Here is a 54,442-nt window from a genome sequence, read left to right on the forward strand (position 1 = left end):
GCCGGGGCGGTACCCAACCGATCAACGCGACGATCAACCCCGCAGCGCCCGCGAGCACGATCGGATTCTTGAACGGGGCGGTGACGGTGTCGATCAACGAGAGCTTCTCGGCATCCGCGCCGCGAAGGGCCGTCAGATCGAGGATCGTCAAGGCGATCGGGGAGTACACGACGATCTGGAAGAGCAGGAGCGGCGCGACGAACGTGGCATCGCCGAGCACGAACACCGCGATCGGGATTCCGAGGTTGGCTGAATTCACGTACGAAGCCGACAGCGCGCCGATGGTCAGTTCGGGTAGCGGCCGGTTGAGCCAGATCTTTGCGACGACGACGTACAGAGCGCCGACGGCAAAGGCAGTAGCCGACGCAACGGCGAGCGTCGGCGAGAAGATCACCGAAAGATCGGACGACGCGAGGGTGGTGAACAGCAGGGCAGGCGTCGCGACGAAGAAGACGAGTCGACCGAGAACGAACTGTCCTTGGCTACCGAGGGTGCCGAGACGGCCGAGGAGATACCCGACCGCGATGACAACAAAAATTACGGTGAAACCCGCAACAACTCCCGACACGCTGCGGGCACCTCTCGACTGGAATGAACGACTTCGGGAAAATCTTAGTCAGGGCAACAAAAAGGCCGCGCAGTCGAGTGACTGCGCGACCTCTTCGGTACTTCTACGTGTGACTACCGAGCACGTATGACTACCGGGCGGCGGTGAAGGGGAGCAACGCCATTTCGCGTGCGTTCTTCACTGCAACGGCGACCTGACGCTGCTGCTGGGGGGTCAGGCCCGTGACGCGACGGCTGCGGATCTTGCCGCGGTCCGAGATGAACGTGCGAAGCAAGTTGATGTCCTTGTAATCGACATGCGTGATCTTCGCTGCGAACAACGGGTTCTTCTTAGGCTTACGACCCTCTACGGGGCGTGGCTTCTTCGACGGTGAACGCTTGACTGCCATCCGACTTCCTTACCAGCTCGACTTGTGTACGCCAGGCAGTTCCCCACGGTGCGCCATTTCTCGCACGCGAATCCGGGAGAGCCCGAACTTCCGCAGGTGGCCGCGCGGACGTCCATCCGCAGCGTCTCGATTGCGCAATCGTACCGGACTGGCGTCGCGTGGTAGACGTTGCAGGGTCGCTTGGGCCTTCGCGCGCTCCTCTGCCGAGCTTTTCGGGGAGCGGATCGTCTCCTTGAGAGCGGACCGCTGCTCCGCGTACCGCTCGACGACGACCCGTCGCTGGTTGTTCTTCGCGATCTTCGACTTCTTGGCCATGCCTACTTCTCTTCTCGGAAATCGACGTGCTTTCGCAGCACCGGGTCGTACTTCTTCAGTACGAGTCGATCGGGGTCGTTACGACGGTTCTTGCGGGTCACGTACGTGTACCCGGTGCCCGCGGTGGACTTGAGTTTCACGATCGGGCGGATCTCGTTGCGTGCCATCTGCTCAGACCTTCTCGCCGCGCGCGCGGATCCGGGCGACGACGGATTCGATGCCGTCGCGGTCGATCGTCTTGATGCCCTTGGTCGAGAGCGTGAGTGTGATGCGACGCCCCTCGCTGGGCAGGAGGTAGGTCTTGCGCTGGATGTTCGGGTTCCAGCGACGGTTCGAACGCTTGTGAGAGTGCGAGACGGATTTTCCGAACCCCGGCACACGTCCGGTCACTTGGCAGTGAGCCGACATGGGTGTTCCTTTCAACTTGCAGATGACAATCATTTTCGACAATGCGGTGAGATCAATGTACCGTTCAACCTCGGTAATGACAATCATTCCCAGAAAGGCCCGCTGTGAACACGATCTTGGACGGCAGGACTCCGCTGGTCCTGGTCGCCGGCATGAGCGAATCCACCCCACACACCGCACGAGCGTTGCTGAGAACCGGAACTGTTCTGGTCCACCACGACCTGAGCCACGTCCGTGAAGGGGTGGTCCGGCGGACGGTCACCTCGATGACCGGGAGTGCCGGGTCTGCCGGCACTGTGTCCGAGCGCGAGACGATCCTCGAGCTCGCGCACGGCTGCGTCTCCTGCACCCTGCGCGAAGACTTGCTGCCGCTCCTGCGCCGGCTTCACTCGCACAGTTCGGTGCAGCGGATCGTGTTGCTGTTGGACCGGCAACTCGAGCCCGAGGCGCTGTGCTGGGCGATCGAGCACGTCGTCGTGACCGGCGTCGTCGGCCAACTGGACGGACCGGCGCAGCGGGACGTCCGCGTCGATGCCGTCGTGACGTGCATCGACGCGGCGACCTGGCTGGCAGACGCCACCGGCGACGAAGCCCTCGACGACGACCGCACCCTGGCTCAGGTCGTCGTCGGGCAGGTCGACTTCGCCGACGCGCTCGTCCTACGCGGGTCCGATGCGCTCGACGGCTGGCAGCGGTCCCGCTTGAACGCGGTTCTCGCGCGCATCGCTCCGCGGGTACCCGTCTTCGATGAGGGAGACGACATCGAGGCACTGCTCCTCGAGGTGCCTGCGGATGCGCGACGCGGTGAACTGGCCGACGCACATTCACCGTTGCTGCGTCGCCAGCCGCCGCTCGACGACGACGGCGGAGTGATGCTGGTCGAGTTCACCGCGAACCGGCCGTTTCACCCCGGGCGTCTGCACGAGGCGATCGACGTTCTGCTCGAAGGCGTCGTGTACTCCCGGGGGCGCGTCTGGGTGGCGACGCAACCGGGTGAAGCGCTCTGGCTCGAATCGGCCGGCGGTGGCTTGCGGGTTGCGAGCGCAGACACCTGGCTGGCCGCGATGACGCCGGAGCAACGAGAGCGCGTTCCGGCCGAGCGCCGTGCCCTCGCGGCTCTGAAATGGGACGAGCGTTTCGGTGATCGCGACACCTCGATGGTCGTTCTGACCTGCGGTGCGAACCCGCTCGAGATCGACCGAACACTGCAGCACGCCTTGGTCACCGACGACGAATTGGCGGACGAAGCGTCGTGGGCAACGTGGGAAGACCCGTTCGGCGAGTTTCACGAAGACCCGTGTGACGAATCCGAATCACCTTATGCCGAAACCGAATCAACGCGAGAGGGAAACGAATGAAGAAGCAGATGCACCCCGACTACCACCCGGTGGTCTTCCAGGACGCCAGCACCGGCAAGAGCTTCCTGACCCGATCGACCGTGACGAGTGAGCGCACCGTCGAATGGGAAGATGGTGGCACGTACCCGCTGCTGGTCGTCGACGTCACGAGCGACTCTCACCCGTTCTGGACCGGAGCGCAACGTGTGATGGACACCGCCGGACGCGTCGAGAAGTTCGAGCGGCGCTACGGAAAGCGCAAGGCACTCTGATGGCCGTTCCCAAGCGGAAGATGTCCCGTTCCAACACTCGCAGCCGTCGTGCCCAGTGGAAGGCGACGGCGCCCGATCTGGTCGAGGTCACGGCCTTCGGCCAGACCCACCGAGTCCCTCGGCGACTGGTCAAAGCAGTTCGGCTCGGGGTGATCGACCCGAGCCGCATCTGACCGTGCGATCCTTGGCCGGTGCTGCTGAGGATCCTCGAACTGGTGGGCATCGTGGCGTTCGCGGCCTCGGGTGCCCTGGTGGGCGTCACCAAGCGACTCGACATCTTCGGGGTGTGCTCGGTGGGTGTGTTCACCGGCATCGGTGGCGGTATCGTCCGCGACGTTCTCCTCGGCGTCCATCCGCCCAGCTCTCTGAGCAGTTGGCCGTACTTCGGAACCGCCGCCGCCACCTCACTCGCCGTGTTCTACCTCCACGAGCCGCTCAATCGACTGCGTCGTGAAATCCTGGCGCTCGACGCACTGGGGATGGGCTTGTTCGCGAGCACCGGCGCCGTCATCGCGCTGGACAACAACGCCAGTTCGCTGGCGGCGACCTTGATCGGTGCGACCGCGGCGATCGGCGGCGGCGTGATCCGCGACGTTCTCGTCAACGAGGTGCCACTGCTCCTGCACAAGACCTGTACGCGGTTCCCGCACTGCTCGGCGCTGCGTTGGTGGTCACAGTCTCGCAAGCCGGACTGTCCACCAACGCCGCGCTGGTGTGCGGCACAGCGTTCGCCGCGGTGTTCAGACTGCTTGCGTTATGGCGTCATTGGAGCCTGCCCGGGCCGAGGCGAACCCGGGACTGACCGCGACACGCCGGAGGCCGGAATCGGACCCTCTCAGCCGCATCTCAGCACTTCAGTCCAAACTGTCGGTATGCGTATTTTGGTGGTCGACGACGACCGGGCGGTTCGCGAGTCGCTTCGGCGGTCGCTCAGCTTCAACGGCTACACGGTCGAGCTCGCGGTCGACGGGCTCGACGCACTCGAGAAGATCCTCGCCAACCGGCCCGACGCCGTCGTGCTCGACGTCATGATGCCGCGACTCGACGGACTCGAAGTGTGCCGTCGTCTTCGCAGTGCCGGCGACGACCTGCCCATCCTCGTGCTCACCGCCCGCGATTCGGTCAGCGAGCGAGTGGCCGGTCTCGATGCCGGAGCGGACGACTACCTGCCCAAGCCCTTCGCTTTGGAAGAGTTGCTTGCCAGGTTGCGTGCACTACTTCGCCGCACCGCGCCCGATCTGGACGCCGATTCCGAAATGATGGCGTTCGAGGACCTCACCCTCGACCCGGTCACCCGTGAGGTCAAGCGCGGCGAACGATCGATCAGCCTGACGCGCACCGAGTTCTCCCTCCTCGAAATGCTCATGGCCAACCCACGCCGCGTGCTGACCCGTGGACGCATTCTCGAAGAAGTGTGGGGATACGACTTCCCGACGTCCGGCAATGCCCTCGAGGTGTATGTCGGCTACCTGCGTCGCAAGACGGAAGCCGACGGCGAACCGAGGTTGATCCACACCGTCCGCGGAGTCGGATACGTCCTGCGGGAGACGCCTCCGTGATCACCGCTCCGTTCGGCAAGAACGCCGAACCGAAGAAATCCTCCACCACCCAAGCGTCCGTCGAAATGCGCCCGCCGATGCCACTGACCCGTTCGGTGTCATTGCGTTGGCGTGTGACGCTGCTCGCCGCGTCGGTGGTGGCCATTGCCGTCGCAGTCATGGCGATCGCTGCCTACGCGGTGGTTTCGCGTGCGCTCTACGCGGACGTCGATCACCAGTTGCGTACCAGGGCAGCGGTGCTGATCGACAGCAATGTCGTGCGATTCGATCCTCGCTACATCTCCGGTGCGACGCTGTACACCACCGACATCAGTGTGGCCCTGATCTTCTCGGACCTGAGCACGTACCAGCCGCCCGGTTCCGACGTGCCGATCGGTGAAGCCGAAGACGCCGTAGCGCGTGGCGAATCGGATTCCTCGCTGCGAACCGTCGACGGTCAGCGAGTGCTGGCTCAACGAACCCATGACGGAAGCACTTTGGTGATCGGTCAGCGGCTCGCGCCGACCGTTGCGGTACTGGACCGTCTGGCCTGGGTGCTCTTCGTGGTCGGCGGGTGTGGCGTCATACTTGCGGCGGTGGCGGGTACTACCGTGGGCCGCACCGGTTTACGACCTATTGCCAGGCTGACTGCTGCCACCGAACGAGTCGCTCGGACCGACGATCTGACGCAGATCCCCGTTACCGGCAGCGACGAATTGGCGCGCCTGACAGAGAGTTTCAACACGATGCTGCGGGCGCTCGCCGAGTCCCGTGAGCGTCAGTCGCGCCTCGTTGCGGACGCCGGACACGAGTTGCGGACGCCGTTGACTTCGTTGCGCACCAACATGGAATTGCTGATCGCGTCCAGTCGCCCCGGTGCGCCGCAGATTCCCGACGAGGACATGGCAGAACTTCGTGCCGACGTCGTCGCGCAGATCGAGGAACTCTCGACTCTGGTCGGCGACCTCGTCGACCTGGCCCGTGAAGACGCACCCGAAACCGTGTACGAGCGCGTCGACGTCAGCGACGTCGTCGAGCGTGCGCTCGAACGAGCGCGGCGCAGGCGCAACGAAATCGAGTTCGAGGCGGTCACCACTCCGTGGTACGTCTACGGAGATCAAGCGGGCCTGTCGCGTGCCGTGCTGAACGTCCTCGACAACGCTGCGAAGTGGAGTCCGAAGGGCGAACAGGTACGCGTCGAAATGCGACCGGTGGGTCAAGGATTGTTGGAATTGACCGTAAGTGATGCGGGACCTGGCATTCCGGAGGAGGATCGGGAGTTGGTGTTCGATCGTTTCTACCGGTCGACCGCGGCACGTTCGATGCCGGGATCGGGTCTGGGACTTGCGATTGTGCGTCAGGTCGTCGTCAAGCACGGCGGCACCATCGCGATCGACGAATCCGATCGTGGGGGAGCGCTTGTTCGTATCGTGCTTCCCGGTGAACCGGGGCCGAGTGCCGAGTAGCGTGTTCTGTAGACCCGTTTGGTCCCGCGCTTCGGTGACTGACGTCACGGCTTAATGCGTTCGGCCCGAAAGTCTTTCGGGCCGAACCGACAACACCGGTTTTTCACGTCGAACTCTGGGTAAAGTGACAGGCACGTCTCAGCGCCTTCTCAGCAGCGCAAGGCAGCATTGTCGGCAGAACAGTTGTGACTGCCCGTCCGGTGGTCACCGTAGACGAAAGCGAGCCGATGACCGAGGACCGTAACGTCGGGCCGACCCGGCCCGAGCAGCCCAACAGCGAGCCCACCACCCAGGCGCAGCCGACAGCACCTCAGGCACAGCCGACAGCACCTCAGGCACAGCCTCCCGTGCCGCCGCAGCAGCCTCAGGGGCAGGCGCCTCAGCAGCCGTACCAGCCGACCGAGTCGTTCGCCCGACCCGCCGAAGCCCGACCCACTGAAGGCAGGCCCACCGAAGCCTTCGGGCAGGCACAGCAGCAGCCCACGCAGGCTTTCGGCCACCCGCACGGTGCCCATGAGGCCGCGTACCAGCAGAGCGCCCCGTACGGCGCACCCAACCCTGGTGGCCCCGGCGGTCCGAACGGCCCGGGCGGCGGCCACAATCAGATCCCCGCACCGCTGCAGGGGCCGAACTCCGGTTCGACCACCACCAAGCCGAAGTCGGGACGCATGGCGCTGGTTGCCGGCGCTCTCGCCCTGGTCCTGGTCAGTGGTGGTGTCGGTGGCGTGGTCGGCGCCGTCGTCGCGGACCGCAACGGTGGAACCGCGACGGTCACCAACTCTCTGAACGCTCCGAAGCCCACTGCGACCAACACGTCCAACGCTCCCGCCGGCTCGGTTCAGGCCGTTGCCTCGAAGGTCGTGCCGAGCGTCGTGCAGATCGAGGTGGCCACCGCGCAGGGACAGGGCGGTGAGGGCTCCGGTGTCATCCTGTCCTCCGACGGTCTGATTCTGACCAACAACCACGTTGCCGGCGCACAGGGAGCGCAACTTCGCGTTGCGTTCTCCGACGGAACCAAGGCCTCGGCCACCCTTGTCGGTGCCGATCCCGTCTCCGACATCGCCGTCATCAAGGTCGACGGTCGAAACGACCTCACCCCCATCGATCTCGGCAACTCCGGCGACGTCCAGGTCGGACAGCAGGTGGTTGCCGTCGGGTCCCCACTCGGCCTGGCCGGCACGGTCACCGAAGGCATCATCTCCGCACTCGATCGCCCGGTGTCCACGAGCGGCGAGTCCGGCAATCAGAACACCGTCATCGACGCTCTGCAGACCGACGCAGCGATCAACCCCGGCAACTCCGGTGGCGCCCTCGTCAACATGGACGGCCAGCTGATCGGCATCAACACGGCGATCGCCTCGCTCGGAGCGTCGTCGGGTACCCAAGGCGGTTCGATCGGCCTCGGTTTCGCCATCCCGATCGATCAGGCACGCCGCGTCGCCGACGAACTGATCAAGACCGGCAAGGCGACTCAGGCCATGATCGGCGTGACCGTGCCGTCGCAGGACAACGCCGACGGCGCAACCGTCATGGATGTCACTGCTGACGGGCCGGCCGCCAAGGCCGGTATCCCGAAGGGTGCAGTCATCACCAAGGTCGACGATCGTGTTGTCGCAGATGGTGATTCGCTGATCGCGGCAGTGCGTTCACATGCTCCCGGCGACAAGGTCTCGATCACGTACAGCGACGGCGGGCAGACCAAGACCGTCGACGTCACGTTGGGAACCGCGGCAGCGCAGGGCGGCCGATGATGTTCGGCGATCAGCAGACGATCGACCCGATCTTCGGCCAGATCGCAACGGCGTCGGGATCGGACACTACGGTAGGAGTCATGGAACTCGAAGCCACATCGGCCGGCCGCGCTCTGGTCGTCATCGTCGACGATCGCACAGCCCACGGCGACAACACCGACTCCATCGGTCCACTGGTCACGGAACTGCTGAACGAAGCGGGTTTTCTCGTCGATGCGACGGTCGCCGTCGCCGCCGACGAAGTGGAGATCCGCAACGCTCTCAACACCGCAGTCATCGGTGGCGTCGACCTCGTCATCTCGGTCGGCGGTACCGGGGTATCCCCGCGTGACGTCACTCCTGACGTGACCGCTGAGGTTCTCGATCGCGAGATCCCGGGAATTGCCGAAGCACTTCGTGCTTCCGGTCTTTCGGCCGGATCGCTCGAAGCAGGCTTGTCCCGCGGCCTCGTCGGGGTTTCGGGAAGCACCGTGGTAGCCAATCTGGCGTCGACCAGGCCGGCAATTCGCGACGGCATGGCAACCCTGACGGCTTTGGCGAGTCACGTGATCGCCGAGCTGTCCAGCCTCGAGGGCTGAGACAGCTTGTCGGAGCAACCAGATACCCCGAAGAAGCCGTCAGTCGACAAGAAGCGCCTGGCGCGCATCTTCGGGGACGTCTTTCCCGAGACGACGTCGGACGAGCGGGGTCCCGAAGGATCCTCGCGGTCCTCGGACGACGACTGGCTGCGCAGTCAGCGGCCCCCGCACCACGGGGGTTGAGAAGTAAATCAGGCCCCCGGACAATTGTCCGAGGGCCTGATCTGATCTGTGGGCACTGCCTATTCGAGAGTCTTGGCGTGCGCTCCCGTGTCGGCGCCACCGGCATTGGCCGAGAGGATGTCGCGGATCTGGATGAGCAGATCGGTTTCGCTGGCTTCCTTGTCCTCGGGCTCGGAGACGAACTTCTTCTTCGCCGCATTCGCAGGGACGATCAGCACGAAGTAGACGACCGCTGCGATGATGATGAAGTTGATGATCGCGGTGACGACCGCACCGAAGTTCAGGAACGTCTCAGCGGAGTCACCCGTCAGCTGAATGCCCCACCCGTATTCGTTGGCTCCGCCAATCGAAGCGACAAGTGGGTTGATGATATTGCTGGTGAAGGCAGTCACGATGGCGGTGAAGGCCGCGCCGATGACCACTGCGACGGCCAGGTCGAGCACGTTTCCGCGAAGCAGGAAGTCCTTGAATCCCTTGAGCATGTCGGTGTCCCCTCGAGTCTCCGATGGCAAGTGCCAGATGGTCCGTTGATACCGAACCGACTGGAAAAATCCTAGAGGAGCTTCGGACGCTTTGTGCGGTCAGCGGAATGTCACGGTGATCGCATTGGACAGAGATGCCGCGGCTACGACGTTGGCTGCTGGTGTCGGCAGGGCCAGCAAAATCACCTGTTCCTGCTGGTTACGTGTACTTTCCGATGTGGTGACCAACGCGACTACCGCTCCTGCCGCAAGAATTTGTGGGGCCTTGTCTGCAACTGATTCGTTGGGTGTGTCGGGGTGGGGCGTGTCTGGGCGGGATGTGTCAGGGCCGACGGTCAGGACGTCGACGACGTCCCCGCTGCGCAACATGTCCGCGACGGCCGCATCGGCCAATCGGACGGGGACGATGCGGGCGTCGTCGGTTCCTACCGACAACCCGGCCAGCCGTGGGCTGAGAACGCGCACGTCGGTGACGGTTTCTCCGGAGCGAATCGGGCCGGCAACGGTTCTCCCGACTACCAGGTCGGTGTCGGAGACAACTCCTTCGGGAAGTTGTTTCGAGTCGATCTCTCGCATCTCGACATCCGAATCCGCTATCACCTGCCCCGGAGTGAGATCGCGGCTCGAGACAACTACGGCGACCGTATCGGTCGCGGGATCGCCTCGAAAGAAGAGAACAACGCCGAGTGTGGCGAGGACAACGGCTGCGATCTTACGGACTGTCGCCGTGCGGAATCGTGTGCCCCGTGTCAGTTCGACGACGCGATCGAAGGTGCTCGGGCTGAGATCGAGTTGGGCGCGCAGTGGATCGGAGCGCCTCGGCGAGCGAGAACGTGCTGACGGCATTCATGCACGTTAGGGCCGGAAGCGGTGCTTCCGGCCCTAACCATGTGAAACTGTGGACAACCCGGAGGTTGTGGAAATCAGCTCGCGGCAGCCTTTGCGGGCGCCGGCGTGCTGGTCGACGAACTCGATGTCGAAGAGGAGTCCGACTTGGACTCGGACTTCGCAGCGGGTGCCGAATCACTCTTGGCGGGCTCGCTCGCAGTCCCGGAGCCGCCGCGGCTGTCGGTGCGGTAGAAGCCGCTGCCCTTGAACACGATGCCAACAGAGTTGAACAGCTTGCGGAGCTTGCCTGAGCAAGCTGGGCAGACCGTCAGCGAATCTTCGCTGAAGGACTGGACGATGTCGAAACGGTTGTCACATTCCGTACATGCGTATGAGTAGGTGGGCACCGGGCTTCCTCCGCACTGTGATGTTCGAGCAGCCGCGTATTTACACCGCAGCCTTCAGCACTCTACAAGTGACAGTGCCAACAGCGCTAATCAGGGATCTATTCCCGCAGATCAATCGCCTTTGAGTTGCGTGAGGCCGCCGCGCGGCGTCAATGCCCAGCCCATGGGAATGTCGTGGTCGTCGGCAGGCAAGGCCTCGACGAGTTCGGAGTCTCTGACAATTGCCACGAGCCGAGTCTGTGGTCCGACCGACCCGAGCGTCCGGTCGTAGAAGCCTGCGCCACGGCCGAGGCGTGTTCCGTGAAGATCCACCGCGAGAGCAGGGACAAGCATGCATTCCACGTCGGACAGGGCTTCCGGTGGCAAGACGGGTCCGACAGGCTCCCGAATGCCGTACTTCGCGGGACGCAAACCGTCCGCGCCGCTGTACTCGACCCAGGACAACGGTCCCGGCTCCCCGGTGATCGGAAGTAGTACACGCTGAGCGATCTCGGCAACGGCGTCGAGCAAATCGGTGGATCCTGGTTCGGTGCGGGTGGGGACGTACGCACAGACGACCGAGCCGTCGACAATCACTGAACGTATGTGCGTGATCAACGCCGCAGTTTCCGTGTTTCGAGTGTGCTCGGAGACTGCATCACGTGCTGCGAGTGTGATTTGTCGCCATTGTGCTTTTGTCTGAGGTGTCACCCCGCAACGATATTCGTCGTGCTGACCGAGCGGTAACAAGCGGCGGCTAAGGTGTTGGCATGACAGACGTTGTCGCTAGCAGCACGAGGGCCTTCCGTACGGCCGTGGTTCCCGCAGCCGGACTTGGTACGCGTTTCCTGCCTGCCACCAAGACGGTTCCGAAAGAATTGCTGCCGGTCGTGGACACACCGGGTATCGAACTGGTGGCAGGTGAAGCTGCGGACTCGGGAGCCGAGCGGCTCGTCATCGTGACGTCCCCGGGCAAAGACGGCGTGGTTGCCCACTTCGTCGAGGATCTCGTGCTCGAAAGCAAGCTGGAAGCAAGCGGAAAACTCGCTGCCCTGGCGAAGGTGCGCAAAGCGCCGGGTTTGCTCGAAGTCGACTCCGTGATTCAGGAGCAGCCCCTCGGCCTCGGGCATGCAGTCGGTTGCGTCGAGTCGGTTCTCGACGACGACGAAGACGCCATCGCGGTCCTTCTGCCCGATGATCTCGTACTACCGCGTGGCGTCCTGGAGATCATGGCGCGTGTTCGTGCCAAGCGCGGCGGGTCCGTTCTCTGTGCAATCGACGTCCCGAAAGACGCAGTCAGCGCGTACGGCGTCTTCGACGTCGAGATCGTTCCCGACGCGGTCAATCCCGACGTCCTCAAGGTCGTCGGCATGGTCGAGAAGCCGGCTGTGGAAGACGCGCCGTCGACCTTTGCCGCTGCAGGTCGCTATCTGCTCGATCGTGCGATCTTCGACGCACTTCGTCGCATCGAGCCGGGAGCCGGCGGTGAGTTGCAACTCACCGACGCCATCGCTCTCCTGATTTCCGAGGGCCATCCGGTTCACGTGGTGGTGCACCGCGGAACGCGTCATGACCTGGGCAACCCCGGCGGGTACCTCCGCGCTTCGGTGGACCTGGCACTCGACAGTGACGATTACGGCCCGTCCTTGCGTAAGTGGCTCGCGGATCGGCTCGACCGCTGAGCGTGTCGCCACGGTGGTTGATCGCCCGATAACGCAGTATCAATGTGCTTGTCCCTTTTCGGCGGCAAGGCATCATGAGCTGACGGATATCACCGAATTTCCAGACACAGGAGGACGCGGACCAGATGCGGTCGGTTGAGGAGCAGCAGACCAGGGTTACCGCTGCTGCAGTGGCACCCCGTCCGGTTCGGGTCGCCATCTCGGAGGCGCAGGGACTGCTGTGTGCCGAGGAAGTGGTGACCGAACGCCCATTGCCGGGATTCGATCAAGCTGCCATCGACGGTTACGCGGTTCGTAGTGTCGATGTCGCCGGCGCCGGAGCCGACCTCCGAGGCGAGGACGGCGAGCCTACCGACCTCAGCTTGCCGGTGGTCGGTGAGGTGACGGCGGGCTCACGCCAACCGATCCGCTTGCAACCTCGCCAGGCCGTCCGAGTCGACACCGGCGCGCCGTTGCCCACGCTGGCCGACGCAGTTCTTCCGCTCGAGAACACCGACGGTGGTCGCGCTCGCGTTCGGATCTTCGAGCCGGTGCGTTCGGGCGATTACGTTCGCCGTGCAGGCGACGACGTCCAGCCGGGCGACGTGGCCGTTCGGGCAGGCACCATCATCGGAGCCGCACAGGTCGGGTTGCTTGCCGCGGTCGGCCGCGACAAAGTACTCGTCCATCCGCGTCCGCGCCTCTCCGTCATCAGCGTCGGTGGAGAACTCGTCGACGTGGATCGCACGCCGGGACCCGGTCAGGTTTACGACGTCAATTCGTATGCCCTCGCCGCCGCAGCGCGCGATGCCGGCGCCGACGTCAACCGTGTGGGAATCGCAGGCAACGACTCGCGTCGTCTTCGCGAAGTAGTCGAGGGACAGCTGATTCGCTCGGAAATCGTTGTCATCGCCGGTGCCGTGGGCGGCGGAGCGTCCGACGAGGTTCGTGAGGCGCTTGCCGACCTGGGGACACTCGAGGTGGAGCGCGTTGCCATGCATCCGGGATCAGTGCAGGGCTTCGGAAAGCTGGGAAGGGACGAGGTTCCGACCTTTCTCCTACCGTCCAACCCGGTCAGCGCACTGGTGGTATTCGAAGTCATGGTTCGCCCGCTGATCAGAATCGCGCTCGGACGCCGCCAGCCGATGCGGCGAGTAGTGAAGGCGCGGACAGTGGGAACGATCACGTCGATTGCCGATCGCAAGGGTTTTCTGCGTGGTCAGCTGATGCGTGACGAAGCGACAGGGGAGTACCTGGTGCAGGCCCTCGGGGGTGCGCCCGGTGCGTCCTCACATCTCCTCGCGACCTTGGCGGAAGCCAATTGCTTGGTTCTGGTCGATCGAGACGTCACCGAAGTGCACATCGGTGAAGAAGTCGACGTAGCTTTTCTCGCCCAACGTGGGTAACGCCGACCCGAGTGGGGTGTGATGTCAGTCCATCCAGGATGGCCGGAAGATCTCGGCCCGCTGCGAGTGCCCGCGGGAGTGGTGACCGTCCGCCCCGTGAAGCTCCGTGACGCTGCTGTGTGGAGTCGTCTCCGCATTCGCGATCGCGAGCACCTCGAGCCGTGGGAGCCCACCGGAGAATCGCCCTGGGATGCTCGCCACCACATCACCGTCTGGCCGTCCCTGTGCGGAAACCTTCGCTCCGAAGCGCGCAAGGGCAGGATCCTCCCCCTGGTGATCGAACTCGACGGGAAGTACTGCGGGCAGGTCACCATCGGAAATGTGGTGCGCGGCGCTCTGCGGTCCGCCTGGGTGGGCTATTGGGTCGCCTCGCACGTGACCGGTGGGGGCGTAGCCACAGCTGCCGTTGCACTCACACTCGATCACGCATTCTCGAAGGTCGGTCTGCATCGAGTGGAGGCCACTGTTCGGCCGGAGAACGCGTCGAGTCGCGCAGTCCTACGAAACGTGGGGTTCCGGGAGGAAGGTCTTCTCAAGCGCTACCTCGATGTCGACGGCCAATGGCGTGATCATCTTCTGGTCGGAATGACCATCGAGGAAGTACCCACCACCGTCGTCGACAGATTGGTGCGGTCCGGACGCGCTTCGTGGGTGTGACGAAGACGGCGCCAGAAGCGTGAGAAACGCGAGCTAAACAGCAGTTACCGCTGAGTAGTCCTACTTTCGGTCGGGAAAATGTGGTTTTTGATTCAACCAGAACTTGAGACTTTTGGGACTGAACCGGAAGTTCAGTTCGGTACGCGTGTGACACATGAGTATGGTGGGGTTCGGCGCGTCGGCAACGATGCGAGGGCGTCGGCCGTTAACCTTGACTCGTCAACGGCTGGCATAGGTGCTGGTAGGTGATCGGGAGGAGGCCGCGGCATGCCTAGCTCATTCGTGTGGATCGGGCTGGTGGCCGTGTGGCTGTTCGTCCTGGTGCCGATGCTTGTCAACAAGCGCCCCAGGATCCGGCAGACGAGTGACGCGGCACTCGCGACTCGAGTACTCCACCGCGGCGACAGCAACCCTGTTCAGCGCGGGCCGGCAGCAGGACATCGAAGCGATCCGAACTGGCAACCAGAACCAGTGCGCAGCAGCTACGACGCGGAGGACCAGATGGACACTCACGCAGAAGACGACTACGCCGGCGGTCGTGCACCGGTCGGAGAATTTGTTCCGGTTCGGCGCGGCCGAGGCGGATTCGACCCCGAAGCGGATGCCATCGCCCGGGAGGCGCGGTATGCATTCCGTCAGCGGACGTTGCTGGGCCTTGCGTTCGTCGCGATTCTCTCGGGCGCTCTCGCATTGATCATCTCGCCGATGGTGTGGTGGTTGTTTGCGCTGACCGTGTGCGGCCTCGGCGGGTACATGGCGTACTTGCGTCGGCAGGTTCGGATCGAGCAGGAGATTCGCCGCCGTCGTACCGAACGCCTCAACCGATCGCGACTCGGAGTCGAATCGCACACCGACGAAGAGCTTCGCCTGATTCCGGCGCGACTGCGTCGGCCAGGAGCGGTTGTCCTCGAGGTCGACGACGAAGATCCGGTGTTCGATCACCTGGATCACTACGAAGAAGAGATCAGGCACACCGAGATGCGTCGCGCGTCCGGTCAGTGATCTTCTGGGCCGATCTTGTCGGGCCGAAAGTTCGTGTCGGGTGATTCCAACGGGAGTATTCGTTCCTGTTAGAGTTGCCGAGCACCGCTGAGGCGGTGGCACGGGGCTGTGGCGCAGTTGGTAGCGCGCTTCGTTCGCATCGAAGAGGTCAGGGGTTCGATTCCCCTCAGCTCCACCAAGAAGTACCAGCGAAAAGGGTCTTTCAACGAAAGTTGAACGACCCTTTCCTGCATTTTCAGGGCCTGCCCGAATTGCGAAGATTCGATCTGAGTGTGCGCCGTTTCATACGATTGCGACCGCTGATCCGGACCGTTGAGCTTCCAAGTGAGGGATGATCCTTGGGCGGATACATGTTTGCCGGAAATGTAACGAGGGTGTGTCCGGTGCGATAGGCACGGTGAGTCTGCCGCAGTTTTCCGCAGGTCGGACGTATGTGTCGGGGAGGAATGTCGATGAGCCAGCCACGACGGCTAGCGATGATGCTTGTTGCTGTGATGTGCCTGATGGGTATCGGCGTCCTTGCCGTATCGGTCTTCCCCGCCATCGTCGCCGCCCAACCTGGCGGCAACAGCGGTGGTGGCAACAACGGCAATGGAAACGGCAATTACGGCAACAACGGTGGCAATAACAACGGCAACGGTGGCGGTCACAACGGCAACGGCGGCAATAACAACGGCAACGGTGGCGGTCACAACGGCAACGGTGGCGGCAACAACGGCAACGGCAACTATGGCTGGCATTGTCACCGTCACAACTGCGGCACGACCGTAATTCCGACACCGACACCGACCACGACTGAGCCGACGACGACGACTGAGCCCACGACGACTGAGCCGACCACGACGACTGAGCCGACCACGACGACTGAGCCGACCACGACTGAGCCCACGACGACTGAGCCGACCACGACTGAGCCGACCACGACGACTGAGCCGACCACGACTGAGCCGACCACGACTGAGCCGACGACGACGACGACTGAGCCCACGACGACTGAGCCGACGACCACGACTGAGCCGACGACCACGACTGAGCCGACGACCACGACTGAGCCGACGACGACGACTGAGCCGACGACGACGACTGAGCCGACCACGACTGAGCCGACCACGACGACTGAGCCGACCACGACGACTGAGCCGACCACGACTGAGCCCACGACCAACCCTTCGGCGTCGCAACGTCCGAGCAGCAGCGCTTCCCCCGCGACCAACGCAACTTCGCAGACCGAGAGTCCTTCGGGCCAAGCACCCTCCGAGACACAGTCTCCTTCCGAATCGCAGCCGAGTTCCGAGCAGTCGTCCGCGGTAGCGGCTCCGCCGGCTGGACCGTCTGATCCGCAGGGACCGTCAGCGGGCGGCGGAGCGCCTGCACCCTCTGCCGGTGGACCGGCAAACGCTGCGCCGGGCGCAGTCGCAGCCCCTTCCGCACCCGAAGTTCTGGCCGCACCCGCACCCGTAGCTCCGCAGGTACCGTCGAACGTTCCGAACGTCGCGGCTCCGACTGACAACCCGCAGGCATTTCCGACGGCGTTCACTCAAGGGCTTCCGCCGATTCTCAACGCCGCCGCCGTCGCCGGCGGTGTAGGCGGAATGGCAGTGGTAGCGGCCGGTGCGGGAGCACTGACTTTCCGCGGAGCATCGCTGCAGAAGGCACGATTGGCTGCCGCGCGTGCCGAATTCCTGGCACCCGGATCACAGGGAGGTGCGTGAGTCGTGCCGGACAGACGTTCACATCGCCGCGTTCTGGCCGCGGTGGATGCCGTATGCGACGCAGCAGCGTCGTCGGAGGCTGTGTCACTGCTGACGGTAGTGCAGACAGTCGCCCGCGAGCGTGGGCGCCCGATCGAGATCGATCTGGAAACCCCGCTCGCCACCGGAGTGTGCGGTCAGCGCCGAGCCTACGACGACCACGACGTCATTGTCTTGGCCCCCGGACTTCCCAATGTCGAGCGAACTCTGGCACATGAGTTGGGGCACATAGTGTTTCGGCACGAGGGTGCCGAGATCGCCGAGGCGACGCTCGAGGTCAGTGACGATTTGATCGCCTACATGTTGAGTCAACGTTCTCTGCGGCGCAACGAACCCGTGCCGATGGATGACATCGCGGAGTGGGAAGCCGAGACGTTCGCGTCGATGTTGATCATGCGTCTGCGAACGATGAGTGGCCGTGGGACACCGCTGTCGGTGTTGCGGTACGACGAGGCGATCGGATGATCTTTTGGGCTGTGGCCCTTCTCGTCTGGGTTGCAGCCGGCGCGAGACTGGGTCGAGTTGTCGCGCGCACCGCGACGCCGTTGCGAATGTCGATGGTCTTTGCAGGCTTCTCGGTCGCATTGTCGTCGACGGTCATGGTGCCGGCGGTATGGGACATCGTCGATCGCATTGCGCCGGAGCAGCATGCCGCCGCGATGATCGTCATCGTCTTGTGGACAGCGTTGTCTGCGGCCAGTGCAGTCGGCGCCGTGTCTGCCTGGCCTGTGATGTCACGTCCGGCTATGCGCGGCCTCGCCACCGTGCTGTACTCGGTGGGGCTCCTGGTGGCGATCGCGGTTCTCTTCGGCTACCCGGCGCCGGCTCTGATCTTTATCATCGTCGCTCTGTCCCTTGTCATTTCGACGGGGCTACGGCACGTTGCGTGGGCGCCGTTGGGGCGCGGAATCGCGTTGATCGTGACCGGTTCGTCGATCCTGCTCGTCGTGGTCGTCGTGATGCTTGTCGAATCGATCGGTGGCACCGGCGCACTCGAATCGGATATCTGGACGGGCGCAGGGGTGTGGTTCATCGCTGCCTCGAGTGTTCTGATTGCGCTGGGCATCACGTGGGTGCTTCTCGAGACCTGGTTACGTGCGCGACGAGATCTGTACCGGCTGCGGCGGATGCACGCGCTTCTCGTCAAGCGATTCCCCGAGGTAGTCGACGCGGACAGCGCCGGGAGTACGTCTGTGCTGCGGGCATCGGACATGATCGCGCAGATCATGGATGCGATGTACATCCAGTCCGGCGCCGGGATGTTCGACGTCGGTGGTCAGGAACCGCCGCGGGCCGTCACTGCACACGCGGGGATTTTGGCGGGGTGGATCGCCGATCCCTTGGCCTCGGATGTGTTGGACACCAGGTGGATTGCGCCTCCTGAGAAGATGTCGGCGCGCCGATGGGTGTTGTTGTTGGCGAAAGAACTCGATGAAACGACAAAAGTAGGTCGACGTTCGTAGTCGACCTACTCCATGTCATTGCAGTGCTCGAGATCGAGTCAGTGCTTCAGCACGTTCACATCAGCGTGACGCGTCAGGCGGAACCTCTGGCAAACCTTCACTCGCGCGGAGCTTTTCAGCCATCGTGGTGAGTAGATTCTGCGATTCTTCCGAGAGGTCGAATGCACGGCTCGAGAGGCGGCGAAGCCCGTAGCCTTGGAGCTGTGAGAGCAGTTCGAGATCGTGATCGATCTTGGCTGCGTAGATGTCGTTGAAGAAGTAGTCGGGCTTCACCTTGAAGAACCGGGCGAAGGCTGCGACTGTCTCGTCTGAGGGGTTGGTGCGCTGTCCCGAGCGGAGCTGCGAGATGTACGGCTTGGAGATCTGATGGCCGTCTTCGATGAGCGCTGCCGCAACCTCGGCGTTGGTATGGGGTTTGCGCCCCGGAGGATGAACACTGTCGAACAGTTTGTTCAATCGTTCTGCAAAGTCAGCCATTGTGAACCGCCCCGTAATCCTCTCTAGCTAGCAATTGTCCGTTCAGTGAATCCTACGGTATCACGCGGATAACCGATCGGTAGCTCACCGTAGTCTGTTTAGTGGACTAGTTGTCAAATGTGTCCGAGATTCGATTCGTCCGGCCAATGAGTGCTCAGCTATGTCTCAGCGCACATTGAGTTTCCGCCACACGGAAATGTGCAGCTACGACTGCGCTATTCGAACCTTCCAGTACTTGGCCAATCTGCCCAATATCAAACCTTTTACCCGTTTTGGCGATATTAGCTATGCGTTAGCCTGGTTTTTCACAACTATTTCGATTGAAAAACTGCAGTTCAAGCGATGTTTGAAGGTTTGGGGTCGCGATCAGGGTGGCTGGTTGCGATGTCATGCGGATCACCTCGGGGTTGAACCTTGAACGGTTTGCCGGATTGCGATCTGTGCTAGCTAAACCCTCCGAGTGGGTGCAGAATTGTGACATGAAACACACGATGAGCGATGATGAATTGCGCCGCGCAATCCGTGAAATTCAGGATCGAGCCCACGACGCACGCAAGCGTGGGGACGATGTAGCGGCGGAAGAACTCGACCGTACGGTCAAGGGCTATCAAGAGCAGATGATGCAGCGTCTCTAGTGCTCGCTGCGGTCGTCTCTGTGCGGTGTTTGCGCGGAGTACGGCCGTGCCCCGCAGGTCGTCTTGCGTGTTTCAGGGCGGCCGCACCGTGCGTGCGTAGACTTTCCCGCATGTCCACAGTACGAGTGCGGGGGAGTGTTCATCCATGTCTGTAAGGTCGCTCGACGGCAAGAAATGCCTGATCACCGGCGCCGGTAGTGGAATTGGACGTGCAACTGCGCTGCGTGCATCAGAGGTCGGCGCCGAATTGTTTCTCACCGATATCAACAGCGTCGGATTGGAAGAGACGGTCGCGATGGTCGGCGCCGGCGGCGGCACGGTCAGCATGGCGAAGGCACTCGATATCTCGGACTACGACGAGGTCGTGAAATTCGGTACCGAGATTCACACTCAATTTTCTTCGATGGATGTCGTCATGAATATCGCCGGCATTTCAGCGTGGGGAACTATCGAGAACCTCGAACATCGGCATTGGAAGTCCATGGTGGACGTCAACCTGATGGGGCCGATCCATGTCATGGAGACGTTTGTTCCACCCATGATTCGTGCCGGCAAGGGTGGACACCTGGTCAACGTGTCTTCGGCTGCCGGACTTTTGGCCCTGCCGTGGCACGCCGCCTACAGTGCGAGCAAGTTCGGCCTTCGCGGGGTGTCCGAGGTGCTGCGATTCGATCTGAAGCGGCACGGAATCGGGGTCAGTCTGGTTGTGCCGGGTGGGGTGAAGACGCCATTGGTGGGAACCGTGGAAATAGCGGGTATCGACAGGAACGACCCGCGGGTCGAAAAACTCACGCACCGGTTCGAGGCGCGTGCTGTCTCCCCGGAGAAGGTGGCGTCGTGCATTCTGCGGGGAATCGAGAAGAATACGTACCTCGTATATACGTCCAATGACATCCGATTCGGATACTGGTGGGCGCGCAAATTCGCCCTGCCTTACGAGTTCGTGATGCAAAAAGCGAACGACCAGTTCAGTAAATTGCTCAAGCGATGAGCGTTAACTCCGCCGGGACTTTTATCTAGTCGAATAGGGACCAAAGTCATGCCGAAGAGTTTTCACTTCGATATCGAATTCAAATATCCGATCGACGACGTGCATCGAACTTTGACCGACCCGAATTATTGGAAAGGCAGACTCGGAGACCTTTATGCCACCTCGGACATCGAAGTTCGAGACGGATCGATCGAAGTATCCGTGTCCGAGGAAATCGACTCCGCCTCCCTCCCGAGCCTGGTCGCCAAGGTTGCGCCGAGTCGGCTCGGTCTGAAACGGGTCGATCGGTGGGGACCTCTGTCGGACGGGCGTGCAGCAGGGTCGGTCACCGGAATCGCGCGGGGACTGCCGATCCGAATCGAGACGACGCTCGATCTCACCGCCGCCGAGTCCTGCACGCGGTTGGTCGTCGACGGAACGGCTGAGGTGAAGATGCCGATCATCGGCGGCCAGATCGAGAAGTTGCTGAAGAAGACCGTCGAGGACTTGCTGGGGCGCGATCGGGACGCCGTCGAGTCATTTCTCGCCTGAGCCTGCACCGAAATCTACTTCCAGAACGCGCGCACCCGGGCCGGCGGATGCGAGTTGATCGTGCGGGTTGGCGAGGGCGCACCCCTCCAACGAGAGGCACCCGCAACCGATGCAACCGGTGAGGTTGTCCCGTAGACGTTCCAGTTGCTCGATGCGTAGATCGAGGTGGCGCCGCCACCCGGTCGACAATCTTTCCCAATCTGCGCGGTTCGGGGTACGGCCTTCAGGAAGTGTGCCGAGGGCCTCTCTGATTTCCGACAGCGGAATGCCGACGCGTTGCGAGATTCTGATGAAGGCGACGCGTCGAAGCGTGTCTCGTTGGTATCGGCGCTGGTTTCCGCTGGTCCGGCGACTGACGATGAGGCCTTCTCGTTCGTAGAAATGCAGGGCCGAGACGGCGACACCGCTGCGCTCGGAGAGCTGGCCGGGCGTGAGTTCCTTTGCCTTCCACGACGGCATCTCCATGGCGACTACCGGTCCGTCGCGCGGTGGAGGGTGGCGTGGAGATGATGCGTCAGCGGGGTGTCGCCGTGCGCCATCCACAGGTCGTATGTCAGCGTGTCGCCCTGAACGCGCATGACTCGCCGAACGTCGTGAACCGGTTTTGCGTCGGGTGATGCTGCGAGCGTGAGACGGGTCAAGGCGAGAGTGCCTTCGGAGTCGAGGGTGCCGCGATGGATCTCGACGAATCCGGTGGGCTGGCTGACCAGCAATTCGAGCTCACCACCCGGTGTTGGGCGCAGGTATCCCGATTCCATGTGAAGCGGTCGTCCGTCGGGGAGCCCACGAGTGCGCGACGAGTAGGTGAGAAACGGTTTCGGGGTGGGCGCGAACTCGATCTCCTCGGAGTACTCGAAGTCGTCGATGGTGGGGAAATGTCCGGCTCCAGCGCCGACCCAGCGCCCGGTGAACCTCTCGATTCCGGCGCCGTTCAGCGCCGCCTGATCCGTACTACTCATTGCCTGGTCCTCTCGCCTGCGTCGGATCAGACGTTACGCGGACCGGTACGACAGCTGCTTGTCCCTGCTGGGTGGGGCCTACGGGATTAGTGTTCACTCATGAACGCTTCTGGCTCCGTCCCCCTCGGTGTCGATTCCGAGGTGGGCCGATTGCGATCGGTCATTCTTCATCGTCCTGGCGACGAGTTGAAACGATTGACTCCGCGCAACAACGACGAGCTGCTGTTCGACGCGTTGCCGTGGGTGGACCGCGCGCAGGAAGAACACGATCAGTTTGCGACCGTCCTTCGTGAGCGCGGCGTCGAGGTACTGCTTTTGTCCGATCTCCTCACCGAGGCGCTCGAGGTCAGTGGCGCAGCGAGGATCCAGGGAATCGCGGCCGCCGTCGACGCACGCAAGATCGGCCACGCGCTCGGGCAACACCTGGCCGCCTACCTGCGAAAGGTGGAGCCGAAGGAGCTTTCGTCGATCCTTACTGCAGGAATGACGTTCGACGAATTGCCGATCGATGCCGACTCGACCTCGTTGGTGCGCAGGATGCATCACGGCGGTGACTTCGTGATCGACCCGTTGCCCAACTTGCTCTTCACCCGTGATTCGTCGTTCTGGGTCGGGCCACGGGTCATCATCACGTCCTTGGCGTTGTCAGCGCGAGCTCGCGAATCCTCGATAACGGATCTCGTCTACGCGCATCACCCTCGATTCAAAGGCGTGCGCCGCGCGTACGAGTCGCACACGGCTCCTGTCGAGGGAGGTGACGTGCTGCTTCTCGCGCCGGGGGTGATCGCAATCGGTGTCGGTGAACGTACGTCACCCGCCGGAGCAGAAGCATTGGCGCGTAGCGTGTTCGACGACGGCCTCGCCCACACGGTGTTGGTTGTTCCGATCGAGCAACGTCGAGCGTCGATGCATCTCGACACGGTCTGCACCATGGTCGAGGCCGACGCGGTCGTCATGTATCCGGCCATTCAGGACACCCTGGCGGCGTTCACTCTGCGCAAGGAGGACGACGGGGTGAGTATTCGCGGTGCGACGCCGTTCCTCGAAGCGGCGGCCGACGCCATGGGAATCGGAAAACTGCGTGTGATCGACACCGGACTCGACACGGTGACTGCCGAGCGTGAGCAGTGGGACGACGGAAACAACACCCTCGCCGTCGAGCCTGGCGTCGTCGTCGCTTACGAGCGCAACGTCGAAACGAACGCCAGGCTGGAGGCCTCGGGTATCGAGGTTTTGCGAATCGCGGGTTCGGAACTGGGGTCCGGCCGAGGTGGTCCTCGGTGCATGTCCTGCCCGATCGCCCGCGATCCGCTGTAAGCCGTCGACGCTGTCAGAGAATTTCTTCCACCTTGGCTGCAGGCCGCGCGAGGACGGTGCCTTTGTCGGTGACCACGAACGGGCGTTCGATCAGAATCGGGTGCTCGATCATCGCGTCGAGGATCTCGGATTCGGATGCATCGGCGAGCCCGAGTTCCTTGTACTGCGTTTCGCGCTTGCGAACGGCTTGGCTGGGCTCGAGGCCGGCGTCGGCGAGGAGTTTTTCCAGCTCGGATCGGGTAGGCGGAGTATCGAGGTACTTCACAATGGTCGGTTCGATGCCGGCGTCGCGGATAAGTCCGAGAACAGTCCGCGACGTGTTGCACCGTTGATTGTGGAAGATGGTTGCAGATGCCATGTCCGTCATTCTGCCTCTGTGTCCGAACTCGTGGGACAAACAGGGGAACAACGGACACCTCCGGCGCGCTGCACTTGAAGTACCGACTTGTGAGGAGAAAACGATGACGGAACATCGAAGTGTGGACGAACGGCGCGTGGTCATTGCCGGTGGGCACGGCAAGATCGCGCAGCACCTGACGTACCTGCTGGCAGGACATGGTGATCGGCCGGTAGCGCTGATCCGCAACTCCGCGCACGAGGGTGCGGTCCGCACACTCGGCGCGTTCCCCGTGGTGATCGATCTGGAATCCTCCACGGTCGAGGAAGTTGCGAAGGTACTCGACGGTGCCGACGTCGCGGTCTTCGCCGCGGGCGCCGGACCTGGTAGCTCGATCGAGCGGAAGGACTCCGTAGACCGAGCTGCGGCGGTGCTGTTGGCCGATGCCGCCGAGAAAGCGGGAGTGCGTCGGTTCATACAGATCAGCGCCATGGGTGCTGGTGACGAAATACCGGAGAACACCGACGAGGTTTTTGCCGCCTACCTGCGGGCGAAGACTGCAGCAGAGGAAGACCTGAAGACAAGGACTTCGCTGGATTGGACGATTCTTCGGCCAGGCCTTCTGACAGACGACGACCCCACCGGTGAAGTCCTTCTTGCAGAGCCGCCCGTCGATCGAGGCTCTGTGCCTCGTGCAGATGTCGCCGCAGTGATCGAAGCGCTCATCGACGCGCCGTCCAGTGTCGGCAAGATATTGGTTCTGACCTCCGGCCCGCATACGATCCGCGAAGCGATCGAGGGTTTGTGAGAGAGAAGATGCTGTGACCGAGAAGATACGACGAGGGTGACGATGAAGATCGCGATCGAACACGATTCCTCCACAGCTCCGTACGACCAACTGCGGCAACAGATTATCGAGCAGGTTCACGGCGGCGGATTGATTGCGGGAACCAAGATCCCGACGGTGCGTGCATTGGCCTCGGAGCTGGGATTGGCGGCCAACACCGTCGCGAAGGCTTATCGCGCGCTCAGCGATCAGGGCGTGATCGAGACGAGGGGAAAGCAAGGGACGTTCATCGCTTCGGGGACCGATCCGGTGCAGGCGCAGGCGGAGCAGGCGGCGACCGCGTTTGCGCATAAGGTCCGCTCGCTCGGGTACTCCGACACTGAGATCGTCGCCATGGTGGAGTCGGCATTGAGAGGTGCGTGACACATTGATTAAGTTGACGCTTCAACTTAAAGCTGTCAGTCTTGGCTCATGAATTCGTCGATTGCTCGTGACCTCGGACTCCTCATCGCCCGTGTCGGCCTCGGGATCATCTTCATCGCCCACGGTTGGCAGAAGTTCTTCACCTACAAGATCGCCGGAACGCAGGCCGCATTCGAAGGGATGGGCGCCCCGCTCCCCAAGATTTCTGCAGTTCTGGCAGCATCCATCGAACTCGGTGGCGGCATCCTGCTCATCGCGGGTCTGCTGACCCCGCTCGTCGGCGCACTGCTGTTCCTCGACATGGTCGGCGCGTTCTTCATCGTGCACGCCGACAAGGGCGTCTTCATAGACAACGGCGGCTATGAACTCGTCGTCGCACTCGGTGTCGGTTCGCTCTTGATCGCTGTTATCGGCGCAGGACGCATCAGCATCGACGGATTGATCGGCAAGGGCAACGGTTGGGTTAAAACCCCAGCTTGATCGGGGTGAGAAGGCGGGTTCAACGGCTGTTGAGCCCGCCTTCCAGCTTGCTTTTGGCCCACAAAGTGACGAACGTAGTCATCTATGGTGACGAAATCTGATCGATCCGAACAAGATTCCGGGGCCAACGAAGAGCGCCCGGAGACGGGCTTTACTCGGGTAGGCGTTCGGACCGACTACGTGGTGTTTTCCGTGGCGGCCGCAGCGGTGCTGGCTATTGTCGTGTGGGGTCTCGTAGCTCCCGACAACCTGAACTCGGTAACCGGAAGTGTTCTCGGCTGGTTGGTGACGAACATCGGCTGGCTCTTCGTACTCGCAGCTTCGGCTTTCGTGCTGTTTTCCATCTACCTGGCTGTCAGTCGATTCGGCGACATTCCGCTGGGCAAAGACGGTGAGAAGCCCGAGTTCCGAACCGTCAGCTGGATCGCCATGATGTTCAGCGCCGGCATGGGCATCGGCCTGATGTTCTTCGGTGTCGCGGAACCGCTTGCGCACTACGTGACTCCGCCTCCCGGTACCGACGGTGGCGTCGGAACTGCCATGGCTACCACCATGTTTCACTGGGGTCTTCATCCTTGGGCGATGTATGCCGTTGTGGGCCTTGCCATTGCGTACGGGTCGTATCGCCGAGGACGCAAGCAACTGTTCAGTTCGGCCTTCATCCCGTTGCTCGGTCGCAAAGCCGAAGGGCCGATCGGCAAGGTCATCGACATCCTGGCAATCTTTGCGACACTTTTCGGCACCGCAGCATCTTTGGGGCTCGGCGCACTTCAGATCGGCTCCGGTTTCGAGGTAGTCGGCTGGATGGAAGAAGCCGGCGTATTCCTGCTCGTGGCCATCGTTGCGGTGCTGACCCTGGCGTTCGTCGCTTCGGCAGTTTCCGGTGTGGCCAAGGGAATTCAGTGGCTCTCCAACATCAACATGGTGCTAGCGCTGATCTTGGCCCTGTTCGTGTTCGTTCTCGGGCCGACCGTGCTGATTCTCAATCTGCTCCCGACGACCATTGGTGCATACGTTTCCGACCTCGCCCAGATGTCGGCCCGCACGGGTGCATCGTCGAATCCTGAAACCGGCGCGTGGCTTTCGTCGTGGACGATCTTCTACTGGGCATGGTGGGTGTCCTGGACGCCGTTCGTCGGCATGTTCCTGGCCCGCATCAGCCGCGGCCGCACGATCCGCCAGTTCATCGTCGGCGTCATCGCCGTTCCCACGACTGTCAGCTTGCTCTGGTTCGCGATCTTCGGCGGCGCAGGCATCGGCGAGGAACGCGACGGAATCGGCTTGTCCGGCCGAGGCTCGGAAGAGGCTCAACTGTTCGGCATGCTCGACAATCTGCCGTTGGCCGGAGTGACGACTGTCCTGGTCATGCTGCTCGTCGCAGTGTTCTTCGTCTCCGGCGCCGACGCTGCGTCGATGGTGATGGGGACGCTCTCGCAGCGCGGAACGCTCGAACCGAGTCGCTGGGTCGTGGTGTTCTGGGGCATGTTGACCGGTGGCGTCGCGGCGCTTCTGCTGTGGACCGGTGGTTCCGAAGCGCTCGACGGCTTGCAGACCATGACGATCATCGCTGCGGCGCCGTTCGTGCTGGTCATGATCGGACTGTGCTTCTCGCTGTACAAGGATCTTTCGCACGACCCGATCATCATTGCGGCGAAGGAGCAGAAACGTGCTCTCCTACGCCCGCGCCGAGGACGCCGTGTGGGTAAGTCAGTGGAGTAGGACTTGAGCGGAGTAGGACTTGAACCGTGAAGGGGCACCGAACTGCGGTTCGGTGCCCCTTTTGTCGTCCGGTTATTTCCAGCTGGGCAACCACAGATGGTTCTGCCACGATTCCGGCGTGATCGGCATGGCGGTGAGTATCGGCCAGAGGTAGACGAAGTTGGCCACGACCAGACCGATGTACAGACTGACTGCCAGAAGTCCGGTGGTACGACGCTCGACGGACGCGCTCGCCTTGCCCAGTACATCGCCGAGGACCAGCGCAAATCCCATGACCATGAACGGGGCGAGTGCAACTGCGTAGAAGTAGTACATCTGGCGGTCGAGCGTCGCGAACCACGGGAGGTAAGCGGCACCGTAGCCCGTCAGGACCACGGCGTATCGCCAGTCCCTGCGCACGAACGTCTGCCAGATCGCCCACGCCAACATCGGTAGGGCCAGCCACCACATCGCCGGTGTGCCGATCAGCATCACGGCCTTGACGCAGCTGGCGGCCCCGCAACCGGTGACCTGCTCGCCGTCGGCGTAGTAGTAGAGCATCGGTCGTAGCCCCATCGGCCACGTCCACGGTTTCGACTCCCACGGGTGGTGGTTTCCGGCGGAGTTGGTCAGACCGGCGTGGAACTGGAGAACGTTTCCGCTGTAGTACCAGAGTGAGCGCAGCGCGGAGGGAATGAAGCTCCATGTGCCGCCCTCACCGATCTCGTTACCGACGGCGTGACGGTCGACGCCGGTCTCGCTGGTGAACCAGGCCCAGTAGCTCGCGAGGTACACACCGAGCGGAATGATCACCAAGGCATACAGAGCCGGCCCGATGTCGCGAACTGCAGTGCCGACCCATGGGCGCTGCACGCGGTAGGCGCGGCGCGCTGACAGGTCGAAGGCAACACTGAGCAATCCGAAGAACAGAATGAAGTACATGCCGGACCACTTGGTTCCGCAGGCCAGGCCGAGCAGGATGCCGGCGCCGAACCTCCACCACCGGAAACCCAGCCGCGGACCCCAGGCAGAGTCGCCGATTCGGCCCTCTTCGTATACCTTCGCCATCCGTTCGCGGACTTGGTCGCGATCGACCACCAGGCATCCGAGGGCGGCGAGAACGAAGAAAGCCAGGAAGATGTCGAGCATCCCCAGGCGTGAGGAGACGAAGGTGACGCCGTCCACGATGAGCAGGATTCCGGCAATCGCGCCGATCAGCGTGGAGCGCGTCATGCGGCGCACGATCCGGATGATCAGCAAGACCATCAGTGTCCCGACCAGGGCCGACGAGAATCGCCACCCCCAACCGTTGTAACCGAAGAGTGCTTCGCCGATCGCGATCATCTGCTTACCGATCGGCGGGTGTACCACCAATCCGTAACCGGGATTGTCTTCGATGCCGCCACCGGTCAGAACTTGCCAGCCCTGCGGAACGTAGTGCTTCTCGTCGAAGACAGGTGTGCCGGCGTCGGTCGGGTAGGCGAGCATCGTGAAGCGTGTGATCGCCGCGATAGCGGTGACGAAAGCGGTGACGATCCAGCCGCGCAATCTGTCGGTCGGGCCGAAATCAGGATCCGGTACCAGCGGGCCGGGACTACGCATTACCCGATCGCTCGTGGCGGGCGTTGGCCGCTCGTCCGTCTGCACAGTCACCTGGCAATCGTAGGCTGTCAGGTATGACTGGTCGCTTGGTACTCGCCGCAACACCCATGGGAGATGTCGGTGACGCGTCTCCGCGTCTTCGGTCTGCTCTCGCAACCGCCGACGTCGTTGCTGCGGAGGACACACGACGCACCAAGTCTCTGGCGTCCGCGCTCGAGGTAACCATCACCGGGAAGATCGTCAGTTTCTACGATCAGGTCGAGATTTCCCGGCTGCCCGCGCTGGTCGCCGACGTCGCCGAAGGCAAGACCGTCCTGCTGGTCACGGACGCGGGCATGCCGTCGGTCAGCGATCCCGGATATCGCCTTGTCGCCGCCTGCGTAGCCGAGAACCTCGCCGTCACGTGCTTGCCCGGTCCGTCGGCGGTGACGACCGCGCTGGCACTCTCCGGATTGCCCGTGGAGCGGTTCTGCTTCGACGGATTCCCACCGCGTAAGCAGGGGCAGCGCAAGACGTGGCTCTCGGCCTTGGCAACCGAGCAGCGAGCGTGTGTGTTCTTCGAAGCGCCTCATCGCCTTGCCGACTGCCTCGCAGATGCGGTGGAAGTGCTCGGGCCGAATCGCCGCGCGGCCGTGTGCCGGGAATTGACCAAGACCTACGAGGAAGTGAAGCGCGGCACTCTCGGGGAGTTAGCTGCTTGGGCCGCCGAGGGCGTTCGCGGTGAGATCACGGTGGTGCTCGAAGGCGCAGTGCTGGTGGCATCTGATCCTGCCGATCTGGTCGACGAGGTGGAAAGGCTGGTCGAGGGGGGAGCACGATTGAAGGACGCGTGTGCTCTGGTCGCAACGGCCGGAGTCTCCAAGCGTGAGTTGTACGAGACGGTCCTGGCCGCTCGAAAGGACTAGCGGGAGCGGTTCACGGCGGGTGCGCCGGGACGCAGGTTGGCGTCGTCGGCTGCAGCCTGGCCGGCGTGCCAGCCTTCGGCGTCCACGGACCGTCCGCGAGTCTTGCGGGTTGTCGGGAACAATCGATCGAATTCGGCGTCGACGGCCTCGGATGTGGTGGCGAGGATCGGCAGAAGATCCGCGACGTCCATCGATGCCGCGTCGGCCGCTTCGGCGGTGGCTTTGGTGCCGGCGTCACGCAGGCGGTGTCCGATGCGGCTGGCGAACCCGGCCAGGAATCCCTTGCGGAACGAGGTGGTGCGTGAGCCGCCGCGATTGCTCGAGTCGGCGAATTGCATTGCACGGGTTGCCTGTACGAGCAGGGAAGTGAACAGCATGTCGACTTGCTGAAGGTCGACCGGAGTGCCGACGACGGTCGCGAGTGCAATGTCGCTGAACCAGACAGTCCTGACTCGATTCGATTCGCCGATCTCGGTCAGGAGGTGAACCTTTTCCTTCACGTACGGGTTCTCGATGTGAATGCGTCGGGCATTGACGGATGTGTCGGTGACCCCGGCGCGACTGTGGAGCAGTGCGGAGTCGATGGCGTACCGGGTCATCAACTCCTGGGCCTTCGCGGTGAAAATCTCGGCTTCTTCCGCGAAGTTGGTTGCTTCCGCTTTGGCGAGTAGTCCACGAATTCGCTTGAGTACCTTGGCGTCGACCTCGGTATCGCCGACGCCGGCATAGCTGGTATCGGTGCGTTGCGACGGCCAGGTGGATGGTGGCGCGAGCAACACCGTCCACTGAGGTAGGCGCATCCACGATCGCGCGACGTCGACGATCTGCGAAACGAGGAAGTAGGGATCCTGGAACAGAAGGCCGGCCGCGAGGGAGCGAAAAACGTCGTCGTCCACGGTGATTCGAGAAGCGATGTGCCGAGACTTCGGATACTGCTCGCCGATCGTCTGCAACTGCCCCACCCATTCGAGCGGAGCGCGATCGGAGGCGCGCGACGCCTTCGCGTCGAACAGGATGGTGGTGGCAGCGAGATCGGCGTCGGACGCGTCTTTGCTTCGGCGAGCCAGATGGATCAGATCAGCCGGTTGCCATCCGCGTTCGTAGGCGGCCGTCAGTTCGCTGACGAGACCCTGCGCCGCAGAGACGGATTGAGGGCTGACCTCCTGAGTGGACACCCGCGCTCCGTTCCATGGCAGTGTCTGCGCCGAAGCGCTGGTTCGAATGTATGTTCTATTCGTCGTCATGGCTGGAGTGTGCACGTGGGGTCCGACACATCCGCCTGTAACCGGATATCTCGGACCCCACGTGCGGCACTCTCGCTTAGCTCATTCCTCGACGAAGCGGGGGAAAACTGGCGCCGGAGCAGGCAGTTTCCGGTTCGCGTCGATGCGAACCGCAATGTCGGCGAACTGCCGGTTCTCTTCGCTCTGGCCAAGCAGATCGAGGATGCGTGACGCCGCGTCGGGCATCACCGGCTGAACGAGAAGCCCGACGATACGGACCACTTCGAGCGTCACGTACAGAACCGTCGCCATGCGTGCCGGATCCGTCTTGCGCAGAACCCACGGTTCCTGCTTGGAGAAGTACCGGTTGGTCTCGCCGAGAACGCCCCAGATGGCTTCCAGTGCGAGATGCAGCGCCTGCACGTCGAACTCGCTGCGGCACTTGGCAAGCAGGGCATCCGCCGACGCCAGCATCGCCAGATCGTCCTCGGTGAACTCGCCGGGGGTCGGTACCTGGGCATCGCAGTTCTTCGCGACCATCGTCAGTGAACGCTGCGCGAGGTTGCCCAGTTCATTGGACAGGTCTGCATTCATACGCGTCACGATTGCTTCGTGGCTGTAGCTGCCGTCCTGGCCGTACGAGATCTCGCGGAGCAGGAAGAAACGGACCGCGTCGAGGCCGTACTGATCGACCATCGCGATGGGGTCGACGACGTTGCCGACCGACTTCGACATCTTCTCGCCCTTGTTGTACAAGAACCCGTGGACGAAGACCCGCTCCGGCAGTTCGATGCCGGCAGACATGAGGAACGCCGGCCAGTACACGGTATGGAAACGCGTGATGTCCTTGCCGATGATGTGCAGGCTCGCGGGCCAGAACTTCTCGAACTCCGCCGAGTCGACGTTCGGGTAACCCACGCCGGTCAGGTAGTTGGTGAGGGCGTCGACCCAGACGTACATGACGTGGTCGGGGTCTCCGGGAACCTCGACGCCCCAGTCGAACGTGGTGCGCGAGATCGACAGGTCCTTGAGGCCGCCCTTGACGAAGCTGACGATCTCGTTGCGACGAGTCGCGGGGGCAATGAACTCGGGATGCTCTTCGTACAGAGCAAGCAAACGGTCCTCGTAGGCCGAGAGACGGAAGGTGTAGTTGGACTCCTCGGTCCACTCCACCGGGGTGCCGGTCTCCGTCGACTGACGGGTGCCGTCGTCCAGAAGCGTGGTCTCGGCTTCGGTGTAGAAGGCCTCGTCACGAACCGAATACCACCCCGAGTAGGTGTCGAGGTAGATGTCGCCCGATGCGGCCATCTTTTCCCAGATCGCCTTGCTGGCGACCTGATGGTCGGCGTCGGTGGTACGGATGAACCGGTCGTACGAGATGTTCAGGACCTTGTCGAGGTTCTGGAACACGTCGGAGTTCCGAGCCGCGAGTTCGCGGACGTCGATGCCCTCTTTGATTGCTGTCTGCTGCATCTTCAGACCGTGCTCGTCGGTGCCGGTCATGAAGAACACTTCATGACCGTCCAACCGCTTGAAGCGGGCGAGCGCGTCCGAGGAGATGTACTCGTACGCGTGGCCGATGTGCGGAGCGCCGTTGGGATACGCGATCGCTGTCGTGATGTAGAACGGCGATCGTTCCGCGCCTTCCGGGGCAGCGGAGTCCGGGCGCGGGGTCTGGGAGGGTGAGGCAGGCACAGTCATGGTGGGCTTACTCTATCGGGCGTGAGCAAAGACCGTCCCGCCCCCGATGCCCCTGAGCCCTTGTCGCCTCTGATCGACGCACATACGCACCTCGACGCCTGTGGTGCGCACGACGCTGCGACCGTGGCCGAAATTGTCGATCGGGCCGAAGCCGTCGGCGTCGGACGGGTCGTCACGGTGGCCGACGACCTTGATGCCGCACGCTTTGCCGTCGACGCTGCGAACTGGGATTCGAGGGTTTACGCAGCCGTCGCAATCCATCCGACCAGGGCGAACGTCCTCGATGTCGACACCAGAGCCGAGATAGAACGGTTGGCGTCCGATCCGCGGGTCGTCGCGGTGGGGGAGACCGGGCTGGATCTCTACTGGCCAGGCAAGCTCGAAGGGTGCGCCACCATCGAGGAGCAGGTCGACGGTTTCCGGTGGCACATCGACCTCGCGAAGCGTCTCGGCAAGACGCTGATGATTCACAATCGCGAAGCCGATGAGGACCTGCTGCGGGTGCTGCACGAGGAAGGCGCGCCGGAGACCGTGGTGTTCCATTGCTTCTCCTCGGATTCGGAGATGGCCCGTGCGTGCATCGACGCGGGCTACGTGTTGAGTTTCTCGGGAACCGTGAGTTTCAAGAATGCGAAGGCGCTGCGTGAGGCCGCGCTGTTGGTGCCCTCGGATCAGCTGATCGTCGAGACGGATGCGCCGTTCTTGACGCCGCACCCGTTCCGCGGTGCGCCCAACGAGTCGTACTGCCTGCCGTACACAGTGCGCGCGCTCGCAGACATCCGCGGTGAGGATCCGCAGGCGCTGGCAGCAGCGTCCACGGCGACAGCGGAGCGCGTCTACAAGCTCTGACGCTATGGTGGTCTGACAGGTAACTCCGCGCCCGGGACCGTCGTGTCCTGGTACGTCTACTGCGCGGAGTATTCAGATGAATGACCGCATCTATCCCTCCGACGTCTATCCCGACGACGTCGAACACACAGACGAACAGTCCTCTCGATCCGGCTCGAGCGCGGCGAATTTCTCGCATCCCGGGAGGGAATGAAGGCGCACAGCTTCACTGAGCCGACGCCGGTCGACTCTTCGGTCCGGATCGTCAGCGTTCATGTCGACGCGGTCGAAGTCGAGTGCTGCGGGCCGTTTCCGGTGGTCGGTGAACCATGCTCGTGGACATTGACACCGCGATCGCAGGACGACGATTTCGACGGTTGGGTTCACGGCGGGATGCCGGCGTCTGGAGTCGTGACCACCGGTGTGGTGCTCGGGATTCTCGTGGTCACGACGACGTACGAGGAAGTCGGAAGTCCACGCATGTGGTTGCCCGTCGAAGGTAGCGAGACCTATCGAAGGGTCGAGGCCAGTCCTCGGTGGTTCCGAAGGTTCGGCGACTTCGACTTCGAGCCGCAGAATCGGATCGAGACCGGGCTGGTCGTCGAATTGGCCACCACCCGTGCGCCTTTCCGGTAGTCCCCACTACCAAAAAGGCGCACAGGGGGCTTGCCCCTAGAGAACCTTCGCCAGGAAGTCCTGGGTGCGCTGCTGCTGGGGGTTGCCGAACAGACTCTCCGGCTTACCTTCTTCGACGATGTATCCGTCGGCCATGAAGATGACTCGGTCGGAAACCTCACGGGCGAAGCCCATCTCGTGGGTCACGACGACCATGGTCATGCCCTGCTTGGCGAGGTCGCGCAGCACCTGCAGAACCTCACCCACCATTTCGGGGTCGAGGGCGCTGGTGGCCTCGTCGAAGAGCATGATGTCCGGACTCATCGCGAGTGCGCGGGCGATGGCAACGCGCTGCTTCTGCCCACCGGACAGGCTGGCGGGCTTGGCATCTGCCTTCTCCGCGAGACCGACCTGGCCGAGCAGTTTGACGGCGATCTCGCGAGCTTGCTCCTTGGTCGATCGCCCGGTCTGCACCGGAGCGAGCATCACGTTTTCGACGACGCTCATGTGGGGGAACAGGTTGAAGTGCTGGAACACCATCCCGATGTGCTGGCGCACCTTGTCGATGTCGACATCCTTGTTCGTGAGGTCGAACTGGTCGACGCGCACAGATCCGGCGGTGATGTCTTCGAGGCGGTTGAGGCAACGCAGGAAGGTCGACTTGCCGGAACCTGAAGGCCCGATGACGCAGACCACTTCACCGCTCTTGATGTCGACGTCCAGGCCCTTGAGGACCTCGTTGTCGCCGAACGACTTCTTCAGTCCCTTGACCGAAATCTTGACCTCGGTGGCGGACTTGCCCATGTTGACGGCTGTTTCGGTCACTTGTTGATCCTCTTCTCGAGGCGGTTCGACAGCTTGGTGAGCGCCATGATGATGATGAAGTACATGACGCCGATGATCAGCCACATGTTGAACGACTGGAAGTTGCGCGCGATGATGATGCGCCCTGTCTGAGTGAGCTCGGCGAGTCCGATGACCGACAGGATCGACGTGTCCTTGAGGGTGATCACGAACTGGTTGATGTACGACGGGATCATCGTGCGAATTGCCTGCGGCATGATGACTTTTCGCATCGACTTCATGTAGCTGATGCCCAGGCTTCGTGACGCCTCCATCTGTCCCTTGTCGACGGACAGGATGCCGCCGCGGACGATTTCAGCCATGTACGCGCCGGCGTTGAGCGAGAGCGTGATGATGCCTGCGGTGAAGGCGGACATCTGGAAATGCAGGGCTGCCGGGATGCCGAAGTAGATGAAGAATGCCTGCACCAACAGCGGTGTGCCGCGGAAGATGTCGACGTAGGTTGTGCCTATACCTCGGACGAACATGTTGGTGGACACGCGGCAGAGACCGAAGATCGCGCCTAGGACCAGAGCGATCGCGATCGAGACGACGGAGAGAACGATCGTCAACCACAGGCCCTTGAGAAGCTGCGGGTAGGTGCTCTTGATCAAGCCGATGATGGAGTTGTCCGACGTCGACGCGCCCTGACCGAGGTAGGTCGAGACGATTTCGTCGTACTGGCCGTCGTCGCGCAGGTTCTGCAGTCCGGCGTTGAACATCTGGAGCAGTTCGGCGTTCTGGCCCTTGTTGACTGCGAAGCCGTAGCTCGCGCCCACCTCTTTTTCGGTGACCGTCTTGAGGCCGTTGCCCTGTGTGATGCCGTAGGCGAGGACGGGGTAGTCGTCGAAGACTGCGACGGAGTTCCCGGTGCGGACCTCGTCGTACATGCTGGCGGAGTCGGCGAAATAGACTGTGGTGAAGCCGTATTGGTCCTTGATGGACTCGGCGAAGCTGGCGCCCTCGGTGCCGTTCTTGACGGCGACGCGCTTGCCCCTCAGATCCTCGTACGACTTCACGTCGTTGTCGGTCTCGAGGACCGCCATCTGCACGCCCGACTCGAAGTACGGGTCGGAGAAGTCGAACACCTGCTTGCGGGCGTCGGTGATGGACATGCCCGCGATGACGCCGTCGGCCTGCCCTGCCTGCACGGCCTGCAGTGCTGCGTCGAAGCCGAGCTGCTTGATGTCGACCTTGAAGCCTTGGTCCTCGGCGATCGCATTGAGCAGGTCGATGTCGATGCCGACGAGTTTGCCGTCTTCGTTCTCGAATTCGAACGGGGCGAATGTCAGATCGGTGGCGATCGTGTAGGTGCGGCCGGGTTGCGCGCTCGCGATTCCGGGGGCGAACAGCGCTGCGATCAGCGCCAGCAGGATGGCCAGGATCGGCCACCTGGCATTACGTGGTCTGTCGAATCTTCTTCGCACTATCGCCCAGCTTTCTTCTGTCGCGCCCGGGATCGCCGGACTGCTTTGAACCAGACGAGAACATACTGCGCCCAGAGCTGAATCGATACACGGGTATCGGAGCCGGAAAGTGCAGAACACACGACACGCCGTTGCCGTTCCGTGACAAAAGTCGCATTTCGTTGTGATTTGGTTGCCGATACAACGCTCGGTCGTTACCGTATTGTGATCGAACGTCGTCTGCCTTGGGATTTCCTGTGTCGCCTTTTGCCAAGATCAACTCCACGAAGTCACCACTTCTCTATTCAGTGGTGGGTGCGTTGCTTCTGACGCTCATCGTCGGGGGTGCGCTCGCCGTGGTTCGGCACAAGACGATCACCCTCGATGTCGACGGCGACATGATTTCGCTGTCCACGATGTCGAGCAGCGTCGGTACCGCTCTCGAGGACGCCGGATACCCGGTCGATCCCAAGGACGCGCTCGCACCCAGTGCCGATTCCTCCCTGTCCGATGGCGATACCGTCGTACTGCGCCGTGCCCGTGAGTTGGCTCTGACCGTCGACGGTCAGCCGACCACCATCTGGACCACCGCATTGACGGTCGACGAGGCATTGAAGCAGGTAGATGTTTCCGACGACTTCGCAGTCTCAGCTTCGCGCTCGCATCGTCTGCCGCTCGAACGGACCGAGCTCGACGTCGTCAGCCCGAAGACCGTCAGCGTCAGCGACGGTGGCGCTCCCGCGGCGGAGGTCAAGCTCGCCGCCGTGACCGTCGGCGATCTTCTCGCGGCCAAGAATGCGCCGCTCGAGCAGGCCGACTCGGTGGTTCCCACCGCCGACACACCCGTTACCAACGGCCTGACCATCCAGGTCACTCGCGACCGCACGGACACTCGCGTCGAGACGCAGCCGATCGCGCCGCCGGAGAACAAGGTCGAGGATCCCGAGCTGGAGAAGGACAAGACCGTCGTCGAGAACCCGGGTGTTCCGGGTGAGCGCACGGCCACCGTCGAGGTCAAGACCGTCAACGGCGTCGAGGCCGGACGAACCGAACTGTCCGCGACCGTGATCAAGGAACCGGTCGCAGCAGTGGTGAAGGTCGGTACCAAGCAGGCTTCCGCTCCCGCTGTGTCCAACGCGTCGACGTGGGATGCCATTGCTCAGTGCGAGGCGACCGGAAACTGGGCCATCAACACCGGCAACGGTTTCTACGGAGGACTTCAGTTCACCCAGAGCACCTGGGAAGCATTCGGCGGCGGTCAGTACGCAGCTCGCGCCGACCTCGCATCACGTGAACAGCAGATCGCGATCGGCGAGAAAGTCCGCGCCGGTCAGGGCTGGGGTGCTTGGCCGTCCTGCACCAGCAAATTGGGCCTGCGCTGACGCGCTCACACCTCACAGAACACAGGAACCGATGTCACCGTTCGCCAAGATCAACTCGACCAGGTCGCCGTTGTTGTACTCGGCGATCGCCGCTCTTCTCCTGACGGTTCTCGTGGGTGGTGTTCTGGCCGTCGTCCGGCACAAGACCATCACTCTCGATGTCGACGGTGAGCAGATTCGCCTGAGCACCATGTCGACCAACGTCGACGGCGCTCTCGAGGACGCGGGTTACCCGATCGGTGACAAGGATGCAGTTGCTCCCGCGGCCGACGCTTCGCTGTCCGACGGCGACACCGTGGTGCTCCGTCGTGCCCGTGAGATCACGCTGACGGTCGACGGTCAGCCGCAGAAGCTCTGGACCACAGCCTTGACCGTCGACGACGCGTTGAAGCAGTTGGACGTCGCGGCGGATGTGCACGTGTCGGCTTCGCGCTCGCAGCGTCTTCCGCTGGACGGCGCCGCGCTCGACGTGCTGACACCGGTCGTCGCAAAACTGGTCGACGGCGCAAACGCGGCAGCAGACGTGCGTATCGCGGCGCCGACGGTCGGGGAGTTCCTTACCGCCAACGGCACTCCGCTCGAGCAGTCGGACACGGTGGTTCCCGCCGCCGACGCTCCACTGACCGAGGGCCTGGAGGTCACGGTGACGCGCAACCGCACCGAGAACAAGGTCGAGACCTTGCCGCTCGATCCGCCGGATCAGCGCATCGAGGATCCGACGATGAACCAGAGTCGCACGATCGTCGAGAACCCGGGCGTGCCCGGCGTGCGTGACGTGACGTTCGCCGTGAATCTCGTCAACGGTGTCGAAGCCGGACGTACCCAGGTCGCGGAGACGATCACCACACCGGCGCAGCCGAAGGTCGTGCGTGTCGGAACGAAGCCGGGCACCGAGGTGCCGCCCGTGGAGAACGGTTCGACGTGGGATGCGCTCGCACAGTGCGAGGCCACCGGTAACTGGGCCATCAACACCGGCAACGGTTTCTACGGCGGCGTGCAGTTCGATCAGAACACCTGGGAACGACAGGGCGGGTTGAAGTATGCGCCCCGCGCCGACCTCGCCACCCGTGAAGAACAGATCGCGATTGCGACACAGACCCAGCGCACTCAGGGTTGGGGCGCATGGCCGTCGTGCTCGGGTCGCCTCGGACTGGGATAAGTTCTACTGGTGTCAGACGCCGAACAATCGAACGAACCCATCGCTACTCCGCGCGGGCAGGCAGCCCTGCTCGGTCCGGTCGAGGTGCGCGCTCTTGCCGAGGAATTCGGTGTCCGGCCCACGAAACAGTTGGGGCAGAACTTCGTTCACGACGCCAATACCGTGAGGCGCATCGTCACCACGGCAGGCGTGACACGTGACGACGTCGTTCTCGAGGTAGGGCCTGGTCTCGGTTCGCTGACGATGGCGCTGATGGACGTGGTCGATCGGGTCATCGCGGTCGAGATCGATCCCAACCTCGCGGCTCGCCTGCCGAAGACGGTGGCCGAGCGAGCGCCGGAACTGGCCGATCGCCTGACCGTCGTCGAAGCCGACGCGATGCGTGTGCTGCCTTCGCAGATTCCCGGCGAGCCGACCGCGCTTGTCGCGAACCTGCCGTACAACGTCGCGGTGCCGGTGCTGTTGCACCTGTTCGCGTCGCTTCCGAGTCTGCGGACCGCACTCGTGATGGTGCAAGCCGAGGTTGCCGATCGCCTGGCGGCTGATCCGGGAAGCAAGATCTACGGCGTTCCCAGCGTCAAGGCCAACTTCTTCGGCGAGGTTCGCCGCGCCGGTGCAGTCGGACGCAACGTGTTCTGGCCGGTGCCGAAGGTCGAATCAGGACTGGTTCGTATCGATCGGTACGCGGAGCCGCCGTGGCCGATGGACGAGAAGCACCGCAAGCAGGTTTTTGCGGCGATCGACGCCGCGTTCGCACAGCGCCGCAAGACTTTGCGTGCCGCTCTCAGCGGTTGGGCAGGTTCGCCTGCCGAGGCCGAACGACGGCTCCTCGCTGCCGGCATCGAGCCACAGACGCGTGGCGAGATGCTCGACGCAGCAGCCTTCGTTCGGCTTGCTGGAGGCGAATAGCCCCGTGCGCGGTTAAGGAGTGCAGGGACTCCCTAACCGCGCACAGGGGCTTGCCCCCTTATTTGAACCGCCGCAACCTCAGGCTGTTGCTCACCACGAACACACTGCTGAATGCCATTGCGGCACCGGCGAGCATCGGGTTGAGCAGGCCGGCCGCAGCCAGCGGGATCGCAGCCGTGTTGTAGGCGAATGCCCAGAACAGGTTGCCCTTGATGGTCTTGAGCGTCTTGCGGGACAGTCGAATTGCATCGGCCGCCGACCGCAGGTCACCTCGCACCAGAGTGATGTCGCTGGCCTCGATCGCAACGTCGGTACCCGTGCCCATCGCCAGGCCGAGATCGGCCTGAGCCAGGGCTGCCGCGTCGTTCACGCCGTCGCCGACCATGGCCACGACGCGTCCTTCCGCTTGCAGTTTCTTGACGGCGTCGACCTTGTCCGCAGGCATGACCTCGGCGAAGACGGTGCTGATCCCGACCTGATCCGCGACAGTGCGAGCAACGGTGGCGTTGTCACCGGTCAGCAGAACCGGTTCGAGGCCGAGTGCTTTCAACTGCGCGATTGCTTCGGCGCTCGTGTCCTTGACCGCGTCGGCGATCACGAGGATGCCGTGCGCCTTGCCGTCCCAGCCCACCGCGATTGCGGTGCGCCCGGCCTTCTCTGCTGCAGCCTTCGCCTCGCGGAGATTTTCCGGCAACGGCATCGACCAGTCGGCGAGCAGCGCGTCTCGGCCCGCGACGACGGCGTGACCGTCGACCATTCCCTGCACGCCGCGCCCGGCGACGTTCACGAAATCCTCGACCGTAGGCAATTCGCCCACAGCTTCGGTCGCACCCTTCGCGATCGCTGCGGCGATGGGGTGCTCGGAGCGATGTTCGAGTGCGCCGGCCAGCCGAAGGACCTCGTCGACGGTTGTTCCTTCGCCCACCACGGTGTCCAGCAATGTCATCTGACCGGTGGTGACGGTTCCCGTCTTGTCGAGCACGACGGTGTCGACTGCGCGCGTCGATTCGAGCACCTCGGGTCCCTTGATGAGGATTCCCATCTGGGCTCCGCGACCCGTGCCCACCAACAGGGCTGTGGGCGTTGCCAATCCGAGGGCACAGGGGCACGCGATGATCAGCACGGCGACAGCAGCGGTGAAGGCCATCTCGATAGGGTTACCGGTGCCGAGCCAGTAGCCCAGTGTCGCAACGGCAATCGCGATGACGACCGGTACGAAGATACCGGCGATCCGATCGGCGAGGCGCTGAACTTCGGCCTTGCCGTTCTGGGCGTCTTCGACCAGTGCCGCCATCTGGGCGAGTTGGGTGTCGCTCCCGACCCGGGTTGCCTCGACGGTCAAGGTTCCACCGACGTTGACGGTGGCGCCGACGACAGTGTCCCCGACACCGACTTCCTCAGGCACGGATTCACCCGTCAACATGCTCATGTCGACGGCTGAGCGGCCCTCGGTGATGATGCCGTCGGTGGCGATCTTCTCGCCGGGCCGGACGATGAAGGAGTCGCCCGCTGCCAGTTCTTCGGCGGGGATTCGTACTTCGACGCCGTTGCGCAATACCGCGACGTCTTTCGCACCGAGCTCCATGAGTGCGCGTAGTGCGGCGCCGGACGTGCGCTTGGACTTGTGCTCGAAGTAGCGTCCGGCCAGCACGAACGTGATGACGCCCGCGGCAACTTCGAGGTAGATGTTGGCGCTGCCGTCCATCCGGTCGACCGTCAGCCGGAAGGCGTGCTTCATACCGGCTTCGCCCGCGGTGCCGAAGAACAGTGCGTAGAGCGACCAGACGAAGGCCGAGATGGTGCCCAGCGAGATGAGCGTGTCCATCGTGGCCGCGCCGTGACGCAGGTTCACCCAGGCAGCTCGGTGGAAGGGGAGGGCCGCCCACACGATGACCGGTGCGGCCAGCGTGAGGGAGAGCCACTGCCAGTTATCGAACTGCAGCGCAGGAATCATTGCCATAGCGATGACCGGCACGGAGAGAAGAGTCGAGATGATCAGGCGGGTACGAAGCTCGCGCAGATCACGATCCTGCGGGGTTTCCGCATCCGGGTCGACGGTGTCCGGTGCGCTGGGCGGTTTGGGGAGCGCGGCGGAATAGCCGGCATTCTCGACGGCAGTGACCAGATCTTCGACGGGCACCCCGTCCGGGAAGGTGACCTTGGCCTTTTCCGTCGCGTAGTTGACGGTGGCTGTGACGCCGTCGATCTTGTTGAGCTTCTTCTCGATTCGTGACGCGCAGGAGGCGCAGGTCATCCCGGTGATCGCGAGTTCGACGCTGCTCGAGTTGGCAGCATTGTCGACCGCAGTCGGTGACGTCATCAGTGCCCTCCCTCGTGATTGTCTGGAACTGAAGCCGTGGAAGTGCCTGCATCAACAGTGAATTCGGCGGTCCGAACCACGCCTTCGTGCTGGAAGTCGAGGAACAGCCGGTATGTGCCTTCGCTCGGTGCCTGTGCGTGGAAGGAAATGTCCGGACCAGGAGCTGTGACGCCGTCGCCTGGCTCGCCTTCGGGGTGCACGTGCAGGTAGGCGAGGTCGCCGGTGCGCAGGGCAACGAGGTGACCGAAGGCACCGAGGTACGGATCGAGATCGGTGACCGGGGCTCCGTCGCGAGCAACGCTCAGCGTGATCGGGCCGCCGGCAGTGGTCAGATCACCGTCGAGAGTCACGGTGTATCCGTCGACGGTTGCGGTCGCGCTCTTCGCAGGTAGCGGCGCGGGAGTGAATTCGCCTGCCACGTCGAAGTTTCGGCCGAGTGTCAGTTGGGTGCCGTCGGTGGGATCGAAGTCCGCGAAGACTCGGTAGGTGCCGGCGGCGGGCCAGGCCCAGTCGATCGACCAGGTGCCGTCTGCAGCGAGGGACGGATGTACGTGGCGGAATTCGCTGGTGTCGTTTCGGACGACAATAAGGTGGAGTTTCTTCTCGTGCAGGAGGTCGAAATCGACGACGGGCGTGTTGGTGTCGTCGAGAATCCGGAAGGTCAAGGTTCCCGGCTCCCCAGCTCGACCGGGTGCGGTCACATCGGTGAGTGTGTATCCGCCGGAGGAGACTTCGAGTCCTGCAGGTGTTGCCGAATCCATGCCTGGCATCGATTCGGTGGTTGATTCGTGGGTGCTGTGCTGGGTGGTGGACATGTCTATCGGGCTTCCGATTGCGGCCCCCACGCCGAGGGCGGCGCCGAAGACGGCGACCAGCCCTACGGCGTAGGCGGCAAGTGTTGTCGAGGTGCGCACGGCTGACTCAGCTTGGTACGACTGCGTAGCCGGCTTCGTCGACTGCTGCGACGACGTCGGCTGCGGAGACGGGAGCATCGCTGGTGACGACGACGCGTCCGCTCGCCAGTTCGACATCCACCGCGGTTACTCCCGCGATGTTGCCGATCTCTTCCTTGACGGATCCGACGCAGTGTCCGCAGGTCATTCCGGAAACGGTGTATTCGGCGGTGGTCATCGCAGATCCCTTCGGTTGTGGAAAGCTTATTTTACGGATACCCGGTGTAGGTATCGCTCTGCAATCGAAGGTACCCCCAGGGGGTATGCCTGTCAACGGGCTGGGCAGTGATGAAGGCCTCAGGGAAGACAACACGGCGGATGTGTGGTCTACTTGTGGTGGTCGTAAGTGTTTGTGTTTGTGTTTCCACGCTCGCAAATGGTTAGGTTGCGAGCGTTTGGACATCCTCCACGGATTTGTCTCAGAACGGTCGTAGTAAGTGACCCGGGCGGTCGAAGCGACTGCCTGTTGACACTGTGTTAGAGGAGATTTACATGGCAGAGGGCATCGTGAAGTGGTTCAACTCCGAGAAGGGGTTCGGCTTCATCGCTCCCGAAGACGGCAGTGCTGACGTCTTCGTTCACTACTCCGAGATCCAGAGTGGCGGCTTCCGCACTCTCGAGGAGAACCAGCGCGTGGCGTTCGAGATCGGTCAGGGCAACAAGGGCCCGCAGGCCACCGGCGTTACCATCGTCTAAGACGTCCATGTGAGTCGGGCGACCGACGCATGACGTACTGACAAGACCCCAACTCTTCGGAGTTGGGGTCTTGTTGTATTTGGGTGAAAAACGCTGTCATGCATCGAGATACCGCTGAGTGGCGACTGTCGTTTCCGCCGCGATCGTGCGGCATTCCTCGCGGAGTTCAGGTGGATTCACAACGGTGAAATCGACGTCGAAAGCTCTGAGCCAGTGTGCGATCGATCGCAGAGAAGTGCCCGAAAGCACTATGACGCAACGCCCTTCGTCGGTGGACTCCACCGATCCCCACTGTTCGCTGACCATGGGTGCTATCTGCTCGATGGGTGCATGCAGTAGAACTGTTGCGCGCGTGGAGGAATAGGCCCGAGCGACACCGCGGGAAACGAAGTCTGCTGCACCACCGGCGGGTAGTTCCCGCGGCACGAATCGTGGGCCGGTGGGGATCTTGGGTTCCATTCTGTCTACGCGAAATGATCGCCAGTCTTCGCGAGCGAGATCCCAGGCCACCAGATACCACCGGACACCCGACCGTACGAGCCGGTACGGTTCCACCTCGCGCCGGCTCTGGGTGCCGTCGTGAGTGATGTAGTCGAATCGCAGGCGTTCGTGGTTGTGGCACACCGACGCGATGGCGGACAAGACCGACGCATCGACTGCGCTCGCGGCGGGCTCGCGTGGCACGACGTCGATCGACAGCGACTCCAGACGGTGTCGCAGCCTCGACGGCATGATCTGCCGCAGCTTCGCCAGCGCGCGCATCGAAGCCTCGCCGATGCCGACCACAGAGCCGGTCGCTCCGGATTGCAGTGAAAGTGCCACCGCGAGCACTTCTTCGTCATCGAGCTGTAGCGGGGGCATCTCCGCGCCGGCACCCAGGCGATATCCGCCACCGACTCCGACTGTCGCGTCGACCGGATAGCCGAGATCGCGGAGGCGGTCCACGTCACGTCGAACCGTGCGCGGGGTGATCGCGAGTTTGTCTGCGAGTTCGGCACCGGACCAGTCTCGACGCGTCTGGAGCAGTGACAGCAATCGCAGTAGGCGAGCCGATGTCTCCTTCATGGCCAGAAGTCTGCCAAACATTTAGGACCGTATGAGTCCTCAATTGAATTTAGGTTGGTCCACATCCGACCAGTCGAGAAGAAATTGGGGCCACGTCATGTGTCGCATCAACGACGGCAGACCGATGATCGAGACGAAGGCGCTCACCAAGCACTTCGCTCAGGGCAAGAAACTCGTGGAAGCAGTCAAGGGAGTCACGCTCGACGTAGCGGAGGGTGAGTTGGTTGCCTTGCTGGGGCCGAACGGCGCCGGGAAATCGACGACGTTGCGCATGTTGACCACCTTGCTCGAGCCCACGTCCGGCAGCGCGCGAATCGCAGGATTTGACATCTCCGCGGCGCGGAACGAGGTGCGATCGAGCCTCGGATACGTCGGGCAGGGGAACGGCGCCGGCCACAACCAGCGAGTTCGCGACGAGTTGGTGACGCAGGGGTTGTGCTACGGAATGCCCAAGGGTGACTCGCAGGTCCGGGCCGACGAGCTGCTGCGTGATCTCGAACTCACCGAGTTGGGCACTCGAAAGGTCAGTACGTTGTCCGGCGGGCAGCGCCGGCGGCTCGATATCGCCCTCGGCCTGGTGCATCGCCCACCACTCCTGTTCCTCGACGAGCCGACCACGGGCATGGACCCGGAGAGTCGGGCCAACCTCTGGGACCACATCCTGCGGTTGCGGCGCGAGATGGGCACCACGATCGTGCTGACCACGCACTACCTGGAAGAAGCGGATTCGATGGCGGAGCGGGTCATCGTCATCGACGAGGGCACTGTCATCGCGGACAACACCGCCGCTGCACTCAAAGCGGATCTTGCGGGGGATCATCTTCTGCTCACCTTCGACAGCGTCGAGGCGGCCGCCGTCGCAGCGTCGGTGGCCGAGCGACTTGTCACTGTGCGTGACGTCACCGTCCAGGCGAGTTCGGTGAGTATCCGTGCCGGCGAGGGTGATTCGACGCTACCGGTGTTGCTGCGTGAAGCCGATGCCCGTGGTGCCCGCGCACTCACTGCCGACATCACCAGGCCGACTCTCGACGACGTCTTCCTCACTCTCACCGGCCGCAGCCTGCGCGAGAGCGCCGCCGCGGTCGCTTCCTGAAACACGACAAAGAACTTCGACGAACAGGAATCCGCCATGACAATCACACTCGATACCCCACGTACCTTGCACGGCGACATCGTTCGAGACAGCGCAATCGTGATGGGCCGTGAGCTGCGACCGATGTTGCGCGACCCGGTCAGCGTCATCTTCAGCCTCATCCAGCCGCTGATCCTGTTGGCGTTGTTCGGGCCTCTGCTCAAAGGGGTTCCGGGTACCGGTGACGGCGTATGGAATTGGTTCATTCCCGGTGTGTTGGTGATGATCGCGATCTTCGGAACGACGATGACCGGGTCCAACCTCTTGATGGAGATGCAGCAGGGATCGCACGAGCGAATGTTGGTGACTCCGCTCCGACGCTCGTCCTTGTTGATCGGGCGAGCGTGCAAGGAGATGGTTCCGCTTGCCGCGCAGGCGATTCTGATCATTCTGGTCGCACTTCCGCTCGGATTGGACGTCAATGCAGCGGGCGCCGCGCTCGGGATAGTCCTGCTGGGAGTGTTCGGCGTCGGACTCGGTGCGCTCTCGTACGCTCTCGCTCTGGCTGTGCGGGAGCAGGATTGGATGTTCTGGGTCGTTCAGCAGACGCTGATGTTCCCGCTCCTGATACTGTCGGGAACCATGCTTCCACTCGAGGACGCACCAGGTTGGATGAAGGTCCTCGTGAACATCAATCCGCTCGGCTACGTCGTAGACGCCGAGCGGGCACTCTTTGCCGGAGACTTCGCGTCGAGCAGCGTTCTGGCAGGATTCGTCGCCGCCGTGTGCGTGGCGGTGGTCGGTCTGGGCGTAGGCGTGCGCGCGGTGAAATAGCGTGGGTGTGCTGGCTGTCGGACGGGGTGCGGCGGTCGCAGGTTTTCGCCCAGGTGTTCGCAGCGCCTATTGTTGTTCCTTGTGCTCTCCGTCGTTCCACGCCCCGTAGTCGTCCGGGCCCCGTCCAAGGTGAATCTCCACCTTGCCGTCGGGGACCTGCGAGACGACGGCTATCACGAGCTGACGACGGTTTTTCAGGCTTTGTCGCTGGCAGACACCCTCACGGTTGCGCCTGCGGACACCTTGACCGTGCGGGTGATCGGCGACGACGCCGCGGCCGTGCCGACCGATCGCACCAACCTCGTGTGGCGTGCCGCCGAGATGCTCGCCGTCGAGGGTGGCGTGGCCCCGAACGTCGAGATAGTCATCGAGAAAGGCATCCCCGTCGCAGGCGGAATGGCCGGCGGGAGTGCCGACGCAGCCGCCGCTTTGGTTGCGCTCAATGCTTTGTGGAAGCTCGACTTCTCGCGGCCTGATCTCGACGCTTTTGCGGCACGCCTCGGGAGTGACGTTCCGTTCTCGCTGCACGGTGGCACTGCCCTCGGAACCGGCCGCGGCGAACAACTTGTCCCCGTGTTGACCCGCCACACTTTTCACTGGGTGTTGGCGCTGGCGAAGGGTGGCTTGAGCACACCGGTCGTGTTCCGCGAGCTGGACAAGCTGCGGGCAGAAGGCTCCCCGAAACGGGTGGGGAGCGCCGATGCGTTGATCCAGGCACTGACCACGGGTGACGCTCATCTGCTTGCGTCGCTGCTCGGCAACGATCTGCAGGCTGCGGCACTCTCACTCAACCCGGATCTACGACGGACGCTTCGAGCGGGCGTCGAAGCCGGAGCTTTGGCCGGCATCGTCTCCGGCTCCGGACCGACATGCGCCTTTCTCTGCGCCGACGCACAGTCCGCGGTGGAAGTGAGCGCAGAACTTGCGGGAGCGGGGGTGTGCCGCACCGTTCGCGTGGCGAGCGGACCCGTTCCCGGAGCACGAATACTCGACAATGCGGCAAAGGGACAGCACTGATGGCGAATCTGATCAATCTGGAAAACGTGTCGAAGTCTTTCGGCGTCAAGCCGTTGCTCGACGGGGTCTCCCTGGGCGTCGAGGAGGGCGAGCGCATCGGCGTCGTCGGCCTCAACGGTGGCGGTAAGACGACCATGCTCGAAGTCCTCGCGGGTGTGGAGCAGCCGGATTCGGGACGCGTCAGCCGCGTCGGCGGATTGCGTATGGCCGTCGTGACGCAGCGCGGTGTACTGCCTCCCGGCTCCACCGTCGGTGAAGTGGTCCTGGGGCCGCTCGGAGTGGCGCAACACGAATGGGCCGGCGACGCGCGCATCCGTTCGGTGCTCTCGGGTATCGGCATCGACAACCTGGGCGCCGGCGGCGAGCGGTCCGCATTGGATGCCAAGGTCGACGGCCTGTCCGGCGGTGAGCGTCGCCGCGTGGCTCTCGCTGCGGCCCTGGTTCAGGACCTCGACCTGCTGGTGCTCGACGAGCCCACCAACCACCTCGACGTCGAAGGTGTTCAGTGGTTGGCCGAGCACCTCGTCTCGCGTCGCAGCGCGCTTGTCGTCGTGACCCACGATCGCTGGTTCCTCGACACCGTCGCCACCCGCACCTGGGAGGTTGTCGGCGGCGGCGTCGAAAGCTACGAGGGTGGCTACAACGACTGGGTGTTCGCTCGCGCCGAGCGTTCGCGTCAGGCTGACGCTTCCGAAGAGCGTCGACGCAACCTTGCACGCAAGGAACTCGCATGGCTGCGCCGCGGTGCGCCGGCCCGTACGTCCAAGCCGAAGTACCGCATCGAGGCCGCGGAGGCCCTGATCGCCGACGTTCCGGCACCTCGTGACGCGGTGGCACTTGCGTCCTTCGCCCAGCGTCGACTCGGCAAGGTTGTCATCGAACTCGAAGACGCGCGTCTGGAGACTCCGGACGGCCGTGTACTCGTCGAGGATCTGACCTGGCGTCTCGCTCCAGGTGAGCGTGTCGGCCTGGTCGGTGTCAACGGCTCGGGCAAGACGACTCTGCTGCGGACTCTGGCCGGCGAACTCGAGCCTGCCGCCGGAAAGCGCATTCAGGGGCAGACCGTCCACATCGGTTGGCTCAAGCAGGAACTCGACGATCTACCGACCGACATGCGCGTACTCGACGCGGTCAAGGATGTAGCCGAGCGAATCACGCTGGGAGACAAGGAAGTATCGGCGGGTCAGCTGGCTGAGCGGTTGGGCTTCACGCCGGCGCGTCAGCGCACCCCAGTCGGTGATCTCTCCGGTGGTGAGCGCCGACGTCTGCAGTTGACGCGTGTCCTCATGGCCGAGCCCAACGTCCTGCTTCTCGACGAGCCGACCAACGATCTCGACATCGACACGCTTCAGCAACTCGAAGATCTGCTCGACGGCTGGGCGGGCACCATGGTGGTCATCTCGCACGACCGGTACCTGATCGAGCGCATCTGTGACACCACTTGGGCGCTCTTCGGTGACCGCAAGCTCACCAACCTGCCCGGCGGTATCGAGGACTACCTGCGTCGGCGCGCAGCAATGGGGGATGGCGACAACCCGTCGGTGGCTTCGACGGCGAGTGGTGCGTCGAAGAGCAAGCAGGTCCGCGACGGCGCCGCGGATCGCGCTGCACGCAAGGAACTTTCGAAGCTCGAGCGGTCAATTGCGAAGTTCGACGACCGAGAGAAGAAGCTGCACGCTTCCCTCGCCGACGCGGCCACCGACCCGGACAAGTTGCAGAAACTCGGCGCAGAACTCAAGCAGGTCATCGCCGACAAGGAAGCCGCCGAAGAGCAGTGGATGGAGCTCTTCGCCGAGCTGGACGGCTAGGGGAACTTCGCTGCGAACCTCTTGAAGATTCGCTCGGGATCCAGGGTTTCCGGAGCATGCCTGCGCAGCAGTGCGTCCAGAACGAGCCCGTCCAGTGCTGCGACCAACTCCGTTGCATCGGACGAGGTCATGCCGCGTTCGATCAAGATGTCGACAAACCGATCCCGACCACGCACCAGTTCCACTGCGAGGTCGGGATCGTGGAATGCCGCGATGATCAGTTCGTAGCGAGCACGAGTGCGACCGGACTCCGGCCCCAGCCACCGGGCCACCTGTTGCTTCGGCGTCTCGCCCGGGCGAGGAAGATCACCGTCCAGAAGATGCCGCACCACCTCGACTATCAGTCCACGCTGGTTTGCGAAGTAGTGCCGTGCGCTGCCGTGTGGCACGCCCGCCTCGTCTTCGACGCCTCTCATCGACCAGGCTCGAAACCCAACCCGGCCCAGCAGGTCGAGCCCGGCGTCCAGAAGTGCTTCTCGAGTCGATTTCTCCACGCAGAGAAGATACCGTGATACGTTCTTCTCCACGTGGAGAATTTCTTCTTTTTGGAGAAGTTTTCGAACTGGGTTGAACTCACCGGGGGTGAAGCATGGTCGTCTTTTTCGACATCCTGCTCGTGCTGTGCGTTGTTGCGATTGCGTGTTTTGCGGGGTATGTCTTCTATCGCGTGATATTGGACGACTAGGCGAATGTTTATGTACTTCAACAGGTCTCGAGACTTCATGTTCCCGAAGTTGTCCGGTTTGTCTCTGGTTATCGAAAGTATGTTCGATTAAACTTTGAGCATGGACAGTCGGGAAGCGTGGCAGCTGGATGGCGAGGACCTCAAGAGTGAGGTTCTGGATCTGGTGCGCGCCCGACACGAATTGCAGTCGCGGATGGTGTTGTTGATCGTGGAGATGTTTTCCCGTGAGGTTCTCGGCGGGAAGGGTTTTCGGGCGATCGCGCAGTGGTTGCATGGTTCGACGAATCTGGAGATCGGTGAGTGCAGCCTGCTGGTCGGGTTGGCGCGGTTGTTGATGCTCGAACCTGTTGTCGCGGATGCATTCCATCGCGGTGACGTGGATGCGTTGAAGGCGCGGCAGGTGGCGTCGTTTTGTCAGCATCCGCCGAAGAACATGACCCTGGCGGATGTGGACAAGGCCCGCGGGATTCTGTTGGGGTTGGCGTCGAAGAACATCGCCGATTGTGATGCGGTGCGGGCAGCGATCCGGCGGATCGAGAAGCAGTACGGCAAACGCGAAGACGGCGTTCCGGTGGGTGAGGATTCGGAGCGTAACGAGTTCTACGCCTCGAAAGGCTTGTACGGGCGGGTGACCGTGAAGGGCGACCTGGATGCTGTGAACGGGGCACGTCTGATCACGTTGCTGTCGAGCCTGTCGGCGCCGACGCCGGAGAAAGACGGCGTCAAGGACGCCCGCACGCCGGCATTACGACGGGCGGATGGGTTCTGCGAATTGTTGCGGCGGTACGAGCGGGCGGGGCTGGGTCCGATCGAAGGCGGAGTGAAACCGCACATCACAGTCACCGCCAGTGCAAAAGACATGACCGACCTCAAAGCATTGAAGGATCTACTGCCGTCGACTCAGGAACTGGGTTTCGCGTGGACGGATTGGGTAGGTCCGATCAGTATCGATACTGCCCGGATGCTGGCGTGCGACTGCACGGTCACCCGGATTTTGTTGGACGAGAACGGTGTTCCGCTCGACTGCGGCAAAGAAGCAAGGACCGCGACGGTACCCCAGCGGCGGGCGTTGGCGGTTCGTGATGGTGGGTGTGCGTTTCCGGGATGCGGGACACCATCGGGGTGGTGCGATGCCCATCATATTGTTCACTGGAACGATGGTGGCCCAACAGATCTCGACAACCTGATCTTGTTGTGCGGTCATCACCACCGGACGATGCACCACACCGAATGGCGGGTGGAGATCGGGCCGGATCGCAAATCGGTGTTCTATCCGCCGATGTCTGTTGATCCGTATCAGCAGCTGATCGGCGGGAACAGCCCACCCACCGCGGCGTGAATCGCGACAACTGAAGACGTGAGCACCGGGGCATCACCATGCCCCGGTGCTGACGGCTGTCTACTGTCAGAACGCTACTGTCAGAACGTGAGCGTGAGTCGCCCGTTCTCGTCGCTGATGTGAACAGTTCGCCCGATCGACGGAGGGTTGTCACCGCGAAGCTGGGTCAGTTCGGCGGCATTCTCGGGACCGGTGTGACCGGCGACGCGGCCGCCGTCCGGCGTTGCCGCGATCACGAACCCGATCTCAGGCTCCCCGGTGCGGCCGTATTCGACAGAGGCCGTAACTATTTCCGCCGTGCCCGTGTAATCAGTGATCAGTTCCGGAACCTCCGCAGTTAGCGCGCGTGCGTCGGGATCACCGACGTACCCGCCAGCGTGAGCGGCGGACGACAGCAGTACGCAGTGCTGGTAGGTGAGGAATCCACCGTTGCCGTGGACGAGGGCAAGGTTCGCGCCGTCGCGAATTCGCCTGGTGACTTCAGCGACGGAATGCAGGGTGTAGCTGTTGAGCGGTCCGCCGAAGAACGAGTGTCCTCCGGTGACGCTTGGGATCGCGGTATCGGGAAGTCCGAGTTCGCGGATCAACAGCTTGGGCACGATCGGGAAGCAGCTGTAGGCATCGACGATGTCGAGTGCGTCGGCGCCGACTCCGGCACCGTCGAGTGTGCGATGTACGGCGTCATGCATCGCGGCCGAGCTGTCGAAGCTGTTGCGGCTGAGTATGTCCAACGGATCACTCGCACCTGCGCCGCCCCAGAGGTACACCAGCTTGTTTTCATCGATCCCGAACTCGCGGGCCGTCGACAACGAGCAGACGACAACGGCCGCAGCCTGATTGACGAAAGGCATGGCGTTGAGCATCAGCGGGTACGGCTCGGAGACCATCCGATTGCCGGGGCCGACGGTGCCGATCTCGTCTGCCGATCGGATCTCCGACGTCCAGGAGGCGGGATTCTTCGAAGCCAGTTCCGAGAACGCGGCGTACATCCGCGCGGACCAGTCGAGCGATTCACGGGCGTCGTGGCCCTCGGCAGCACTGAAACAGTTCTCGAAGAGCGGGTAGACACGAGTCGGCACGATGAAACCGGCGCGCTGCATTTCGGGGCTTCCCAGGTCGGTCGGATCGAATCCGGGAGGCCCACCGGGCGCGGCTGTCCACCCGATCGAGTCGGGGGCGACTCCGGACTTTCGCAGCGCGGTGCTGCTGGCGTGCGATTCGCCGCCCACGAGCAGAGCAGCCGAGGATTCACCGCGAGCGATGGCCGCGCCGATCCGATCGAGGAGCGCCGCGGGCCAGTGGCCACCGATCGGCGAGGTAGAGGTGACCGTGGGGGTCGCGCCTAATCGTGAGGCAAGCAGCCCGGGGAGATCGTCGTACGACCAGCTGACTGTCTTGATCGCGAACACGGAATCGATCTGTGTTCCCAGTTCAGCGTGTCCACTGTCGTTCAACGCGGCGACGGTGGCGTCGTGAATCAGATCGAGGGGTTCGCGGTGCCCGTCGGCAGGATTCCAGCGCAGATCGCCGACGCCGACGATGACCGGGATTCGTGATGCGTCAACCATCATGTACCTCTCGTTGCCGACCCGTAGCCGGGAGTTGCAGTCACGATATCGGGGACCCTGGTATGTGTAACTCTGGGGTCACAGTCAACAATTTTCGGGTTCCTATTTAGGTATGCCTAACGAAAGTCCTATACTCGTCTTCATGACAGCTGTGGCAGAGAGAATTTCGGTGCCCGTGGGGCCGCGTTCCATCGATCACCCCTACTCGATGACAACGGTGACTCTGAAGCTCTCTCATCAGCGGCAGTGGGCCCCGCATCGTCATCCTGAACATGAGCTGATCTGGGGAAACTCCGGTGGAATGCTCACGGTTGTCGCTGACGGCATCACTTGGGAGGTGCCGCCTTCGGCCGGACTGTGGCTGCCTGCCGGGGCGTTGCATGCCGTGAAGGCCGGTCCGGGTACGGAGTTCTTCTGCACCTACTTCCGGCCCGAGGCTCACGAGGCGCCGTCGGGTGTTCCGGGCTTGTTCGGTGTCAGCGCTCTCCTGCGTGAGGTACTCCTGCACATGCATCGGCGGAACATGCCCGACGAGGCGCGCAGTCGCGCCGAGCGGGTGGCCTTCGACATGTTGCAGCCGCTCGAAGTCGCTGCGGTGGAGGTTCCGATGCCGACCGATCCGCGAGCGTTGTTCGTTGCCGAAGCGTTGGTCGCCAATCCGGCAGACCAGCGGTCGCTGTCCGAATGGGCGCTGACGGCTGGCGGTAGCGTCCGTACGCTGACGCGTGTGTTCGCGCAGGGCACGGGAATGACTTTTGCGCAGTGGCGAATTCAGGTACGTGTCCGCGCAGCATTGACGTATTTAGCTGCTGGAGTGCCGGTTTCGGTTGTCAGTAGGCGGGTCGGATACGAAACTCCGAGTGCCTTTGTCGCAGTGTTCCGCCGGGTCACCGGCCGCACACCCGGCAGCATGATGAACAAGGGGAGTGTGGCGCCCGAATCGGTGCCGTACCTTCTGCACGCATGAGTTGGGTTGCACCGGGCGGAAGTGCTCGGTGCAACCGTCGCGGTCAACTCCGCGGAGCGGACCACGCTTCCCACAGCTCCGCGTACCGACCCCCGAGGTTGACCAACTCGTCGTGAGAGCCGTGCTCGACGACGCGGCCGTCGTCCATCACCAGGATCTGATCGGCGTCGACGGCCTGTGAGAGTCGGTGTGCCACTGTGACAGCAGTGCGACCCCTGGTCAGAGCGAGAGCGGCATCGTCGAGGACCCTGGCTCCGGCGCTGCCCGCTTCGGCGGTCGCCTCGTCGAGAATCAGCAGCGGCGGATCCAGTAATTCGATTCTTGCCAACGCAAGTTGTTGTGCCTGTGTTGCGGTCAGCCGGTGTCCACCGTCTCCGACCACGGTTTCGAGTCCGTCCGGGAGAGCCCGCAGCCAATCCGACGCGCCGACGGTATCGAGCGCCGCGGTGATGTCGTTGTCGGTTGCCGAC

Annotated in this window: 62 protein-coding genes, 1 tRNA gene and 1 pseudogene (2 of these 64 only partly in view); 37 read left to right on the forward strand and 27 right to left on the reverse strand. The window is 63.0% G+C overall.

The window, feature by feature from the left end:
- The 5 genes from V3587_RS05060 to rpmB form a co-directional block, all read right to left on the reverse strand.
- Window positions 1-568 carry the 5' portion of an AEC family transporter gene (locus V3587_RS05060; RefSeq protein ID WP_007727548.1) on the reverse strand. The gene continues 371 nt to the left of window position 1, outside the view, so the window shows 568 of its 939 coding nt (coding positions 1-568); it begins with the start codon at window positions 566-568; the stop codon falls past the left edge of the window.
- Between the two features lie 130 nt (window positions 569-698).
- Window positions 699-956 carry a 30S ribosomal protein S18 gene (rpsR, locus tag V3587_RS05065; protein ID WP_003946414.1) on the reverse strand — a complete coding sequence of 86 codons (258 nt, stop codon included), beginning with the start codon at window positions 954-956 and terminating at the stop codon, window positions 699-701.
- A gap of 9 nt (window positions 957-965) precedes the next feature.
- Window positions 966-1,271, reverse strand: a complete 306-nt coding sequence (gene rpsN / locus V3587_RS05070) for a 30S ribosomal protein S14 (RefSeq protein ID WP_003946379.1) — start codon at window positions 1,269-1,271, stop codon at window positions 966-968.
- A 2-nt stretch (window positions 1,272-1,273) separates the two neighbouring features.
- Window positions 1,274-1,438, reverse strand: a complete 165-nt coding sequence (gene rpmG / locus V3587_RS05075; RefSeq protein ID WP_003946358.1) for a 50S ribosomal protein L33 — start codon at window positions 1,436-1,438, stop codon at window positions 1,274-1,276.
- Window positions 1,439-1,442: 4 nt separating this feature from the next.
- Entirely contained in the window at window positions 1,443-1,679 is a 237-nt protein-coding gene (gene rpmB, locus V3587_RS05080) for a 50S ribosomal protein L28 (RefSeq protein WP_003946346.1), read from the reverse strand.
- 104 nt (window positions 1,680-1,783) lie between these two features.
- On the opposite strand from rpmB, the gene mrf reads away from it, so the two are divergent.
- The 9 genes and pseudogenes from mrf to V3587_RS05125 all read left to right on the forward strand — a co-directional run bounded on the left by mrf (window position 1,784) and on the right by V3587_RS05125 (window position 8,804).
- Entirely contained in the window at window positions 1,784-3,037 is a 1,254-nt protein-coding gene (gene mrf / locus V3587_RS05085) for a ribosome hibernation factor-recruiting GTPase MRF (protein WP_083057010.1), read from the forward strand.
- Window positions 3,034-3,288 (forward strand): type B 50S ribosomal protein L31, encoded by a 255-nt coding sequence (locus tag V3587_RS05090; protein WP_003946367.1) that lies wholly within the window; start codon window positions 3,034-3,036, stop codon window positions 3,286-3,288. Before mrf ends, V3587_RS05090 begins: the two co-directional genes overlap by 4 nt.
- On the forward strand, window positions 3,288-3,461 hold the full coding sequence (gene rpmF, locus V3587_RS05095; RefSeq protein ID WP_007727540.1) for a 50S ribosomal protein L32: 174 nt from the start codon (window positions 3,288-3,290) through the stop codon (window positions 3,459-3,461). The genes V3587_RS05090 and rpmF overlap by 1 nt, the downstream gene beginning before the upstream one ends.
- An 18-nt stretch (window positions 3,462-3,479) precedes the next feature.
- Window positions 3,480-4,090: pseudogene (locus tag V3587_RS05100) on the forward strand (trimeric intracellular cation channel family protein).
- 70 nt (window positions 4,091-4,160) lie between these two features.
- Window positions 4,161-4,847 carry a response regulator transcription factor gene (locus V3587_RS05105; protein ID WP_003946387.1) on the forward strand — a complete coding sequence of 229 codons (687 nt, stop codon included), beginning with the start codon at window positions 4,161-4,163 and terminating at the stop codon, window positions 4,845-4,847.
- Between the two features lie 65 nt (window positions 4,848-4,912).
- The gene (locus V3587_RS05110; RefSeq protein ID WP_020908630.1) at window positions 4,913-6,292 is read left to right on the forward strand and encodes a HAMP domain-containing sensor histidine kinase; all 1,380 of its coding nucleotides are present in this window, start codon (window positions 4,913-4,915) and stop codon (window positions 6,290-6,292) included.
- Between the two features lie 227 nt (window positions 6,293-6,519).
- A complete protein-coding gene (locus V3587_RS05115) occupies window positions 6,520-8,043 on the forward strand; it encodes a S1C family serine protease (protein WP_230587546.1) in 1,524 nt (507 codons plus the stop codon).
- An 80-nt stretch (window positions 8,044-8,123) separates the two neighbouring features.
- Complete coding sequence (locus V3587_RS05120) at window positions 8,124-8,621, forward strand: MogA/MoaB family molybdenum cofactor biosynthesis protein (protein ID WP_176720912.1); 498 nt, start codon at window positions 8,124-8,126, stop codon at window positions 8,619-8,621.
- Between the two features lie 6 nt (window positions 8,622-8,627).
- On the forward strand, window positions 8,628-8,804 hold the full coding sequence (locus tag V3587_RS05125) for a hypothetical protein (RefSeq protein ID WP_003946347.1): 177 nt from the start codon (window positions 8,628-8,630) through the stop codon (window positions 8,802-8,804).
- A gap of 59 nt (window positions 8,805-8,863) precedes the next feature.
- Here the strand turns inward: V3587_RS05125 and mscL are convergent, their stop codons facing one another.
- The 4 genes from mscL to V3587_RS05145 form a co-directional block, all read right to left on the reverse strand.
- Window positions 8,864-9,286, reverse strand: a complete 423-nt coding sequence (gene mscL, locus V3587_RS05130; RefSeq protein WP_030536328.1) for a large conductance mechanosensitive channel protein MscL — start codon at window positions 9,284-9,286, stop codon at window positions 8,864-8,866.
- Window positions 9,287-9,385: 99 nt separating this feature from the next.
- On the reverse strand, window positions 9,386-10,132 hold the full coding sequence (locus V3587_RS05135) for an SAF domain-containing protein (protein WP_047272494.1): 747 nt from the start codon (window positions 10,130-10,132) through the stop codon (window positions 9,386-9,388).
- A gap of 77 nt (window positions 10,133-10,209) precedes the next feature.
- Window positions 10,210-10,521, reverse strand: a complete 312-nt coding sequence (locus V3587_RS05140) for an FmdB family zinc ribbon protein (RefSeq protein WP_003946378.1) — start codon at window positions 10,519-10,521, stop codon at window positions 10,210-10,212.
- A 111-nt stretch (window positions 10,522-10,632) separates the two neighbouring features.
- Window positions 10,633-11,211 (reverse strand): 5-formyltetrahydrofolate cyclo-ligase, encoded by a 579-nt coding sequence (locus V3587_RS05145; RefSeq protein WP_283376181.1) that lies wholly within the window; start codon window positions 11,209-11,211, stop codon window positions 10,633-10,635.
- Window positions 11,212-11,270: 59 nt separating this feature from the next.
- Between V3587_RS05145 and V3587_RS05150 the strand changes: the two genes are divergently transcribed.
- The 5 genes from V3587_RS05150 to V3587_RS05170 all read left to right on the forward strand — a co-directional run bounded on the left by V3587_RS05150 (window position 11,271) and on the right by V3587_RS05170 (window position 15,404).
- Window positions 11,271-12,182: a UTP--glucose-1-phosphate uridylyltransferase gene (locus tag V3587_RS05150; RefSeq protein ID WP_003946415.1), complete on the forward strand. Its 912-nt coding sequence runs from the start codon at window positions 11,271-11,273 to the stop codon at window positions 12,180-12,182.
- A gap of 125 nt (window positions 12,183-12,307) precedes the next feature.
- Window positions 12,308-13,567, forward strand: coding sequence for a molybdotransferase-like divisome protein Glp (glp, locus tag V3587_RS05155; protein ID WP_003946353.1), 1,260 nt, complete (start codon window positions 12,308-12,310; stop codon window positions 13,565-13,567).
- Window positions 13,568-13,588: 21 nt separating this feature from the next.
- Entirely contained in the window at window positions 13,589-14,224 is a 636-nt protein-coding gene (locus tag V3587_RS05160) for a GNAT family N-acetyltransferase (protein ID WP_007727523.1), read from the forward strand.
- 267 nt (window positions 14,225-14,491) lie between these two features.
- Window positions 14,492-15,226 carry a divisome protein SepX/GlpR gene (sepX, locus tag V3587_RS05165; RefSeq protein ID WP_007727521.1) on the forward strand — a complete coding sequence of 245 codons (735 nt, stop codon included), beginning with the start codon at window positions 14,492-14,494 and terminating at the stop codon, window positions 15,224-15,226.
- A 102-nt stretch (window positions 15,227-15,328) separates the two neighbouring features.
- Window positions 15,329-15,404, forward strand: a tRNA-Ala gene (locus tag V3587_RS05170).
- A 292-nt stretch (window positions 15,405-15,696) separates the two neighbouring features.
- On the opposite strand, the gene V3587_RS05175 is transcribed toward V3587_RS05170, so the two are convergent.
- Together V3587_RS05175 and V3587_RS05180 are read right to left on the reverse strand one after the other, a co-directional pair.
- Window positions 15,697-15,972, reverse strand: coding sequence for a hypothetical protein (locus V3587_RS05175; RefSeq protein ID WP_269612765.1), 276 nt, complete (start codon window positions 15,970-15,972; stop codon window positions 15,697-15,699).
- A gap of 2 nt (window positions 15,973-15,974) precedes the next feature.
- The gene (locus V3587_RS05180) at window positions 15,975-16,763 is read right to left on the reverse strand and encodes a hypothetical protein (protein ID WP_317829732.1); all 789 of its coding nucleotides are present in this window, start codon (window positions 16,761-16,763) and stop codon (window positions 15,975-15,977) included.
- A gap of 178 nt (window positions 16,764-16,941) precedes the next feature.
- Here V3587_RS05180 and V3587_RS05185 point away from each other — a divergent pair, with 178 nt between their 5' ends.
- Window positions 16,942-17,442, forward strand: coding sequence for an ImmA/IrrE family metallo-endopeptidase (locus V3587_RS05185; RefSeq protein WP_003946241.1), 501 nt, complete (start codon window positions 16,942-16,944; stop codon window positions 17,440-17,442).
- Window positions 17,439-18,440 carry a hypothetical protein gene (locus V3587_RS05190; protein ID WP_003946245.1) on the forward strand — a complete coding sequence of 334 codons (1,002 nt, stop codon included), beginning with the start codon at window positions 17,439-17,441 and terminating at the stop codon, window positions 18,438-18,440. Before V3587_RS05185 ends, V3587_RS05190 begins: the two co-directional genes overlap by 4 nt.
- A 60-nt stretch (window positions 18,441-18,500) precedes the next feature.
- On the opposite strand, the gene V3587_RS05195 is transcribed toward V3587_RS05190, so the two are convergent.
- Window positions 18,501-18,917: a helix-turn-helix domain-containing protein gene (locus tag V3587_RS05195; RefSeq protein ID WP_003946231.1), complete on the reverse strand. Its 417-nt coding sequence runs from the start codon at window positions 18,915-18,917 to the stop codon at window positions 18,501-18,503.
- 479 nt (window positions 18,918-19,396) lie between these two features.
- Between V3587_RS05195 and V3587_RS05200 the strand changes: the two genes are divergently transcribed.
- The 3 genes from V3587_RS05200 (at window position 19,397) to V3587_RS05210 (ending at window position 21,074) form a co-directional block, all read left to right on the forward strand.
- A complete protein-coding gene (locus V3587_RS05200; RefSeq protein WP_003946253.1) occupies window positions 19,397-19,552 on the forward strand; it encodes a hypothetical protein in 156 nt (51 codons plus the stop codon).
- A 145-nt stretch (window positions 19,553-19,697) separates the two neighbouring features.
- Complete coding sequence (locus tag V3587_RS05205; RefSeq protein ID WP_007729029.1) at window positions 19,698-20,543, forward strand: SDR family oxidoreductase; 846 nt, start codon at window positions 19,698-19,700, stop codon at window positions 20,541-20,543.
- A gap of 48 nt (window positions 20,544-20,591) precedes the next feature.
- Window positions 20,592-21,074, forward strand: a complete 483-nt coding sequence (locus tag V3587_RS05210) for a DUF2505 domain-containing protein (protein ID WP_030536322.1) — start codon at window positions 20,592-20,594, stop codon at window positions 21,072-21,074.
- On the opposite strand, the gene soxR is transcribed toward V3587_RS05210, so the two are convergent.
- Both soxR and V3587_RS05220 read right to left on the reverse strand, forming a co-directional pair.
- Window positions 21,060-21,539 carry a redox-sensitive transcriptional activator SoxR gene (soxR, locus tag V3587_RS05215; protein WP_003946250.1) on the reverse strand — a complete coding sequence of 160 codons (480 nt, stop codon included), beginning with the start codon at window positions 21,537-21,539 and terminating at the stop codon, window positions 21,060-21,062. The genes V3587_RS05210 and soxR overlap by 15 nt on opposite strands.
- 5 nt (window positions 21,540-21,544) lie before the next feature.
- A complete protein-coding gene (locus V3587_RS05220) occupies window positions 21,545-22,033 on the reverse strand; it encodes an FABP family protein (RefSeq protein ID WP_003946270.1) in 489 nt (162 codons plus the stop codon).
- Between the two features lie 99 nt (window positions 22,034-22,132).
- Here V3587_RS05220 and arcA point away from each other — a divergent pair, with 99 nt between their 5' ends.
- Entirely contained in the window at window positions 22,133-23,350 is a 1,218-nt protein-coding gene (gene arcA / locus V3587_RS05225; RefSeq protein ID WP_003946210.1) for an arginine deiminase, read from the forward strand.
- A gap of 13 nt (window positions 23,351-23,363) precedes the next feature.
- Here arcA and arsC read toward each other — a convergent pair whose 3' ends face one another.
- Window positions 23,364-23,717: an arsenate reductase (glutaredoxin) gene (gene arsC, locus V3587_RS05230; RefSeq protein ID WP_003946209.1), complete on the reverse strand. Its 354-nt coding sequence runs from the start codon at window positions 23,715-23,717 to the stop codon at window positions 23,364-23,366.
- A 94-nt stretch (window positions 23,718-23,811) separates the two neighbouring features.
- Here arsC and V3587_RS05235 point away from each other — a divergent pair, with 94 nt between their 5' ends.
- The 4 genes from V3587_RS05235 (at window position 23,812) to V3587_RS05250 (ending at window position 27,096) form a co-directional block, all read left to right on the forward strand.
- Complete coding sequence (locus tag V3587_RS05235) at window positions 23,812-24,495, forward strand: SDR family oxidoreductase (RefSeq protein WP_003946268.1); 684 nt, start codon at window positions 23,812-23,814, stop codon at window positions 24,493-24,495.
- A 42-nt stretch (window positions 24,496-24,537) separates the two neighbouring features.
- Window positions 24,538-24,897, forward strand: coding sequence for a GntR family transcriptional regulator (locus V3587_RS05240; RefSeq protein ID WP_003946225.1), 360 nt, complete (start codon window positions 24,538-24,540; stop codon window positions 24,895-24,897).
- Window positions 24,898-24,945: 48 nt separating this feature from the next.
- A complete protein-coding gene (locus V3587_RS05245) occupies window positions 24,946-25,377 on the forward strand; it encodes a DoxX family protein (RefSeq protein ID WP_003946228.1) in 432 nt (143 codons plus the stop codon).
- A gap of 84 nt (window positions 25,378-25,461) precedes the next feature.
- Window positions 25,462-27,096 (forward strand): BCCT family transporter, encoded by a 1,635-nt coding sequence (locus tag V3587_RS05250; protein ID WP_003946258.1) that lies wholly within the window; start codon window positions 25,462-25,464, stop codon window positions 27,094-27,096.
- Window positions 27,097-27,168: 72 nt separating this feature from the next.
- On the opposite strand, the gene V3587_RS05255 is transcribed toward V3587_RS05250, so the two are convergent.
- Window positions 27,169-28,677 (reverse strand): dolichyl-phosphate-mannose--protein mannosyltransferase, encoded by a 1,509-nt coding sequence (locus tag V3587_RS05255; RefSeq protein WP_003946230.1) that lies wholly within the window; start codon window positions 28,675-28,677, stop codon window positions 27,169-27,171.
- 74 nt (window positions 28,678-28,751) lie between these two features.
- Here V3587_RS05255 and rsmI point away from each other — a divergent pair, with 74 nt between their 5' ends.
- Window positions 28,752-29,582: a 16S rRNA (cytidine(1402)-2'-O)-methyltransferase gene (gene rsmI, locus V3587_RS05260; RefSeq protein WP_003946264.1), complete on the forward strand. Its 831-nt coding sequence runs from the start codon at window positions 28,752-28,754 to the stop codon at window positions 29,580-29,582.
- On the opposite strand, the gene V3587_RS05265 is transcribed toward rsmI, so the two are convergent.
- The gene (locus V3587_RS05265; protein WP_118603523.1) at window positions 29,579-30,757 is read right to left on the reverse strand and encodes a DUF2786 domain-containing protein; all 1,179 of its coding nucleotides are present in this window, start codon (window positions 30,755-30,757) and stop codon (window positions 29,579-29,581) included. The two genes, rsmI and V3587_RS05265, sit on opposite strands and share 4 nt — an antisense overlap.
- Window positions 30,758-30,907: 150 nt before the next feature.
- Window positions 30,908-32,506, reverse strand: coding sequence for a methionine--tRNA ligase (gene metG, locus V3587_RS05270; RefSeq protein ID WP_003946248.1), 1,599 nt, complete (start codon window positions 32,504-32,506; stop codon window positions 30,908-30,910).
- A 21-nt stretch (window positions 32,507-32,527) separates the two neighbouring features.
- Between metG and V3587_RS05275 the strand changes: the two genes are divergently transcribed.
- Window positions 32,528-33,355 carry a TatD family hydrolase gene (locus tag V3587_RS05275; RefSeq protein WP_030536315.1) on the forward strand — a complete coding sequence of 276 codons (828 nt, stop codon included), beginning with the start codon at window positions 32,528-32,530 and terminating at the stop codon, window positions 33,353-33,355.
- A 189-nt stretch (window positions 33,356-33,544) separates the two neighbouring features.
- Window positions 33,545-33,970 (forward strand): DUF6578 domain-containing protein, encoded by a 426-nt coding sequence (locus tag V3587_RS05280; RefSeq protein ID WP_064687532.1) that lies wholly within the window; start codon window positions 33,545-33,547, stop codon window positions 33,968-33,970.
- Window positions 33,971-34,006: 36 nt separating this feature from the next.
- Here the strand turns inward: V3587_RS05280 and V3587_RS05285 are convergent, their stop codons facing one another.
- Complete coding sequence (locus tag V3587_RS05285; RefSeq protein WP_003946239.1) at window positions 34,007-34,774, reverse strand: amino acid ABC transporter ATP-binding protein; 768 nt, start codon at window positions 34,772-34,774, stop codon at window positions 34,007-34,009.
- Window positions 34,771-36,219: an amino acid ABC transporter substrate-binding protein/permease gene (locus V3587_RS05290; protein WP_003946214.1), complete on the reverse strand. Its 1,449-nt coding sequence runs from the start codon at window positions 36,217-36,219 to the stop codon at window positions 34,771-34,773. Before V3587_RS05290 ends, V3587_RS05285 begins: the two co-directional genes overlap by 4 nt.
- Window positions 36,220-36,455: 236 nt before the next feature.
- Between V3587_RS05290 and V3587_RS05295 the strand changes: the two genes are divergently transcribed.
- Genes V3587_RS05295 through rsmA form a run of 3 tightly spaced genes read left to right on the forward strand, consistent with a single transcriptional unit; the run spans window position 36,456 to window position 39,648 of the window.
- On the forward strand, window positions 36,456-37,580 hold the full coding sequence (locus V3587_RS05295; RefSeq protein ID WP_042921286.1) for a resuscitation-promoting factor: 1,125 nt from the start codon (window positions 36,456-36,458) through the stop codon (window positions 37,578-37,580).
- 31 nt (window positions 37,581-37,611) lie between these two features.
- Complete coding sequence (locus V3587_RS05300) at window positions 37,612-38,739, forward strand: resuscitation-promoting factor (protein WP_065455355.1); 1,128 nt, start codon at window positions 37,612-37,614, stop codon at window positions 38,737-38,739.
- A gap of 9 nt (window positions 38,740-38,748) precedes the next feature.
- Entirely contained in the window at window positions 38,749-39,648 is a 900-nt protein-coding gene (gene rsmA, locus V3587_RS05305) for a 16S rRNA (adenine(1518)-N(6)/adenine(1519)-N(6))-dimethyltransferase RsmA (protein WP_003946263.1), read from the forward strand.
- A gap of 58 nt (window positions 39,649-39,706) precedes the next feature.
- On the opposite strand, the gene V3587_RS05310 is transcribed toward rsmA, so the two are convergent.
- The 3 genes from V3587_RS05310 to V3587_RS05320 are packed head-to-tail and all read right to left on the reverse strand — an operon-like array spanning window position 39,707 to window position 43,099.
- Complete coding sequence (locus V3587_RS05310) at window positions 39,707-41,968, reverse strand: heavy metal translocating P-type ATPase (RefSeq protein ID WP_003946240.1); 2,262 nt, start codon at window positions 41,966-41,968, stop codon at window positions 39,707-39,709.
- Window positions 41,968-42,882 carry a hypothetical protein gene (locus V3587_RS05315; protein ID WP_007729015.1) on the reverse strand — a complete coding sequence of 305 codons (915 nt, stop codon included), beginning with the start codon at window positions 42,880-42,882 and terminating at the stop codon, window positions 41,968-41,970. Before V3587_RS05315 ends, V3587_RS05310 begins: the two co-directional genes overlap by 1 nt.
- Window positions 42,883-42,889: 7 nt before the next feature.
- Window positions 42,890-43,099 (reverse strand): heavy-metal-associated domain-containing protein, encoded by a 210-nt coding sequence (locus tag V3587_RS05320; RefSeq protein WP_003946267.1) that lies wholly within the window; start codon window positions 43,097-43,099, stop codon window positions 42,890-42,892.
- A gap of 314 nt (window positions 43,100-43,413) precedes the next feature.
- Between V3587_RS05320 and V3587_RS05325 the strand changes: the two genes are divergently transcribed.
- Complete coding sequence (locus V3587_RS05325) at window positions 43,414-43,617, forward strand: cold-shock protein (RefSeq protein WP_003946232.1); 204 nt, start codon at window positions 43,414-43,416, stop codon at window positions 43,615-43,617.
- Window positions 43,618-43,713: 96 nt separating this feature from the next.
- Here V3587_RS05325 and V3587_RS05330 read toward each other — a convergent pair whose 3' ends face one another.
- On the reverse strand, window positions 43,714-44,682 hold the full coding sequence (locus tag V3587_RS05330) for a helix-turn-helix transcriptional regulator (protein ID WP_283376183.1): 969 nt from the start codon (window positions 44,680-44,682) through the stop codon (window positions 43,714-43,716).
- Between the two features lie 97 nt (window positions 44,683-44,779).
- On the opposite strand from V3587_RS05330, the gene V3587_RS05335 reads away from it, so the two are divergent.
- The 4 genes from V3587_RS05335 to V3587_RS05350 all read left to right on the forward strand — a co-directional run bounded on the left by V3587_RS05335 (window position 44,780) and on the right by V3587_RS05350 (window position 49,413).
- Window positions 44,780-45,775, forward strand: coding sequence for an ABC transporter ATP-binding protein (locus tag V3587_RS05335; RefSeq protein WP_283376184.1), 996 nt, complete (start codon window positions 44,780-44,782; stop codon window positions 45,773-45,775).
- Window positions 45,776-45,811: 36 nt separating this feature from the next.
- Window positions 45,812-46,588, forward strand: coding sequence for an ABC transporter permease (locus V3587_RS05340; protein ID WP_283376185.1), 777 nt, complete (start codon window positions 45,812-45,814; stop codon window positions 46,586-46,588).
- Window positions 46,589-46,669: 81 nt separating this feature from the next.
- The gene (locus V3587_RS05345; protein WP_042921272.1) at window positions 46,670-47,605 is read left to right on the forward strand and encodes a 4-(cytidine 5'-diphospho)-2-C-methyl-D-erythritol kinase; all 936 of its coding nucleotides are present in this window, start codon (window positions 46,670-46,672) and stop codon (window positions 47,603-47,605) included.
- Window positions 47,605-49,413: an ABC-F family ATP-binding cassette domain-containing protein gene (locus tag V3587_RS05350; RefSeq protein WP_003946255.1), complete on the forward strand. Its 1,809-nt coding sequence runs from the start codon at window positions 47,605-47,607 to the stop codon at window positions 49,411-49,413. Before V3587_RS05345 ends, V3587_RS05350 begins: the two co-directional genes overlap by 1 nt.
- On the opposite strand, the gene V3587_RS05355 is transcribed toward V3587_RS05350, so the two are convergent.
- Window positions 49,410-49,907 (reverse strand): TetR/AcrR family transcriptional regulator, encoded by a 498-nt coding sequence (locus tag V3587_RS05355; RefSeq protein ID WP_047272611.1) that lies wholly within the window; start codon window positions 49,905-49,907, stop codon window positions 49,410-49,412. The genes V3587_RS05350 and V3587_RS05355 overlap by 4 nt on opposite strands.
- Before the next feature lie 291 nt (window positions 49,908-50,198).
- Here V3587_RS05355 and V3587_RS05360 point away from each other — a divergent pair, with 291 nt between their 5' ends.
- Entirely contained in the window at window positions 50,199-51,437 is a 1,239-nt protein-coding gene (locus V3587_RS05360; RefSeq protein ID WP_283376186.1) for an HNH endonuclease signature motif containing protein, read from the forward strand.
- Window positions 51,438-51,517: 80 nt separating this feature from the next.
- Here the strand turns inward: V3587_RS05360 and V3587_RS05365 are convergent, their stop codons facing one another.
- Window positions 51,518-53,008, reverse strand: a complete 1,491-nt coding sequence (locus V3587_RS05365) for an acetyl-CoA acetyltransferase (protein ID WP_058037027.1) — start codon at window positions 53,006-53,008, stop codon at window positions 51,518-51,520.
- Between the two features lie 139 nt (window positions 53,009-53,147).
- Between V3587_RS05365 and V3587_RS05370 the strand changes: the two genes are divergently transcribed.
- Window positions 53,148-53,972 (forward strand): helix-turn-helix domain-containing protein, encoded by an 825-nt coding sequence (locus V3587_RS05370; protein WP_042920975.1) that lies wholly within the window; start codon window positions 53,148-53,150, stop codon window positions 53,970-53,972.
- A 43-nt stretch (window positions 53,973-54,015) separates the two neighbouring features.
- Here V3587_RS05370 and V3587_RS05375 read toward each other — a convergent pair whose 3' ends face one another.
- Window positions 54,016-54,442: the 3' end of an ABC transporter ATP-binding protein gene (locus V3587_RS05375; RefSeq protein ID WP_007729003.1), read on the reverse strand. It continues 1,331 nt past the right edge of the window; only the last 427 of its 1,758 coding nucleotides appear in the window; the start codon falls outside the window, past its right edge; the stop codon is at window positions 54,016-54,018.

This window comes from Rhodococcus sp. IEGM 1306, from assembly GCF_036541985.1.
GTDB lineage: Bacteria > Actinomycetota > Actinomycetes > Mycobacteriales > Mycobacteriaceae > Rhodococcus_F > Rhodococcus_F qingshengii.

What these genes read in the sequence shown, in the direction of transcription:
- rpsR (WP_003946414.1), bottom strand. Translation starts at nt 956, where the DNA reads ATGGCAGTCAAGCGTTCACCGTCGAAGAAGCCACGCCCCGTAGAGGGT.
- rpsN (WP_003946379.1), bottom strand. Translation starts at nt 1,271, where the DNA reads ATGGCCAAGAAGTCGAAGATCGCGAAGAACAACCAGCGACGGGTCGTC.
- rpmG (WP_003946358.1), bottom strand. Translation starts at nt 1,438, where the DNA reads ATGGCACGCAACGAGATCCGCCCGATCGTGAAACTCAAGTCCACCGCG.
- rpmB (WP_003946346.1), bottom strand. Translation starts at nt 1,679, where the DNA reads ATGTCGGCTCACTGCCAAGTGACCGGACGTGTGCCGGGGTTCGGAAAA.
- V3587_RS05090 (WP_003946367.1), top strand. Translation starts at nt 3,034, where the DNA reads ATGAAGAAGCAGATGCACCCCGACTACCACCCGGTGGTCTTCCAGGAC.
- rpmF (WP_007727540.1), top strand. Translation starts at nt 3,288, where the DNA reads ATGGCCGTTCCCAAGCGGAAGATGTCCCGTTCCAACACTCGCAGCCGT.
- V3587_RS05105 (WP_003946387.1), top strand. Translation starts at nt 4,161, where the DNA reads ATGCGTATTTTGGTGGTCGACGACGACCGGGCGGTTCGCGAGTCGCTT.
- V3587_RS05110 (WP_020908630.1), top strand. Translation starts at nt 4,913, where the DNA reads ATGCGCCCGCCGATGCCACTGACCCGTTCGGTGTCATTGCGTTGGCGT.
- V3587_RS05115 (WP_230587546.1), top strand. Translation starts at nt 6,520, where the DNA reads ATGACCGAGGACCGTAACGTCGGGCCGACCCGGCCCGAGCAGCCCAAC.
- V3587_RS05120 (WP_176720912.1), top strand. Translation starts at nt 8,124, where the DNA reads ATGGAACTCGAAGCCACATCGGCCGGCCGCGCTCTGGTCGTCATCGTC.
- mscL (WP_030536328.1), bottom strand. Translation starts at nt 9,286, where the DNA reads ATGCTCAAGGGATTCAAGGACTTCCTGCTTCGCGGAAACGTGCTCGAC.
- V3587_RS05135 (WP_047272494.1), bottom strand. Translation starts at nt 10,132, where the DNA reads ATGCCGTCAGCACGTTCTCGCTCGCCGAGGCGCTCCGATCCACTGCGC.
- V3587_RS05150 (WP_003946415.1), top strand. Translation starts at nt 11,271, where the DNA reads ATGACAGACGTTGTCGCTAGCAGCACGAGGGCCTTCCGTACGGCCGTG.
- glp (WP_003946353.1), top strand. Translation starts at nt 12,308, where the DNA reads ATGCGGTCGGTTGAGGAGCAGCAGACCAGGGTTACCGCTGCTGCAGTG.
- V3587_RS05160 (WP_007727523.1), top strand. Translation starts at nt 13,589, where the DNA reads ATGTCAGTCCATCCAGGATGGCCGGAAGATCTCGGCCCGCTGCGAGTG.
- sepX (WP_007727521.1), top strand. Translation starts at nt 14,492, where the DNA reads ATGCCTAGCTCATTCGTGTGGATCGGGCTGGTGGCCGTGTGGCTGTTC.
- V3587_RS05190 (WP_003946245.1), top strand. Translation starts at nt 17,439, where the DNA reads ATGATCTTTTGGGCTGTGGCCCTTCTCGTCTGGGTTGCAGCCGGCGCG.
- V3587_RS05195 (WP_003946231.1), bottom strand. Translation starts at nt 18,917, where the DNA reads ATGGCTGACTTTGCAGAACGATTGAACAAACTGTTCGACAGTGTTCAT.
- V3587_RS05200 (WP_003946253.1), top strand. Translation starts at nt 19,397, where the DNA reads ATGAAACACACGATGAGCGATGATGAATTGCGCCGCGCAATCCGTGAA.
- V3587_RS05205 (WP_007729029.1), top strand. Translation starts at nt 19,698, where the DNA reads ATGTCTGTAAGGTCGCTCGACGGCAAGAAATGCCTGATCACCGGCGCC.
- V3587_RS05210 (WP_030536322.1), top strand. Translation starts at nt 20,592, where the DNA reads ATGCCGAAGAGTTTTCACTTCGATATCGAATTCAAATATCCGATCGAC.
- soxR (WP_003946250.1), bottom strand. Translation starts at nt 21,539, where the DNA reads ATGGAGATGCCGTCGTGGAAGGCAAAGGAACTCACGCCCGGCCAGCTC.
- V3587_RS05220 (WP_003946270.1), bottom strand. Translation starts at nt 22,033, where the DNA reads ATGAGTAGTACGGATCAGGCGGCGCTGAACGGCGCCGGAATCGAGAGG.
- arcA (WP_003946210.1), top strand. Translation starts at nt 22,133, where the DNA reads ATGAACGCTTCTGGCTCCGTCCCCCTCGGTGTCGATTCCGAGGTGGGC.
- arsC (WP_003946209.1), bottom strand. Translation starts at nt 23,717, where the DNA reads ATGACGGACATGGCATCTGCAACCATCTTCCACAATCAACGGTGCAAC.
- V3587_RS05235 (WP_003946268.1), top strand. Translation starts at nt 23,812, where the DNA reads ATGACGGAACATCGAAGTGTGGACGAACGGCGCGTGGTCATTGCCGGT.
- V3587_RS05240 (WP_003946225.1), top strand. Translation starts at nt 24,538, where the DNA reads ATGAAGATCGCGATCGAACACGATTCCTCCACAGCTCCGTACGACCAA.
- V3587_RS05245 (WP_003946228.1), top strand. Translation starts at nt 24,946, where the DNA reads ATGAATTCGTCGATTGCTCGTGACCTCGGACTCCTCATCGCCCGTGTC.
- V3587_RS05250 (WP_003946258.1), top strand. Translation starts at nt 25,462, where the DNA reads ATGGTGACGAAATCTGATCGATCCGAACAAGATTCCGGGGCCAACGAA.
- V3587_RS05255 (WP_003946230.1), bottom strand. Translation starts at nt 28,677, where the DNA reads ATGCGTAGTCCCGGCCCGCTGGTACCGGATCCTGATTTCGGCCCGACC.
- rsmI (WP_003946264.1), top strand. Translation starts at nt 28,752, where the DNA reads ATGACTGGTCGCTTGGTACTCGCCGCAACACCCATGGGAGATGTCGGT.
- metG (WP_003946248.1), bottom strand. Translation starts at nt 32,506, where the DNA reads ATGACTGTGCCTGCCTCACCCTCCCAGACCCCGCGCCCGGACTCCGCT.
- V3587_RS05280 (WP_064687532.1), top strand. Translation starts at nt 33,545, where the DNA reads ATGAAGGCGCACAGCTTCACTGAGCCGACGCCGGTCGACTCTTCGGTC.
- V3587_RS05300 (WP_065455355.1), top strand. Translation starts at nt 37,612, where the DNA reads ATGTCACCGTTCGCCAAGATCAACTCGACCAGGTCGCCGTTGTTGTAC.
- V3587_RS05310 (WP_003946240.1), bottom strand. Translation starts at nt 41,968, where the DNA reads ATGACGTCACCGACTGCGGTCGACAATGCTGCCAACTCGAGCAGCGTC.
- V3587_RS05320 (WP_003946267.1), bottom strand. Translation starts at nt 43,099, where the DNA reads ATGACCACCGCCGAATACACCGTTTCCGGAATGACCTGCGGACACTGC.
- V3587_RS05325 (WP_003946232.1), top strand. Translation starts at nt 43,414, where the DNA reads ATGGCAGAGGGCATCGTGAAGTGGTTCAACTCCGAGAAGGGGTTCGGC.
- V3587_RS05330 (WP_283376183.1), bottom strand. Translation starts at nt 44,682, where the DNA reads ATGAAGGAGACATCGGCTCGCCTACTGCGATTGCTGTCACTGCTCCAG.
- V3587_RS05335 (WP_283376184.1), top strand. Translation starts at nt 44,780, where the DNA reads ATGTGTCGCATCAACGACGGCAGACCGATGATCGAGACGAAGGCGCTC.
- V3587_RS05340 (WP_283376185.1), top strand. Translation starts at nt 45,812, where the DNA reads ATGACAATCACACTCGATACCCCACGTACCTTGCACGGCGACATCGTT.
- V3587_RS05350 (WP_003946255.1), top strand. Translation starts at nt 47,605, where the DNA reads ATGGCGAATCTGATCAATCTGGAAAACGTGTCGAAGTCTTTCGGCGTC.
- V3587_RS05360 (WP_283376186.1), top strand. Translation starts at nt 50,199, where the DNA reads ATGGACAGTCGGGAAGCGTGGCAGCTGGATGGCGAGGACCTCAAGAGT.
- V3587_RS05365 (WP_058037027.1), bottom strand. Translation starts at nt 53,008, where the DNA reads ATGATGGTTGACGCATCACGAATCCCGGTCATCGTCGGCGTCGGCGAT.
- V3587_RS05370 (WP_042920975.1), top strand. Translation starts at nt 53,148, where the DNA reads ATGACAGCTGTGGCAGAGAGAATTTCGGTGCCCGTGGGGCCGCGTTCC.